The sequence below is a fragment of the Barnesiella sp. genome (assembly GCF_022723415.1).
Lineage (GTDB): Bacteria > Bacteroidota > Bacteroidia > Bacteroidales > Barnesiellaceae > Barnesiella > Barnesiella intestinihominis.
Genome location: NZ_JAIJHU010000024.1, coordinates 1 through 42,485 on the forward strand (window position 1 = coordinate 1; position 42,485 = coordinate 42,485).

Below are 42,485 nucleotides of genomic sequence, written 5' to 3' on the forward strand. Positions count from 1 at the left end.
GTCCCGAATATTCGGGACGGCTTTTATCGTATCGTCTCATTTCAAGCATGTTTTACCTGCTGCTGTTTGATGGCATCAACCACATTGATAACGTAATCGCCCAACCGTTCACACTCCGAAATCATATCCATATAGTATATTCCCGATTGGTATTCGTAATGTTTATTATTGATGTTTTCGACATTAGCCCCGCGCAGTTGATTCCTATAATTATTAATCTCACACTCTTTATTATACGAAATCATTATCTCGCTCATAAGCGGTTCGTTACTCGACAGGAGCGCCACCATATTGGACAACGCTTCGGAATCGAGTTTAAACATCGCATCGATATTACTTACAATCTCGTCGTTAAAATCGATATGAGAGTCTTGCTTCCGTTGCAAAGTACGAGCGAGGTTATAACAACAATCTCCTATACTCTCAATCTCGGTCACGATAGTAAGCATACTGTTTACCATCATTTTTCCTTCATAGCTCAACCGACCGCCGACAACCAAGTTCAAGAATCCGGCAATTTCCAATTCCATACGGTCGCAAATCTGCTCGTATTTCTCGATACGATTGTATAATTTCAAATAGGCTTCGCTTCCTTCCTTTTCATGTAATAAATCGGCGACCATACCGAACATGCGTTGTACCCGCTCGGCATACACCGCAATCTCCTGATGGGCTTGCGGTAGGTTTAATTCCGAAGCCGACAACATACCCCGCGAAATAAATTTCAATTGGAACTCCTCTTCGTTCTTATCTTTTACCCTCACCAAGCGGGTAACTATCCTCTCATATAAGCCTGTAAACCAAATCATAATGGTTACATTGATTACATTGAATACCGTATGGAACATCGATAACCCGAACGATACAGAAAACTGCATGGCTGCAAAATGAGCTTTTTGCTGTTCGAAATCGGCAGAACCCAAATTCTGTCCGCTATTCAGCGCGGCAACCAATGCTGGATCGGATTGCTCCCAAGTGGAAATAAACGACATCAAGTCATTCGGGTTCCCTACCCCCAACGAAGTACAAATCCACACGATAAAACGAATGAAAGGATAATACAAAACAAGTGCCCACATGGAACCGAGCATATTGAACAGCAAATGACCCATCGCTGCCCTTTTCGCCGACACATTCGCACCGATAGAAGCCAACAGAGGAGTTATCGTCGTACCGATATTACTACCCAAAATCAAAGCGGCAGCTATGTCGAATGAAATCCAACCTTTGCTACACATGATTAAAAATATCGCCATCGATGCACTCGATGACTGCACAATCATCGTGAGAATCGCCCCTACAGCACAAAATCCCAAAATAGAAATGAACCCATGCTGCGTGTAAGAAGACAAAAACTCAAACACCTCGGGATTACTTCTCAAATCGGGAACCGAGTTGTTTATATAACTAAGCCCCATGAACAAGAATGAGAATCCGATTATAAACTCGCCCCACGATTTACGAGAACTTTTATTCGAAAACAACAAAGGAACTCCCAAACCTATCAACGGCAAAGCAAAAATTGTGATATCGACTTTGAATCCAAAAAGAGAGATAAGCCACGCCGTGGCTGTCGTACCGACATTCGCCCCCATAATGACTGCCATCGATTGCCCCAACGTCATTAACCCGGCATTCACAAAGCTGACGACCATTACCGTCGAAGCCGACGAGCTTTGAATCAATGCTGTTATCAATATTCCGGTCAACATTCCTGAAAACCGATTTTTCGTCATCACGGCAAGGATATTACGCAGTCTGTCTCCTGCTACCTTCTGTAACCCTTCGCTCATGACCTTCATTCCATATAGGAACAAACCGACCGACCCGATCAAAGTCAAGAAGTCCAGAAATGTGTATTCCATGAAAGTTTCTTAAATAGTTGTTTTATTATCCTCTTTGTAGTATATTTAACTCACAATCTGCATCTGGAAATGATTCCTTTGCAAAATTATACAAATAAAAAGATTTACATCAGGTAGAAATTGCCGTTTTTATTTTTATTAACAATTAAGAATACCATCGAAATTATATCCCATCAACATTATGGAAAAAGAACAATTTGACGTTTATTGTGTAAACACAGGAAAAACGATACGTGTAAACGGAGGTGAAAGCCTCCTCGAAATCTATAAACTGGCAAATCCTCGACTGGCTCACCGCCCGATTTGCGCTTACGTAAATAACAAAACCGAAGAATTGAAATACCGGGTATTCGGGCCCAAAGACATCGAATTTCTCGATATTTCTCACCCGGCAGGCATGCGCACATATGTGCGTTCCCTCTGTTTTGTCATGTACAAAGCAATCAACGACATTATCCCGGGAACAAGATTACGTATAGAACATTCCCTATCTCACGGATACTATTGCCTACTCGATAATGAAAACGCCCTCGAACCCGAATCCATCGATAAAATAAAGCATCGCATGGCCGAAATTATAGCCGCCGACATTCCGTTCAAAAAAATAGAATGCCACACGGCCGATGCCATAGAAGTTTTTCGGGAACAAGGTATGTTCGATAAAATAGAATTGCTGAAAACCACACACGAGTTATATACTCAATACCATACTCTCGACGGTCTCGCCGACTCGTATTACAGTTGGCTGACTCCGTCGACAGGATATTTACAGGGATTCGATTTGGTCAAATATAACGGAGGGGTGTTGTTAGTTCCTCCCACGCCCGATGCACCGACCGAACCGGCTCTGATAGAACCGCAAGAAAAAATGTTGAATGCATTCAAAGAATACCTCACGTTCAACCAAATTATCGGATTGAGCAATATAGGAGACCTCAACAAAGCCGTGGAAACAAGACAGGCAACCGACTTAATCAAAGTTGCCGAAGCCCTTCATGAAAAGAAAATAGGTAAAATCGCCGACGATATAACCCGACGCTATCACGAAAACGGTACTCGTATCGTACTTATCTCAGGGCCCTCCTCCTCGGGGAAAACCACATTCTCCAAAAGATTATCGATTCAGCTCATGACCAATCTGTTGAAACCGGTAGCCATATCTCTCGACAACTATTTTGTCAATAGAACAGACACCCCTCTCGACGAAACCGGCGACTACGATTACGAATCGCTCTACGCTTTGGATTTAGATTTGTTCAATAAAGACCTCAACAGATTATTACAAGGCGAAACAATCGAGATGCCTACTTATAATTTCGAAACCGGCGAAAGAGAATACAGAGGGAATACTCTGAAATTGGAACAAGGGTCTGTTCTCATCTTGGAAGGCATACATGGATTAAACCCGGATTTGACACCTCAAATCGAAACTCATTTGAAATATCGCATTTATGTTTCCGCCTTGACGACCATCTCCATCGACGACCACAACTGGATACCTACTGCCGATAACCGTCTGTTACGCCGCATTATCCGCGATCATAAGTATCGCGGGGCATCGGCACAGAGCACCATAGCCCGTTGGGGAAGCGTGAGACGAGGAGAAGAAAAATGGATATTCCCCTATCAGGAAAACGCCGATGCCATGTTCAACTCTTCACTCCTTTTCGAACTGGCGGTAATGAAAGATTATGCACAACCCATACTCAGCGCCGTACCCCATGATTGTCCCGAATATGCCGAAGCTCATCGTTTGCTCCGTTTCTTAGGATATTTTCAATCCATCAATCAACGCGAAATACCTCCTACTTCTCTTCTCAGAGAGTTTCTCGGCGGCAGCAGCTTCAAATATTGACGACATGAAGGGCAAATCGAAAACGAAAACGACCACTTTTAGAAAGTGGTCGTTTTCGATAATTAGTAAGAAATCAGCAGGGATTGTCTTTTCATACTTCTACCCCCTCTCCCCCTGCCGTGTCCCATAAGTATTACGGGGTATCGCGCAGTGATATGAAGGGAGCGCCCACAAGGGTCGATACAACCCCACTATCCTAAAAATTCTATTTTTCTCGCTCTATCGTGTAGTCCAAGATCGCAATCAAAGCATCGATCGTTTCGGAAGGAGGAAAAACGGACAATAGGTCCACAGCTTCGTTACGAATACGTCCCATAGTTGTATAGGCATACTCGATACCTCCTTGTGTTTTAGCATACTCGATGAGTGTATGCACGCTGTCGGACGACAAATATTCCTCGCTCAACAACAAATCTCTCATTCGTTCGTTTTCAGAGCCCTCACCATGAGTAATCGCATAAATAAGCGGCAGTGTTATTTTCCCTTCCCGCAAATCGTTTCCCGTGGGTTTACCGATAACTTTATCTTCGTAATAATCGAAAATATCGTCCTTAATCTGAAAACAAAGCCCTAACTTTTCTCCGAACATTCCCAATCTCGCGACATCTTCGGCAGAAGCGCCGGCAGACAGTGCACCCACCTGCATACAAGCATAGAACAACGATGCTGTCTTTCGCCGAATCACTTCGAAATAAGCATTTTCGTCAAGCAAATGATTGCGGGCATTGGAAAGCTGGTCGATCTCTCCCCGAGCCAAATCCCGTCCCAAGACACCCAAACAAGAAACAATCGGCATCTTGTTCGTTTTTATCGAACAAGCCAAAGCACACGACACGAAATAATCGCCAACCAAAACCGCTATACGGTTATCATATAAATGATTGATCGTCGGTAGGCCTCTGCGTTTCTGCGATTCATCGACTACATCGTCATGAATCAGACTGGCATTATGCAACATTTCCAACGAAGCTGCTGCGTCAATGGCTTCACGAGGAACTTCACCAAACAACTTCGCACACAGTAACACCAATATGGGCCGAATCTGTTTCCCTTTGCTTTCGAGATAAGCCTGAATCACCTCATTCATCAGAGGACTGGTCGTATGCAAAGATTCAGTAAGGGTTTTATTCAGTAGAGCAAGCTCCTCGGTTATCGGCTGCCGTATGCTAAAAAGTTTATCCATATCAATTTATTCTGGTGCAAAAATAGTAATAAAACAAAAGAATCCGTATTTTTATCGTAATTTTACCGCATTACAAAGATGCTTTTTTAATTCTTATCTACAAACAGCATACCCTTATGCAAGAGAAACGACTATTTTTATTAGACGCTTACGCACTGATTTACCGTTCTTACTATGCGTTCATCAAGAATCCGAGAATCAACTCCAAAGGGATAAACACCTCTGCCATTCTGGGGTTCGTCAACACGCTCGAAGAATTATTGAGAAAAGAAAACCCCTCGCATATTGCCGTCGGATTCGATCCGCAAGGCCCCACATTTCGCCACGAGGCTTATGAACAATACAAGGCCCAACGGGAAGAAACTCCCGAAGTAATACGCTATTCGGTCCCGATCATCAAAGAGATTATCCAAGCCTACAACATTCCCATTATAGAAGTTCCCGGCTTCGAGGCCGACGATGTCATAGGCTCGCTGGCAAAACTTGCCGAAAAGGAGGGCTTCGACACCTACATGATGACACCCGATAAAGATTACGGGCAATTAGTATCGTCGCACATTTTCATGTATCGGCCCAAGTTCGGCGGCGATTTCGAAATTTTAGGACCGGAAGAGATAAAAACGAAATACGGCATACAATCACCCGAACAGGTTATCGACATATTAGGATTGATGGGCGACAGCTCCGACAACATACCCGGCTGTCCCGGAGTGGGAGAAAAAACGGCGGTCAAACTGATTGCCGATTTCGGAGGTATAGAAAACCTGCTTGCAAACACCGATCGGTTAAAAGGAGCCTTGAAAACCAAAGTGGAAGAAAACCGCTCGCAAATAGAGTTTTCCAAGTTCTTGGCAACCATCAAGACCGATGTACCCTTGACTTTCGACGAAAAATCACTTCGACGGGAACCTGTAAACAGTGAAAAACTGAGACCCATTTTCGAAGAATTGGAATTCAGAAACCTTACCGAAAGAGTATTGGGAAACCAACCGACAACGCCGGCACCTAAAAAAACGGTACAACCCTCCCTGTTCGACAATGTTCCCGAAACTGAACAAACAGACAACTCCGCGCCCCAGTCGAATTTGGCTAATATCGCATCGATTCCGCACACCTATCATTTAACCGACACCCCTGAAAAGATGTGGGACTTGGCGGCATTGCTATCTTGCGCATCGGCATTCGCATTCGACACGGAGACAACCGGCGTAGACCCGATGAATGTAGAGTTGGTGGGACTTTCTTTCGCCCTAAAAGAGCACGAAGCCTATTATATTCCCATTCCAGAGGATCAAGAAAAAGCCCGGGAAATCGTAAACATCTTCAAATCGGCTCTGGAAAATCCCAAATCCTTGAAAATAGGACAAAATATCAAGTACGACTATATCGTCCTGCATAACTACGGGATACATGTCAAAGGCGATTTCTTCGATACAATGGTGGCTCATTACCTGTTACAACCCGAACAGTACCACAATATGGACTATCTGGCGAATGTATATCTCGGTTACGAGCCTGTGTCCATCGAAAAACTCATCGGTCCGAAAGGAAAAAAACAACTTTCCATGCGACAAGTCCCGGTAGAACAAGTTTGCGAATATGCCGCCGAAGACGCCGATGTTACCTTGCAACTGAAAAACCGGCTCGAAAAAGAGTTGAAGACCGAAAAAATGGAAAAGCTCTTTTACGACATCGAAATGCCATTGACAAAAGTTCTCGCCGACATGGAAATAACCGGAGTCAATGTAGATATAACCGAATTAAAAAGCTCCTCGGATATCCTCACCCGGCGCATGAACGAGTTGGAACAAGAGATTTTCCAATTGGCAGGCGTTACATTCAACGTAAGTTCGGCACGACAAGTAGGCGAAGTCCTTTTCGAACGATTGAAAATCGATGAAAAAGCCAAAAAGACAAAGACGGGCCAATATTCCACGACCGAGGAGATATTGGAAAAACTTCGGTCCCGCCACCCCATCGTGGGTAAAATACTCGATCAAAGAGGCATTCGCAAACTATTGAGTACCTATATCAATGCCCTGCCCGAATTGATCAATCCCAAAACGGGAAAGATACATACCTCGTTCAACCAGACGATTACCTCCACCGGACGACTCAGTTCCAGCAACCCGAACTTGCAGAACATACCTATCCGCGACAACGAAGGGCGAGAAATACGCCGTGCATTCGTACCGGATAAAGACTGCGTTTTCTTCTCGGCCGACTACTCGCAAATAGAATTGCGTATCATGGCACACCTGAGCGGAGACCGGCACATGATAGAAGCATTCCGGGAGGGATCGGATATTCACGCAGCCACAGCCGCAAAAATTTACAAAGTTCCTATCGATGCCGTAACTGCCGATATGAGAAGAAAGGCCAAAACAGCGAACTTCGGTATCATTTACGGCATATCGGTATTCGGCCTCGCCGAACGACTGAATATACCACGGAGCGAAGCAAAAATATTGATCGACGGATACTTCGAAAGTTATCCGCAAATCAAAGAGTATATGAATAAAAGTATCGAAGTTGCTCGGGAAAAAGGCTATGTGGAAACGATTTGCGGCCGGAAACGAATGTTGCCCGACATACATTCCCATAACAGCGTCGTGCGGGGATATGCCGAACGAAACGCTATTAACGCCCCGATACAAGGGAGTGCAGCCGACATCATCAAAATCGCTATGATACGTATCGCCAAACGATTGGAAAACGAGCATCTACGAAGCCGCATGATTCTGCAAGTACACGACGAACTCAATTTCAATGTACCCGTCGAGGAAATCGAGAGAGTAAAAGCTATCGTCTGCGAAGAGATGGAAAACGCCTATCCGTTGCAAGTGCCGTTATTGGCCGACTCCGGTGTGGGCCGCAACTGGCTGGAAGCCCACTGACCATAGAGAAAACACAGGAACAAATATTGCGACCGATAAGAAGCTGTTTTAAATTTATTCCAAGACAGATTGAGACCTATGTTGAAGCAGATTGGAGTCCGAGATATGCAGTCAATAGCGGGCTATTGACAAAAATCAAGGGATGCAAGACAGGGGTTCAATATGGCCGGAACATACCTGCTTGCAATGATAATATTATTTCTCAATAAATTTAAAACAGCTTCTAAATTAATGTGTAATTTTGTCGACGGTTAAGACGGTTTATAGGAATGGATATTCAGAACTTTTCTGCGCTTTTTAACACTCCGGCGAGATGTGAAGCGTTTTTGAAACTCATTAAAGACAACAAGACAAAGCACATTTTTATACAGGGACTCGAAGGTTCCTCGATAGCGCTTTTCTTTTCCAATCTTCTAGAACATAAACAGGCACACATCATCATTGCAAACGATTTGGACGAAGCCGGTTATCTGTACAACGACTTGGTGCAAATAAACGGTAACGACCACATTCTTTTATTTCCATCTGGATACAAGCGGGACATCAAATACGGGCAACCCGACCCCCCTTCCGAAATATTGAGAACCGAAGTTCTGAACCGCCTGTGTCAAAAAGGAGAGTCGCTATTGATAGTCACTTATCCCGAAGCTATCGCCGAAAAAGTTGTCCCGGTCAATATGCTTTCCGAACAGACCCTTCACATCGACAAAAATTCGAAGTGCGACATCATCACACTATCCGACAAACTGAGAGAACGAGGGTTCGAAGAAGTGGACTATGTGTACGAACCCGGTCAGTTTGCTGTACGGGGTAGTATTCTCGACGTCTTTTCGTATACCAACGAATTGCCCTATCGTATCGATTTTTTCGGTAAAGAGGTAGAAAGCATTCGTACTTTCGAAGTGGAAACACAACTTTCCACCGGAAAATTGGAAGAAGTTTATATCGTTGCCAACGTATGCGGACAGGAAGTCTCTGGCATCTCCATACTCGATTTCATCGATAAAAACACGATTTTAATCTGTCACAATCTGTCATGGGTGATCGACAGAATTTCAACCATAGCTTCCGAATCGCTCTCCGAGCAAACCCTTATCGCCGAAGAGGGCGACCGCTATGCTATGCAAAAAATCATCGATGTAACAGCTTTTCAAAAAAAGATAACTACATTTCGAAGGATAGATTATGGAGCAAGCAGTGAAGCGAATGCGCCGGCGGTCATTCGTTTCAACTGCGCACCACAAGGTGTTTATCACAAAAATTTCGATTTAGTCAGCCAATCGTTCTCCCAATTCATCGAAAAAGGCTACACTCTTTACATACTCAGCGACAGTGAAAAACAGATAGAACGATTGCAAGCTATTTTCGAAGAACGGGGTGACTCCATCTCGTTTACACCGGTATTGAAAACCTTGCATGAGGGATTCGTCGACAACGATTTGAAAATAGGTTGTTTCACCGACCACCAGATATTCGATCGGTTTCACAAATACACTTTGAAAAGCGAGCATGCGCGTTCTGGGAAACTGGCTCTTTCCTTGAAAGAGCTCAACCAGATAGAAGTCGGCGACTACATCGTGCATGTGGATCACGGTATAGGTCGTTTCGGGGGATTGATACATACCGAAATCAACGGAAAAATGCAAGAGGTCATTAAACTGACTTACCAAAACGACGATATTATTTTTGTCAGCATTCACGCCTTGCACAAATTGGCGAAATACCGGGCAAAAGAGGGAGAAGCTCCTCGTATCAACAAACTGGGAAGCGGTGCTTGGGAACGCATGAAAGAGAAGACGAAAGGCAAGATGAAAGAGATTGCCCGCGACTTGATAAAACTCTATGCCGCCCGTAAAGAAGAAAAGGGATTCGCTTTCTCGCCCGACTCGTTCCTGCAACAAGAACTTGAAGCATCGTTCATTTACGAAGATACTCCCGACCAGATAAAATCCACAGCCGAAGTGAAAGCCGACATGGAACGCGAACGCCCTATGGACAGGCTCATCTGCGGCGACGTGGGCTTCGGGAAAACCGAAATTGCCATACGTGCGGCATTCAAAGCCACCTGCGATAACAAACAGGTCGCAGTACTCGTGCCTACCACCGTATTGGCCTTCCAGCATTACCAAACCTTCAAAGAGCGATTGAAGGAGTTCCCGGTACGTATCGAATACCTCAGCCGAGCCCGGAAAGCCTCAGAAGTAAAAGCCATTTTGAAAGACCTCGCCGACCGCAAAATAGATATTATCATAGGGACCCACAAGCTCATCGGGAAAGACGTGAAATTCAACGACCTCGGGCTTTTGATTGTCGACGAAGAACAAAAATTCGGAGTGGCCGTAAAAGAGAAACTCAAACAGATGAAAGTGAATGTCGATACCCTTACGATGTCGGCAACTCCCATACCTCGCACCTTACAATTCTCTTTAATGGGTGCACGCGACCTTTCGGTTATCTCTACCCCTCCGGCCAATCGTCACCCTATCCAAACCGAAGTACACGCTTTCAACGACGACATTATCAAAGAAGCGATTAACTTCGAGATGAGCCGAGGCGGACAGATTTTTTTCGTCAACAACCGTATTCCCCAACTGTACGAACTCGAAAACACGATTCACCGGCTGGTTCCCGACGCACGTGTCGTAATCGGGCACGGACAAATGCCACCCGAAAAATTGGAACAGGCAATTATCGACTTCGTCAACTATGATTATGATATTTTACTGGCTACCACCATTATCGAGTCGGGAATAGATATGCCAAACACCAATACGATAATCATCAACGATGCACAAAACTTCGGATTAAGCGAACTGCATCAACTGCGGGGACGTGTAGGCCGCAGCAACCGAAAGGCTTTCTGTTACCTGCTCACTCCACCGCGCCACACATTCTCGGTAGATGCCCGCCGACGATTACAAGCCATCGAAAGTTTCTCAGAATTGGGAAGCGGCATACACATCGCCATGCAGGACCTCGACATACGGGGAGCCGGTAACCTCTTAGGAGCGGAACAAAGCGGTTTCATCGCGGATTTAGGCTATGAAACTTACCAAAAAATTTTAAAGGAGGCTGTCGAAGAATTGAAAAACGATGAATTCAGCGACCTCTATTACGGAGCCGATTCGGATACGAAACCCGAAGAGTTCGTCTCGGAATGCACCATTGAGTCCGACTTGGAAATCTTATTCCCGGCAAACTACGTACCACAGGAATCCGAGCGTATCTCCCTATATCAAGAGCTCGACAACATGGAGCGTGAAACCGATATACGACAATTCTGCGAGCGCTTGGAAGACCGTTTCGGACGCATACCCCACGAAGCTATGGAATTGATTCGGGTAGTCCGTCTAAGACGGCTGGCTAAACAATTAGGAATCGAGAAAGTAGGGTTGAAACAGGGATATATGTATCTTTACTTCGTTTCGGACGAGCGTGTCGCCTATTATCAATCCGCTGCATTCGGTCGCATCTTAGGATTCTTGCAAAAAAATCCCAAACTTTGTAAATTGCGGGAAATAAACGGTCGCCGCTCGTTAGCTATAAAGGACATCACTTCGGTGGAATCGGCGGTATCGGTTTTGGAGGAGGTGTTGCAGACACTTCCGGTTTAGCAGAAGACGGCACTTCCGTATTTTTCTCTTTCATGGTTCCCCACGGAATACCCCACAACTCATCGGGATTATGGCCAGCCGTCAATAGAGCCGAATTAATATAATCCCGTCCCGACGGATTTTGGAACGGATACAGACCGAACCGGGGCATGATAGCAGCGTAATGTTCGAAAATTTCGGCTTGTATAGATTCATAGCTTACCCAATTTTTATTAGCCGAAAAGCAATATAACTGCAAAGGCAACCCGTTATCGTTAGGATCTAACGTTCTGACCATAAGAGTCAATTGATCGTTGATAAACTTATGTTGTTGTAAATAAAGAGTCATGTAAGCTCTGAAAAGCCCTAAATTCGTCTCAATCGTTCCGTTCACCAGCCCCGCGCTATTTTCGGTATTTTCTACAATTCCTTTTTGTTGTTGAGACTCTTTTTTCTCGATGAAATCGCGCAGAATATCGATTTGTTTCAAATTTTGCAATAATTCGGGGGTACAAAATTTTACCGTGTTCAGGTCGATGGTAAACGAGCGCATGATACGACGGCCACCCGAATCGGACATTCCGCGCCAGTTTTGTACCTCCCCTGAAATAAGCGAATAAGGAGGAATCGTCACTATGGTATTATCGAAATTCTGAACCTTCACCGTATTCAACGAAACATCGATAACGACTCCGTTCACGGCACCACCCGGCACGACAATCCAATCGCCGTTCCTTATCATATCGTTTTGCGAGAGTTGTACACCGGCGACAAAGCCCAATATGCTGTCTTTAAATATCAACATCAGCACTGCGGCAAATGCGCCCAGTCCGGTAATCAAAGCCATCGGCGAACGTTCTATCAAAATAGATACCGCAATAATCACCCATATCCCTATCAAAAGTCCTTTGATAATTTGTATCATTCCCTTCATCGGCCGATCCCGAAATGCGGTACGACGAGAATAGATACGCCAAAAGACCGAAATTTGCGTATTGATCGAGAAAACGAGGACTCCGAGCAGATAAATCCAGCAAACTTTTTCGATAATCCGTAATAGTTCGGGAGTTCCGTGAAAAGCAAATGGCAACAGAGATAAAATCACCAACGGCGGGATAACATGCGTTATATGGGTAAAGACTTTGGCTTCGACCAACCCTTTCAACAGATCCCCTCCTTTATATTTTATAATCCGATGAATCACATAAATAACAATCATTCTCAAAATCCTTGCAACCACAATAGCGATCACAAAAACAAGAATACCATACACAATTCTATCCCAAACCGGCGAAGACTCTCCCGTTATTCTATGCAATAAAGAAGATACCCATTCCATGAGCCGGTCGGCTACTTCATAAGCTTTATTCATCAAATATCTTTTTTGTTAAAACGTTTTCATACCCCAGAGAGTTCACTACCGATCAGAGATCGGGTAACCCGCTTAAATAAGTCTCAAACAAAAAAAGAAATTCCTTTCAGAAGGAATTTCTTTTTTCCACAATAAACGAAAACTAATATATGCAACTATTGAACCGCCACTTTCGTTCCATTAACAATATACATTCCTGCTGGAACCGTTATTTCTGAATTTCCACCCGAAACTCTGACCATACGAATCAACTGCCCGGTAAACGAATATATATAAATATCCATATCCTTTGGAACAGAAACATAGATAGCTCCCGATCCTCCATAAACGACAAGGCTGTCGACAATTCCCGACTGAACACCCGATGGAGTTTTAATATAAGGTTGTGACTCGTTTCCATAAGGATCGATAGCCGTTATAGCATACACATATCCCGATTGAGTATAAGAAGAAACATCTATACTTTTTTCCCATGTAACTCGCTTCAAATAGGCCGATGTTTCATAGGTTTGAGGATTATTAGCCACGCGACTGGGTACGAAATACACGGCATAACGTATCGTTTCATCTGCATCAGCCGACCAGCTCAACATATTTCCCGACACCGAAATATCGGTAATATCGGGCAAATCACAGGGCGTTTTCCAGCTCATAACGGGCGTTAACGCCGGTTCGGTAAATTTATTCTCGGCGACATAAGTATCCAACCCGTAACTGAAAAACTGCGTCGTATTGAAAAAGACGTGTCCGGGAGCCCCCATCAGATCGGTCGATCGGTTCATATCCACTTCAAACCCGCACTCTTCCGTACCTTTGGCTGCTGTCGCGGCGATAGAACGTTCCACCATCGACAAACCGTTATATTCGTTCTCGCTCATGCCGAGCCGACGCAATACACTTTTCATACGCTGCGGACTATTTTGGGGCATCGTAGAAATTCGCATACTCGAATAAAAGTGTCTGTCCATCGTCTTGGCCACCTTCGCCCACCACGGAACCAATGTCTTATACCCCCAAACATGAGTGTTGAAACTCGGCCAGTAACATTGTGGCGAAATATAGTCTATCGTTTTCGCTTTCAACCAAGCCACTCCATCGCAATATAGTTGGGAATAGGCACTCGTTCCTCCTCTTGTATTCAAATACTCTATACCATACGAAGCGGCGACACTACTGCTACCGCCCCATATCCCGAAAGGCCCTATACCGAATTTCACGGTCGGTTTCGTCTCCTGTATCATAGCGTAAATATCGGCGATAAGTTTGTTGCAATTCTCACGGCGCCAATCCCCCACATTTTTCCCTTCGGGTTTATATAGACTCTGAGAATAGGCATCTTCATTTTTAGTGCCTTCGTAGGGGTAAAAGTAATCGTCGAACACAATACCGTCAACATTGTACTTGGTGACTATATCTTTGGTAACCTTCACCAAATACTCGATTACCTCGGGATTCCCCGGGTCGAGAATAAAACTCGACGAATACTCCAACAGCCACTCCGGGTGATTCTTACGTATGGAATCATCGGCTCCGTTCATATTTTTTTCACTCTCATAGCGATATGGATTGATCCATGCATGAAGTTCCATTCCCCGCTTATGCGCCTCCTCTATGGCAAACGCCAGCGGATCATATCCCGGATCGACCCCACGTGTTCCCGTCAAAAACTTCGACCATGGCTCGTAGGCCGAATTGTACAAGGCATCCGACATAGGACGCACCTGCAACCAAACCGCATTCATACGGGCCGCCTGCATACCATCGAATATCTTAATCAGAGCGGCCTTTTGCTCTTCCGAAGTCTGGGTCGATTTGGGCCAATCGATGTTACTCACCGAGGCCAACCATGTTGCACGAAATTCACGTTTTGGAGATTCGGCCCAACACCCCCAAATAATACCGATAGTTAAAAAAAGGAAGGATAATTTTTTCATGTTATTCACAAAACATTAGTGTATTTTGCAAATATATCCCTTTAAATCAATTCTTCAAGGCTATTTTATTTAAATAAATAAAACGACACATAAAATATATAATTATTATACAAAATCGCTAATTGAACATAATACACAGAAGTAAGAAAAGAATCGCTATCTTTGCAAGGAATATGAAAACAGATTACGTTTCGTCGTAATCAAACGACTTTGCGTCTGTTTTCGTGCAGTATTTTGCAACAAATTATTTCGATTATAACCGAAACAATATTATATAATGAGTTTACAATGTGGCATAGTCGGCTTACCTAACGTGGGTAAATCGACTCTTTTCAATTGTCTGTCCAACGCAAAAGCGCAATCGGCAAATTTCCCGTTCTGTACCATAGAACCTAATGTAGGTGTCATTACAGTACCCGACGAACGATTAAACAAACTGGCAGAACTGGTGCATCCGCAACGAATAGTCCCCACCACTGTGGAGATTGTCGACATCGCCGGATTGGTCAAAGGAGCCAGCAAAGGCGAAGGTCTGGGAAATAAATTCTTGGCGAACATCAGGGAAACCGATGCAATCCTGCATGTATTGCGTTGCTTCGACGATGACAACATTACCCACGTGGACGGAACGGTCAATCCGGTACGCGACAAGGAAATCATCGATTTCGAACTCCAACTGAAAGACTTGGAAACCATAGAATCGCGCATTTCCAAAGTCCAAAAACAGGCTCAGACAGGAGGAGACAAAGCAGCAAAGGTTACATACGAGGTTTTAAGCCGATACAAAGAAGCCCTCGAACAAGGGAAGGCTGCTCGTACCGTCACTTTCGAGACCAAAGACGAACAGAAAATAGCTCATGACCTTTTCCTGCTTACCAACAAACCAGTAATGTATGTCTGCAACGTGGACGACAACAGCGCCGTATCGGGTAACAAATACGTGGATATGGTACGCGAAGCCGTTAAAGACGAGAATGCCGAAATCCTTATCTTGGCAGCTAAAACAGAATCGGAAATCGCCGAGTTTGAAACTTACGAGGAACGACAAATGTTCCTTCAAGAAATAGGCTTGGAAGAATCGGGCGTTTCCCGTCTGATCCGAGCGGCTTACAGCTTGCTCAATCTCGAAACCTACTTCACCGCCGGACCTCAGGAAGTACGGGCATGGACCTATTTGAAAGGCAGTAAGGCTCCTCAATGTGCCGGTATTATCCATACCGATTTCGAAAAAGGTTTTATCCGAGCCGAAGTAATCAAATACGACGACTATATCGCTCTCGGTTCCGAAAACGCTTGTAAAGAGGCCGGTAAAATGTACATCGAAGGAAAAGAATATGTCGTACAAGACGGCGACATCATGCACTTCCGATTCAACGTATAATTTACACAGTCATTACCATACAAAAAAATGCGATGAAAATTCATCGCATTTTTTATATCCTCCTTCAAGAACCGTCAATGCTTTCCCGATAGATTCAAAATCTCGTCATAGCGGGATTTATTGCCCAAAATACGACAAGCCTCCTTTAAATCTTTATCGTTTTTGATCGACTCTATAATTTCGCCTTTCTGATAATAATACCGTTTCACAATCTCTATCGAAAGTAATTCGGCGATTTCATCGTGAAAAGTCTCCAAATCCCTATCCAAATCGTGATTCAAACAAGCTTCAAGCGCTTCGAACTGCTTCTGCGTGTTTTCATCGAAATATCCTTCGAATTTAGCGACCTCCTTTAAGTCGGACAATATCCGTTCACTCTGTTTGTCGTATTTGAAATCCTTCGATTTCACAAAAGCTTTGAATTCCTCGTATTCTTCGTCGGACAATTTAAAATCTTTCGGAGCCGGAATCGTATCGTGCTCGGCTGCATACCGAGTCGCATAATCGAAGAAATAGAAATCTTTCATCAAATAATAGCTGATATTCCCCCGCCTTTCCATCGAAGTTTCCACATCGGGTTTTATACCGCCTCCGTCACGGACAATCCTACCGTGAGCGGTCTTGAACTCGTGGGTAAGGCTATCGGGAATACGGGCGACGCTCCCGTCGGGATTGCGATGCGAATAATCGATAGCTTGTATCAAACGTCCGCTGGGTATATAATAACGAGCGATCGTTACCTTCAACATACCGTTATAAGGCAAAGGCCGTGTGGATTGCACCAATCCTTTGCCATAAGAACGCGAACCGATAATCACAGCCCTGTCGAGGTCTTGTAAAGCTCCTGCCACGATTTCCGAAGAAGATGCGGTTCCTCCGTCGATCAGCACGGCCAAAGGCATTTTCACATCGACTGGCTCCTGAGTGGTTTTATAAATCTTATCCATCTTCTTATTTCTTCCCCGGGTAGAAAGCACCTCTACCCCCTTCGGAACAAATAAATTGACAATCTGTACGGCTTGCTCCAAAATACCACCGCCATTACTGCGCAAATCGAGAACCAACGAAGTTATCCCCCGTTTTTTCAAGTCTTGTAAAGCCCGTTTCACTTCTCCGGCCGAAGTATCGGTAAAACTACTCAAATAAATATACCCCACGCTATCGCATACCACATCGTAATAAGGTACGGCAGGCATTTGTATCTTCTTACGGGTCAACTCGAAAGAGAGCAAGTCTTTCACACCGGGACGTTCGACCGTAACTTTCAACTGCGTATTCGCAGGTCCTTTCAACCGCTCGCTCACCTTCGCACTCTTCCACCCCAACACAGTATCGTTATCGATCATCACGATTTTATCTCCGGGACGCAAACCCGCCAATTGAGCCGGCATACCCTCATACGGCTCCGAAATGTAAACGGCATTATCCCGCTCCATAATGAAAGAACCGATACCCGCATATTCTCCGGTAGTCGAAAAGAAAAAATCGTCTTTCTCTTTCTCAGGTATATACTCGGTGTAAGGATCCAGACGCGCCAACATCGCATTTACACCGTCGCCGATAGCCTTCTCGGCATTAATCGTATCGACATAAAACATATTCAATTCCTTAAAAAGAGAATTGAATATATCGAGGTTACGTGATATTTCGAAATTTTTCTCGTCAGATTTGCCTGCCCATATCGGATTTATAAATCCCGAACAAAAAGATAATACCGTTACTGTCGCAAAAGTCAACCTTATATTTTTCATTTCACTTCTTTTAATCACACGAAGATAACTAATGCCGAATATCTTCGGCAACCATAGAAGATACTTTTAACTTTATTTCAGTCCAAATCTCATCGCTCATCTTAGTACCGATTACTTTAATCACACGACCCGCCAATAAAGAACCGATAGCGCCGCAGACTCCCAACGAGCAATTTTGAGAAAGACCGTAAAGAAATCCCGAAGCATATAAATCCCCGGCTCCCGTAGAATCTACTCGAACCTCTGGTGTCGCAGGAACCTCGGTAATTATGCCTTCACACCCTACGAAAGAACCTTGTGCACCACATTTTACGACAGCAATCCTACAATATCGCGACAATATCTCTGTCGCTTTACGGGGCTCTTCGCCTGTATAGGCCAATGCCTCTTCCTCGTTCGCAAATAGGATATCCACATAATTCTCCACCAAATCACGGATAATCGCATAATTATCTTTTACTACATTGTAACTCGCCATATCGAAAGAAACAGACAAGCCGGCCTCTTTTGCCAATTGTACGGCTCGTAAAATCAACGAAGTGTCTTGCACCAAATACCCTTCGATATGCAGTATATCATACCCTTCGAACATTTCGGCAGAGAGCTCCTCGGCGCACAAAGTAGCCGCAGCACCCAAGAATGTACCGAAAGTCCGCTCTCCATCGGGAGTAATCATCGTCATGGCACAACCCGAAGCCTGTTCTCCTTCGATCAATAAAGTCTGCACGCCATTGCGCTCCATATCCTCCCGGAAGAAACGTCCATAAGCATCCCGACCTATTTTCCCGATGAATCCGCTCTCTATTCCCATACGGGCTACTCCCGAAACAGCATTAGCGGCCGACCCGCCTGATGCTAAGGTGGTTTCCAGCCCTTCGAAAACCGACATGATTCTCAAAAGCTTCTCTTCGTCTATAAGTTGCATACCGCCTTTCAGCAGCCCCATCTCATCGAAACACTCGTCGGAATGTAACCGTGCAAGTACATCTGTAAGAGCATTTCCCAATCCTACTATCCTCATTCTGGAAATTTTTTTTGCAAATATATTGCATAATTGGAAATAAGCCATTACTTTTGCAACGCATTTTTAACGAATGCAATCTTCTTCAGTAGCTCAGTCGGTTAGAGCATCTGACTGTTAATCAGAGGGTCGTTGGTTCAAGTCCAACCTGAAGAGCCGATTTTGATATTTTTATTCTTCAGTAGCTCAGTCGGTTAGAGCATCTGACTGTTAATCAGAGGGTCGTTGGTTCAAGTCCAACCTGAAGAGCTTCGGGAGTTCGTTCGTAAGACGAACTCTTTTTGTTCAATCAAACCGATAAATCATGGACGATTCAAACTCACGAACGTACACAAGTAGTATTAACATCTCCCGTGGGAGTAAGTGAGATTTGATGTCGAATCTTGCGGGCTCCCTTCGGGATACAAAAAAGAAAGGAGCAACGCAATGAGAAAGTATCTCTTTTGTGAAGCAGGTTTTATCGAAAAACCCAATTGGCTTCCCAACTGCTGGGTAAATGTCGAATGCCCTACACCCGATGATTTCGATTTCCTCGAAAAAGAATTGAATGTACCGGCTGCATTTTTACACGATATTGCCGACACCGACGAACGTCCCCGTATCGATTCGGAAGGAAATTGGTTGTTGACTATTTTACGTATCCCCATCTTCGTAAAAGACAACAACATTACCTATACGACCGTACCTATCGGGATTATTACCAATAACGAAATCATCATTTCGGTCTGCTATCATTCGACAGCCATGATCCCCGATTTCATCGAATATACCCGACGTAAAGGAATAAATGTCCCCAACCGATATGAACTGATTCTCCGTCTGATATACTCTTCTTCCGTATGGTTTCTCAAATACCTGAAACAAATCAACAACGAAGTCAGCACAGCCGAAAAAGAGTTACAACAAAGCATACGTAATGAAGACCTTCTCCGTTTGATGAACTTGCAAAAATGTCTGGTCTACTTCAACACGTCTATCCGAGGAAATGAGGTAATGATAAGAAAATTGCCCAAAATATTCAATGAGAAGGATTACCAAAATCCCGAACTTTTGGAAGACGTGATGATAGAATTGAAACAGGCCCAAAATATGGTGAACATTTACAGCGACATTTTAACCGGAACGATGGATGCTTTTGCCTCCATCATCTCGAACAACGTCAACACCATCATGAAACGCATGACCAGTCTTTCCATCGTTCTGATGGTTCCCACTTTGATAGCCAGTTTTTATGGCATGAACGTAGACATACACATCGAAGAACTTCCGCACGCATTCTCTTTAATCGTTTGTTTCTCCGTGCTGTTGTCTGCTTTGGCCTTCATTGTATTCAGAAAAATCAAATGGTTCTAAGATATTTTCTCGGATAACGGTGGAGTACCACCGTTATCCGAGAGCTTGATTCCGAAAATTATAAAAACACCCCCGAAACAGTACCCGATTATGAAAACCAGAACACTTTATATCTCCGATTTAGACGGGACTCTACTCAATAGTAATTCGATCGTAACCTCCCATTCTGTCGAGAATATCAACCTTTTACTGCAAAAAGGTATGCTCTTTACGATAGCTACGGCTCGAACACCAGCTACGGTCGTTCCCTTACTGAAACAATTACAGCTCGACCTACCGGTAGTACTCATGAACGGAGCCGTACTCTACGACATACAAAACAAACATTACATACAAACGAATGGATTCACCGATGACTCGGCCCTCCGTTACATCTCGGTACTCGAAAATAGAGACTTGATCCCCTTTGTTTACCGAATCGAGAACAATAAACTCCAAGTGTTTCACAAACCACTCGTAAACAATATACAACGGGATTTTAAATACAAGCGGGAAAACACTCCTTATAAAGATTTTATACCCACCGACAACTATACGGCCGAACTGACCGATAATCCTCCCCTATTCATGCTGGTCATCGACCGTTTCGACAAACTCGAAACAGCAGCAGCCGAAATAACCCGTGCCGGAAATTGTAGTGTGTTCTGTTATCGCGACATCGCTGTTCCCGACTATGGAAATCTGGAAATATATCCCAAAGGAGTTTCCAAAGCAGCGACAGCCCAGCTTATAATCGACCGAATAAATCCGTGGGAAGTCGTAGCTTTTGGCGATAACCTCAACGATTTACCCCTCTTTAACTTGGCAGACCGCCGATATGCACCGGTCAATGCTACCGAAGAAATCAAAAGACAAGCGACGGCTATCATTCCCGACAACGACCACGACGGAGTAGCTCGATTCCTTTGCGAAGATTTTCTATAAATCGCCCTTTATTTATAAATAAAATATAGATATATTATAAATAATATAGAGCAATTATATACTAAAAATCAATTACTTATCGACAGCATTATTTTGTCTAGCCATTTCCGCCTCTACTTGTGCTCTCGATTTACTGGTTGTCACCACATAAACACCCAAGAAAACAAGAAGAATGGCAAAGCCCTTTTTCAAATCAAAGCTATCCATTCCCCACCAAACAGCCAACAAAGAAGCGACTATCGGCTGGGTATAATTATACATGCTTAAAATAGTCGGTCTCAAACGTTTTTGTCCGATAGAAACCAACATATAAGATAAAAATGTAGCACCGAATACGACAAAAAACAAATCGAGATAAATCGTGCCGCTAAGATCGGAATATGGGATGCTCAACAAATCGTTTCCCCCGAGCGGCAAACAGCAAATCGTAGAAAACAAGAACATCCACTTCATCAAAGTCACAGGTGTATACCGGCTTATCAAACCCTTAAAAGCCACATAATAAATAGCAAAACTGATTTCAGCGACCAAACAAAACAAGTCTCCCATAACCCGGCCACCCGAAAGCCCTTCCGAAACAGTACCCGCTCCGTTCAAAATAAGCATTAAAGCTCCCGAAAGCCCCATAAATACACCCACAACCTTCTTGCCGGTCATAGGCTCTTTCTGGATAAATGCAGCCAATATCATGGTAATAATAGGAGCCAAAGAAGCGACGACCGAAGCATCTATCGGCGTCGTATAAGACAATCCCAACACAAAGAAACCTTGATTCAATGTTATCCCGAACAAAGATGCTACGAAAAGCAAAAGCAAATCTCGTTTAGTAATCGGCTCCCGAGGCATAAACAAAGAAGCAATCCAAAAAAGAATCGCCGCCCCGGCCATACGCATGTTGGTTAGCGAAAACGCCGAAATCGTTCCGGTCAAAAAGATTGCTTTGGAAATAGGCGACATAATTCCCCATAAGAAATTTGCCGTGAACATAGCCGAATGGCCTTTTAATTTTTCTTTCATTCCCTTGCTGTTATTTCGGGCGCAAAAGTACAAATTGTTTCCACAATAAAGATTTTTCATACGACTTTTATTTCTCCGTCTTTTTCCGTTCACACAATAAAGAATTATCTTTGCAATAAACCGAGGAAACAGGCAAGCCACGGCTCAGCCCCGATAAACCGCCACAGTTCCCTCATGCACGACATTCAGCAAAATATTCACCTAAAAACAATACACATGAAATTCAAAAGTCTTATTTTTATAGTTCTTGCAGCTTCTATGACTTGTACCGACATTTACGCAGAAAACAACCGCCCCATCGACATAGCTTTATGGGAAAACGGGCCGTTAGAAAAGAATGACGATGAAGGAAAAACATACGACGAAAACGTCAGAATCTATCGCCCCTCGATCAAAGTCTTTCTACCCGAAGGGAAAAATACAGGACGAGCCGTCATCATGTGCCCGGGAGGAGGATATGCCCTTCTGGCCTACGACCACGAAGGATATGCCTATGCCGACTACTTCAAACATCAAGGCATCGCCCTCATTGTCCTCAAATACCGCATGCCGCACGGAAACCACAAAGTCCCCATGTCCGATGTTTGCGAGGCCATGCGGGTCGTAAAATCCCATGCTGCCGAATGGAAGATAAACCCCGATGACATAGGAATTATGGGCTTTTCCGCCGGCGGACACTTGGCTTCCACTTTCGCGACCCACTATCCGGCAGAATTACGGCCAGCTTTCCAAATTCTCGTTTATCCGGTAATCTCTATGGACGAAACGATAACTCACAGCGGGTCGAGAGAAAATCTCATCGGGAAGAATCCGAGCAAAGCACTCATCGATTACTATTCCAATGAGAAACACGTCAACGCAGAGTCACCACGGGCTTTTATCGCCCTCTCCGATGACGACCGAGCTGTCCCTGTCGAAAACAGCCTCCGTTATTACAAAGCCCTGCATCGATATCAAATACCGGTCTCATTGCATATTTATCCCACAGGAGGTCACGGCTGGGGATATAATGAGTCGTTCCGATTCAAAAAAGCCGTTCATGATGAACTTTCCGATTGGTTGCGTTCATTTTGAATAAGCTCCAAACATGAAAACAAAAGCATATTTTAATTGGAGCAGCGGTAAGGACTCGGCTTTGGCCCTATACAGAGCGTTAAACAGATTCGACATCAAAGCGTTGCTTACGGTTATCGACTCTACGAACAACCGCATTCCCATGCACGGAACCAACCTCGACCTATTGAAAGCACAATCTCAAAGCATAGGAATTCCGCTCGTTACCTGTGACATAAATACCGAATATTCAGAAGATAAATACAAAATATCTTTACAAGAAATCATAGACAAATTCAAAAGTCAGGAAATTTCCACTGCCCTATTCGGCGATATTCATTTGCTGGAATTAAAAATCAGCAGAGAAGAAAAATGCAGACAAGCAGGATTAAAAACAGATTTTCCTTTATGGAACAATTCACCCCAAGAGCTATTACATGAATTTATAGACTCCGGTTTCAAAGCCATAATCACCTGTGTCGACGGTAGTGTACTCGACAAAACTTTCGTCGGCAGAATAATAGACTATGATTTTATAAACGATTTACCCGACGGCGTCGATATCTGTGGCGAAAACGGAGAGTATCATTCATTCGTTTTTGACGGCCCTATCTTTAAAGAATCCGTTCCTTGTCACTTGGGCCCTGTATCGTATAAAGAATATCCTTGTCAAGATCTGAAACAGAACACCGGATTCTGGTATATCGACATCTACAATGCTCCCTAACAAAAAAATCTACAAGAGGATAACGACTGCATTGTCGTATCCCCTTGTAGAATAGCATTACAGGAAAATCGGCTTAGAGAGATTTCTCAATCCTCGGCCCGTATTTTTCCAACAAATGACGAGCTGTATCCAACAACGAACCCTCCCTGTGTATCTGAATAGGAGTAGTACTATCTACCCACTCTTGCTCAAAAGTCGCAAGCCGGCTCTTCAATTCATCTTTATTCAACTCTATTCCTTTTTCCGCCGCACCGATCACAGCATCAAAATAAATTTCCCATCGTTTGGCATAATAATCGTTCAGAAGACCGGCCCATGTACGACTCGCATAATCGTTCAAACTACCGCCCCATGTAGTTATTAAATTACGAGCATTTTTCTCATAATAATTTTTCAATTCGTCGGTATCGCCCAAACTGCGGGCATCTTCAATCCATTTATCCAACGATGCCCGGTTGTGGAAAGAATTCAACAATTCCAAATCGGACAGTATCTCTCTCATTTCAGAAGCCTTTTCTTTCAACCCGGGAACATTCCGTTTCTTATAAAAACCGTCAAATTCTTTTTTCACGTCCAAAAAATAATTGCCCAAGAGTTGACGACCTGTCATAATCACATCTATCTCGAATGCATCTCTGTCGCAAGACGGAACTTCCAATAAAAGCTCCCACACCCGCAGCAATGTAGCGTTATCATACTCGTTACTGATCCGTTTATTATAGTTATCTCCCAATTTCGGCCGATATCCGGGCAAAATACCTAATGTACGGGGTACTTGTACAAAAACATCTTCAAACAATATCTGCCAAGCCTCGCGTACCGATTCTGAAACGGCTCCTACATGCCTATCCGCCAAACGCTCCACCCAATCCTTTCCATTCACATCTATCGTCCACGCTTTCTCAAAGATATATTCATAAGGGAACTGATTGATATCCAGTCCTTCCAATGTAGAGCCTATACCTTTTAAGTTGTCTCCTCCATTTATCAAAGCGTTATCGAGCCTGTCACCGCTCTCTTTTACATTTCCGGTCAACGTGGTATTACCTCCAAAATTCCCCAAATAACACCAGATATAAGGCTGCCCATGAAATTTCTCCGTACTTTTCCACAGCTCTACATTTTCACAATGATAATCCAACAAAACCAATTTATCGGACGGAACCCCGGTCAACAGAGCTTTCACCCGAGGTGCTGTCCACAATTTTCGATCGTGATAAAACATCCATGTCATTTGCAACCACACGGCATCGGGGTCGGCAGCAGCCAACGATTTATACATATCCGAAGATACCTGTGCCAGATATTCGGGCTCCCAGCTCGGCGGATCCACCTCGTTAAAAGGATCCACACCATAAATATGGTCTGTCCCGAACATCTTTTCCTGTTCTTCCAAGAAACTCTTTTGAATCTCTGCAAAAAGCGGTTCTTCGGGATTCAAGAAATGACAGCGATACGAATCGCCGAAACCCGCCCATTTTCCCAAATATTGAATATTGGCATCGGGGTGAATCCGTTTCAAGGCAGCCGGCACATGCCCTGCAAAAGCGGGCAATACCGGCGTCATGTTCAATTCGCGCTCACGAGCCAAGATCTTTTTCTGCAACTCGGCCTGAGATTCCAACCATTGCATGGGTAACGGCCCGTTCCAGCCATCGATATTCGCCATGCGATGCCACGGTAAATAAACCGGGCCCGTAAAATAAGAACGAATCTCTTCATCGGTCAGCCCTATTTTTTTCCACACTTTATACCACACCATCTCTTGGCCGGTTATAGCTAATGGCATATTCACTCCGTTCAACGCCATCCAATCGATAAAACGCTCCCAGTCCTTCCATTTCCAAAAAGGCATGGAATACCCGTAAGTACAATAATTCAAGAAAAAGCGATTATCCACTTTCGCTTCTACGACGACCGGTTTTTCCACCATAGGTAACACATCGGGCATTTCGACCGGAATATCGGCATACCACGATACAGTCGTCAGACAATAATATTTCAAATAATAATTCAATCCGGCAGCCATCGAATTAGCGTTATTCCCGCTAATGTGGATTTTTCCGTCCTTACTTTCCAACGAATAGTAATCCCTATCCTCCTCAGGAACTATCTCGAACACGAATCGATCGGCATATTGGGGGATTAAACGATGAGTAAGTTGTTCCACGGCCAACACATTGCGATCCTTCGAGGAACAAGCCGTCATTCCCAATAGCATAAAAAACGAAGCAATAAAAAATAGTTTTTTCATCTTTCTATAATTTGATATAAATATGCTTTTTGTACAAGAAAAAGGCAATGAGCCAATTAAACATAAGAAAGGCGAGCGCATAGGCCAAACTGCCTCCGTAATTCCCGAAAAGAGGCTGCCATATCCCTTCGAACGATATTGTCGTCCATTGGAGTTTACGGAATAACCCTCCGGCAATTTCGCTGAATATATAAATCGATAACGGATTTACGCCTACTACCAAGAACGGAAACGACCAACGCGTCCTCTTCGAATCGTCGATAATATAAATGAGTGTCGCAAAAATCAGAGAGGTGATACCGCAAGTTACCAAAACGAAACTCGGAGACCACAGCCGTTTGTTTAAAGGAGCGGCATAGCTCCACAGATACCCGATAACGAACATCGATGTACCCCAAACCGCCAACTTCACGATTTGTGAACGTATCTCCTTCTCTCCGACGATAACTTTTCCGCAAAGAAATCCTATCATCACCTGAGCTATTGCCGGAATCGTACTCAATATCCCTTCGGGGTCGACGAATTGAGCTCCGCCCAAATACATATGAGATTTTCCCAACACGGCATAATCGACCATAGAGACAATATTCCCGGCACATTTCTCAAATCCGTTCCCGAAAAGTTGCAGCAAATAATACCCGACAAGCAAAACGGCGATAATCGTCGGGAACAAACGATGACGAACAGTCACAGCCAAAAGAGCTACAATCCCGTAACAGATTCCCAGTCGCTGCAATACACCCATAATCCGTAAATTTTCAAGCGTATTGTATTCACCGGTAGCAATAAACGCCAAAATCCATTTGAGGGAGACACCCGACACGAAAATCAATGCCGTGCGCCGCAGGATTCGGGCAATCGAAACCCGCCAATCGAAATTCGATTTATTGAGCGACAAATAAATAGAGACTCCCATGATAAACATGAAGGCAGGAAAAACAAGATCGGCCGGTGTAAATCCGTCCCATTTCGCATGTTTCAAAGGAGCATATGCATATCCGCACGCTCCTGCATTGTTGACGAGAATCATACCGCAAACGGTAATACCCCTCAACACGTCCAATGAAACCAACCGTTTAGAAGTGCTCGTCAACGACATATCCAATACATTATAATCGAGAATAGAGTTAACACGGCTCCGATAAGTGTTTCATAAGGAATCAGTTTCAACCGGTCTCTAAACGTCAAATCGCAAACCCCTCCCGTAGCATGGAAAAACGACCCGTGAGGCAAATGATCCAGTACGGTAGACCCGGCATTAACCATCGCCGCACCCCATATCGACGAAACGCCCACTGCTAAAATCGTATCGGCAAAAGAGGCAGAAGCCAACGTAGCTCCCGCCGTAGTCGAAGCCGTAGCGGCAGACATTAAAATACCGGAAATAGGAGCAATCATATCCTTTCCCATACTCACATGATCCAACATGGCCAAGATATAATCTTTCAAAGTCGAATCTTTAATCACACCGGCAATAGTCCCTGTACCGATCAACAACACGGCTATCACCGACATTTTCTGTAAACCGAATTCGATACTCGGCAATGCATTTTTCCATTGCCGCATACATATCAATCCGCACAATCCACCTGCCGGAAGAGCTACCAAAGGGTCTACGGTGATACCGCACAAAGGTCGTAAAGCCAACAGGAAAATAGTCACGACGGGAGCCACCAAACTACTCCATAACGAAGGTAACCCATCGTCGTGTCCCATCTCTTCCCCATCGGTATGAACCTTACGAGGTTTCACCGGGAAAAAACGGGCTATCACGAACACGGTAAACAACAAACCTATTATGGCCGGTATAATATTGGCAAACATAACCGAGGGCAAATCGGCCCCAAAATTCTCGGCCGCAATAATCGTGTTGGGATTGGGCGAAATAATATTTCCGCTTTTCCCTCCACCTATCATCACAAGCAGCAGTTGCGGAGTAGGAATCCCCAACCTCCGACCGATAGACAATGCAACCGGAGCTACCGTTATCACCGCTACATCGATAAAAACGCCTACCGCACACAACAACATCGTGGCAAACGCCAAAGCCAAATAAACACGTTTCTCACCCCAAAACCTGATTATCGCATTTGAAATAGTCATTGCAGCCCCTGTTTTTATCAGAACACCCGACAATACCCCCGCCGTCAGAATACGCAACACAGCCGAAGAGACATCTTTCACGCCCTCGGTCATCGACACAACGACTTCCTCTAAGGAGAAGCCTCCGGCCAAACCACCGATCAAAGCGCCCAAAATAAGGCTATAAGCCGGTGAAACTTTCTTGATTATCAAGAATATCGACACCAGCAATCCGATTAATGCACCTACCGTACTATCCATGTGTCCCTATTTGAATGGTTCGCATAATCTGTGTGACGACCTGCCTTATATTCTTCAAAGCAAAATCCCGATCCATTGCTTCCTGCAAAGATACCGGAGCCGTCTGTATGGAAAAAATACTGGCAAATCCCATCTCATTCAATATTTCGCATGCCTCCACACAGCCGCCTATGGCAATTACCGGGACAGCCTCCTCTTTCGCATAACGCAAAATTCCGCCCAACGCTTTGCCCATACCGGTCTGTTTGTCCAATTTCCCTTCACCGGTAAAAATCAAATCGGCTCCCTGTATCGTCTCCCTGAAACGGAGCATATCCAAAACAATATCAATCCCCGATTGTAACTCGGCATTCAAGAATGGCAGCACGCCGCCACCCAAACCTCCGGCCGCACCGGCTCCCGGAATTTCCGAAATATCCATCTGCCTCGTCTCCTTTATCACTTGCGCATAATGAATCATTCCCTTTTCCAAAAAATCGACTTCATCGGGAGAAGCACCCTTTTGGGGAGCATAAACAGCGGCAGCTCCGCGACTACCGTAAAAAGGATTATTTACATCGCAAGCTATCGTAAAAGAAGTTTCACACAACAATTTGTTAGCCGAAGAACCGTCCACCCGGGCAATCTTCCCCAAACTTTCGCCAACAGGAGGAAGCTCCTCGCCCCGCTCGTCCAAAAAACGATAACCCAACGCCGCCAACAAACCGATACCTGCGTCGTTAGTAGCACTGCCGCCGATACCCATGACAATGCGACGACACCCCCGCTGCAACGCATCGGCAATCATCTCGCCGGTTCCCCATGTAGTCGTGAGCAAAGGATTTCGTTTTTCTTGCGGAATCAAAGGCAAACCGCTTGCAGCTGCCATTTCCAATATAGCGGTCGATCCATCAGAAGTAATTCCGTATGCCGCTTCCATCGGATTCATAAGAGGATCATGAACACGGCACGATACCCGCTCGACGGACATATTCGAGCAAATCGCCTCGACTGTACCTTCACCTCCGTCGGCCACAGGCACTACCACCACCGCACATTCGGGAAACACGTCGATAATCCCCTGCCGCGCAGAGGCTGCGATCTCCTGCGAACTCGCACATCCTTTGAAAGAATCAAAAGCCAAAATTACCCTTTTCATCACTCTCGCTCCAAAACATTCCAAAGTTAATAAAAATAAGACCTATTCCCCTTTATATCGTTCGACCAATTTAATCGCGCTTTGTAACGGATCTTCGAATGACGTAGAGGTATTGTGCCACGGAGCTTTTATCCAATTTTCCTCCCAACGGTCCAAATCGGCCCGCTGTTCCGAAAAATACAACTTCATACGGGGAATATAATAATCCTTTATCAACCCGCTCCAAAACCGGGCGGCATAATCTTCTTGGAAACCACCCCATGTCGTAATCAACCGCTTGGCATTAGCCTCATAGGCATCTTTCTCCAAATCCGTTTTCCCCCAATCGCGGGCCATATCCACCCACTCTTCCAGTCGATACAACGGATGCGAAGCCAACAACTTATCCACATCTAAAAGAATCTCGACCGAACGATCCAACTGCTGCATGGCCGCCACTCGGTTCCCCAAAGAATCTTCTTTCAAAGCCCGCTTATAACAGTCATCAGCTTTGGCGGCCAAATAATAAGAGGCATATTCAATGGCATCATTCACATACAGCGGCGACGATTCCAAACTATCGGCACACGACAAAAACAGTTCGACACCTTGCAAGAACGAATCGCTCACGTCCAACTTACTGATTCGGCGAGTATCCGGGACAACCGTTTGCCAAGTAAACCGGGGGTAAGAATACAACGAGCTATAAACTGTTTCCCTGAACTGCTGCCAAGCACTATCCATAGCCGCCGGGCAACCGCCGTAACGAGCCTTACAATAAACAGGCAACCAAGAATCCAAATCTATCGAATCGCCTGTCCAACCCATATCGGCCAACAATTCATAAACGACCTCGTTATTTTCAAGCCCTTCGGGAGCAGAACCGAACCCGACCAAATTACCGGCATTCGCACTATGCAAAGCTTCGGCCGAAGAGGTCGCATACATCTGCAAATCGCCCGTCATCGGAGTCTTTCCCCCAAAGTTCGGCACATAACTGAATATCCATTTTTTCCCATAAAAACCATCATGATTTTTCCACGTTTGTTCAGTGCCCCAAACCCATTTCGGATAATCGTTTCCCAAATCGATAATAATCATTTTATCGTCGGGAACCCTGCTCAACAAAGCCTGCAAGCTAGCCTTGTCCCAAAAATCGTGTTGATATCCGAAAGTCCAGCCTTGCGTTACCCAAACGGCATCGGGATTACCGGCCGCAATCGAATGATATATAGATTCGCCGTATTGTGCCAATAACTTGTGTTTCCCGTCATCGTCACCCTCGGCGACAGGCAATTTCATCTCATTGAAACTATCCGACAGATAGTAAGTATTTTTCCCAAACTCTTTTTCCCACTCTTCGATAAAAAGTTTTCCTATCTCCTTAAAGTAGGGAGTCTCGGGAGGCAATACATAAGCGTTGTATTTTTCATCGAATCCGCCCCATTCCAAATGTTTGAATTGTATCTCGGGGTGTCGTTCGGCAAACGCAGTAGGTACAAAACCGGCAAATGCAGGAGCAATAGGCTCCATACCCAGTTCACGCATTCGATTCAATATCTTGTGTTGCAGTTTTATCTGCTCCTTTTGCCAACCGTCCGTAAGCGGGCCGTCCCAACCATTCAGATTCCCCATACGATGCCACGGCAAATGTGCCGGGCCGGTAAAAAAAGCCCGTATATCCTCTTCTTTCAATCCCATTTTCAGCCACACTCGCTCGGCAATCGCCTCGCTCGCTACGGTAGCCAACGGCATATTGACTCCCCGCAGAGCCATCCAGTCGATTTCCTTTTCCCAGCGTTCCCAATCCCAATACGGAGTTGTATAACCAAAGGTACACACATTCAAGAAATATCGGTACTCATACGGCGTAGTCTGCTTTTTCAAAACAAAATCGGGCCAAGTCTCAGGCAACTCCATACGCTCCCCGCTCCATGTTTTCATCGCCGAGCAAGCCTCTCGTAAATAAGTATGGAACGCATAACAAATAGCCACCGAGCTGCTGCCTCTCAACGTGAGAATACCGTTTTTAGCCTCTACCTCGAAAGTCTCTTTCCCATTCTCAGGAGCTATCTCCTCCAACTGTATATCGGCCGCTCTCTCCCCGATTTGCCGCTCGATTAAATCAAAAGCGGGTTGTATTATGCCGTCTTTCTCGACCGAAGACGAGTTACAAGCACACAGTACGATACAAAAAAGCACAAACAAACTACTTGATATGTGGTATTTCATGGAATTATTTTTTTAATTAAACCTATTACCGAATAAAAATCGTGTCATGAACCACTTACAGACCCGATATTCTATAATATCTCTTGTAAGAACAGAAGCAACTCACGACACGATTTTCATGAACCTATACTCTATCTATCACTTTATGATAAGTTTCTGTATCGCTTTATCAACAACGATCAAATAAACACCTTCTTCTATCGGCAATTCCAAAGCCGAATGATTGGCTATGATTCCTTCATAAACCAATCCGCCGGTCATACTGTACACCTTAGCGGTAGCAGCTTTATCCAACCCCGTTGCATAAACGATATTCCCATTATTCCAAATGCGAACAACATCTTTTACATTTCCTGTGATACCACTCAAAGAAGAGTACTCTACGGCTCCCACCGAAGGAGTAGCAGGACGCGCATTACCCAATTGATCGACCGTGGGAATCTCCACGCCATCTACCACGGCGATACCTGCACCCGAAGCAATACTGTTTTCTGCAATCATCGCAACCTTCATATCGCCCGAAAGAACACTCGTCTGGTGATTATAGCTCTCATCTCCCTCGTCCCACGGATTTTGTTCGGTAGCGGCGAAAATGACATCGCTATCGAAATTAACGGCTTTATTCGAACCGTCGGCAAAAAAACCGTCAGAAGCAGCTACGTATAAATTGTTCTTGCAAACCGGTAATACAGTTTGGGGCAAAGGTTGGTTATTAGCATCGACTTGTCCCGCCATATAAAAGGCAACTATATCGAATCTCGATTCGTCGTCCATCCACGTATTGCTATAATTTTCAGCAAACAAATTGTTCACGAAAGTAGGCTCCATAGTAGTGGTAGCCTTCGACCATACGCAAAGCGCACCACCGTTGCTTCCCAAATTACCGACAAACGTACAATTTACAATAACCGGAGAAAAAACATCAACAGCGGTCGCTGTCTGCATATAAATAGCACCACCACGATCGTCTGCTATATTATTGGCAAATGTAGAATTAGCAATATAAACACGGGGAGAAGGATTCTTTGCCGTCGCATTTACACCTATGGCGCCACCCGCTGCCCCTTCATTTTCCACGAAAGAACAATTTTCAACACGCAATTCCGAATCTCCATAAGCACAAACAGCACCGCCTCCATAAGAAGCACCGCATCTGTTTTTGAGGAATAAGGAATTTTTCAAAAAAGCATTGGAACCACTCACCCTTATCACGCCGCCATTATTGACTTTACTGCTAAGAGGTTCGTAATTATTCGAAAACTGACAGTTATTAGCATTCAGTGTCGAATTGCCACTCAATCGGATAGCAATATTCTTAAAACCGTCGATGATAAGATCGTTTAATGAAATCTCAGATGCTTCACCGACCGTAAACAACGATTCCAACCCTTTTATGGTTACTCGTTTTCCATTCTTTTTATTGATACCGTTAAAAGTTAGTTTCTTTCCTTTGATGGCAATACCGGTTCCTTCACCGTAATCCAACACTTCTCCATCGAAATTAAACTCGATGACACTGCCCGATTCGGCATGTTCAATCACATACACCAACCCACCGGCTGCTACCGGGTCCATGTCGGCCGTCGTTACTTCCAAAGTTTGTGCAAACATCGTACTTGTACACAATGCAAGTACACACGTTAAAAATGTAACCTTCTTCATAATAATTTAAAAATTTAATGGTTAATATAGATATTTAAAACTGCTATTCTGATAAGCATTAGAAACTCGAATAACATAAAGTCCATTTCGAGAACCTTCCGGTAAAACTATATTCGTTGCATTATCTACATTTTGTGTCTTTACCAATTTTCCCGATATGTCATAAATATTCACCTGAGACGTTGTTTTGAGATTACTAAGCGAAAAACCGTCGGCACTCCTGATAAGGTTTATTTCCTGCAAAGAAGTAGCGTCATACACTGCACTCCCCTCGGCTTCGATAGTAACGAATACAGGTAAATGATCCGATACATCTGAAAGTGTCAGACCCGGTTCTTCGGTAACGACACCCGTCTCCGTGGTTGTATATTTAAGAGAATCATCGGGTCGATAAGAGATAATCATATCTATGCACGACGTAGGGTCCTTAGCCGGGTAGGTATATAGAGCCGTATTGTTCAGTATCGAAAATCCATACTCTTTGAAAGTCACCATTGCCCGATAAGTAGGCTGAGCATTGAAGTCGCCAGCGATAAAGACAGTCTTATCACTTTGCCGTGCAAAGCGGATAGCCCATTCTGTCGCAGTATCTCGGTCATCGGCATTAAGAGAATAATGCGTACAAAGGAAATAGAAGTTGTCAAATTCGGCAATGAGAAAACCGCGGGACTCCTTGTCTTTCGAAGTATCCGATGGGGCAAAAGACTGGGTTTTCACCGATATAGGTTCTGTCTTCGATAAAATACCTATGCCATAATAAGTCCCCACCAAAGCAAAAAACTGCGAATGCATGCCAGTAGATTCGGCCAGTTCGCTTAAATAATCATGATTAAAGATACCTAACGAACGGTTATCGACTTCTTGCAAAGCCACGATATCGGGATTTTGCGTATTGATAATGGTAGCAATATCGGCCAACCTCGATGAGGTCATACTATGACCTTTAATGTTATAAGAAAGTAACTTCGTCGTTCCAGCCGATATAGAACCAGTACATAAACTTATAAACAAAATCAATATCGATAATATAAATACCCTTTTCATAACAAGAAATTAATATTTTACATACTCCAATTCTGTCACAATAGGCAAGTGGTCGGATAAAACAGACTGAACGGTTTGAGTTCTCACAATTTTCCACCCCTGTTTAGGTCTGGCGAAAATATAATCTATCTTTCTCTTGGGGTTCCAAGCGGGAACAGTAAAATCGTAATCGGTTGCCAAAAACCAATTTTCCAACATATTATACTTAATTTCCTTTGACGAAGGAGCTGTATTAAAATCTCCTCCTAAAACCACAGGGTATCGATAATCATTGAAATACTCGGTAATAAAAGCGGTCTGTGCTTCTCTCGTCTTTGGCAACTGATAATCCAAATGTGTCGATGCAAAACAAATCGTATCTTCGCCTATTTCAAACAGACCCTCTAACAGAGCTCTACGTTCTTGCGCTTTATTGGGCCACGGCAAAAAAGTTTTCTTCGTATCGATATAAGGGTATCGGGAAAGGATTCCTATACCATAATATCCACCCTTATAATCGATTGTTTTCCCATACACGCCAAACATCTTTGTAAAATATGCCAATTCCGAAATATAGTCACGCCCGATTTGATGCGGAGCTCTCTCTCCTCTATCGGTTTTACAATCTATTTCCTGCAACGCAACGAAATCGGGATTGAAAGACTTTATATGCGAAGCCAGTTCCTCCAACGATGCCAATTCTCCAAAACGAATATTATAGGTCATTACCTTTATTCTCAAAGTGTCTTGTGCATATACGTTTCCAAACTGGTATAAAAACACGACAATCAAAAGATATTTAAATGCTTTCATTTTCTACGGTTTTGAAATTTTCAACACAGAAATAATAGGGAGATGATCGGATGCATTTACCCCCGTAACGACAGTATGAGAAACAACATTAAAATATTCCAAAGGCCTGTAAGCGATATAGTCTATTTCCCGATTGGGCGCATTAGAAGGAATTGTAAAATTTTTCGGATCTGTATTCGTCCTGACAAATCCGGCAGCTTCCAACTTGCCGATAATCGAATTATCCGGTTTCGAATTAAAGTCCCCTCCTAAAATAATAGGAAAGTCACTTTTAGAAGAAAGTTCTTCCATCATAACGGGGAATTGTCTATCCCTTTCCGCCTGAGTAACGGATAAATGGATTACCGCCAAATAAACATCGATTCCATTGAACTTTATCTTGGCTGTCCCCAAAACGTTACTTCCCGTAATAGTCAGTCCATCTATCTCTTTCGGGAGATCATGATTTACGATTTCGCTCATTTGAAAAGAAGAAAGGATAGCTGCACCATAAGCCCCGCCCTGAAAATCTTTTTGTTTGAAAAAATAATAATACGGATAACCGGCCAATTCTGCCAATTCTTTAGCCTGATCCACACCCAAACTTCTTGTCGTTTTATAATCTACCTCTTGCAACAAAACTACATCTGGCTTTTTGCTTTTTATCACATTCGCAACGTTATTCACATCTGCGGTTGTTGTTTCACCCGATACACCATAATAGGGTGCACAGTGTTTTATGTTATAACTCATCACGACCAGGTTTTCTTTGGGTTCAGTGTTACCATCCCAACCGGCATCTCCTTGCGGTTCATTGGCTTTACTACAACCCATAAAAACCGCACTGATACTCATCATCAATATAAACACACGTTTCATCATAATCATATTTTATAGTTCATTAATATCCACACTATTAGGATTCTAATAGTGTGGATTAGAAATTCAACTTATTCCGGCCAACCGGGATTTTGACCCAACAGAGGATTTTTCATTCTTTCCTCATAAGGCACAGGCCACAAATAATGCATAGCCGGATCGAAATAACGGGGACCTCCTTCTGCTCTCGATTTTTCGTAAATCACATCGCCGAATTCATCGACTCCGGTATCGGGATAAGGATTAGCGCCCAAATCGTTCATACAAACGGTTAGACTAGGCCCTGTAATAGCCCGACCAAAACGCAATTCACCTTCTCTCCAACGCATTATATCTGCATATCGCATACCGTCGAACGAAAGCTCGATACGTCGCTCTCTCTTTATTTCGGTCCACAAATCGAGATTCCACTGTTGCAACTCTTTCAAATCCATTCGATGCATACCCACTCGATCTCTCAAACGATTAATAGTCTCATCGATTTCAGTTTGGGTCAATGTCCCGTTCATCTTATAAAGAGCTTCTGCATAAATCAAAAGAACCTCTGGATAACGAATTACGTTCAAATTGGTGTGAGACCTGTTGGCATTTCCGGCAATACTTATCTCATTGTATTTTTTGAAATAAAAGCCGGTTATCCCGTTAGCTCCGTTCCGGCCGGGTTGTAACGACGAGAAGCGTGGTAACTGAAATATATCGTTCGGACGGCGATATTCGGCATCTCCATCGTCACCGCCACCCCATTGATCACCGGGAGTAAACAACGTCATTCTCATTCTCGGATCCCTGTTTTGGAAATAATCGGCATAATGTTCCTCAGGATACTTATACAGAGGTGACGTTTTTATATCTGTACGTTTATAATACTCCAATCCCGGCTTAGCTGGCATACCATCGATACATAAATAAGCATCGACCAACGTTTTGGTAGGATTAAATCGAATAAAATCCACCGGCGAACAAGTCTCGTTCGACATGTTATTATTGCGAATATCATTCACATAGATACTGGAAATAATTGCTTCGTTATTATCTGGATTATTCTCTATATCTCCTTCGAGATGATACAATTTTTCATAATCATAAAGATCGTAGGGGCCATTGTCTATAATCTCTTTGGCAGCTTTGGCAGCAATATCATAACGTTCGTTTTGAAGGGCGATACGTGCTTTCATCGCCAAAGCTCCCCAGCGGTCTATACGACCTACATTATCTCCCGTTTGCCTTTCATGAGGTAATTTCGAAGCAGCCCAATCCAAATCGGTCATTAAGCTATCGATAACTTCACTTCGTGGAGTACGAGGTCCATAAGCTCCTTCGGACGTAATAACATGGTTAATCCAGGGAACATCTCCAAAAAAAGTCGTCAACATAAAATATACCCACGACCTTATGACCTTCACCTCGGCGGCATAGACATCTTTAACATCTTGGTCGATTTCGGCCCGATTGTAATTATCTAGGAAATTATTGCAAGTGTGAATATGTCCGTAAGAATATCTCCAATACGAAGTAAAGGGGAACCCATCGGTATAAGCATGTTTCCCTCCCGATACTTTTGAAAGTCCGCTGTTTTTATCACCCCATATTACAGTTTCGGCCGTAGACTCTGCCCATTTAATCAACAACTCATATTCAAATGTTTCATAACAAGGATACAATGCCGCGCGCAACTGCTCCTCCGTCTTCCAATAAGTTTCATTAGTCACGGAATCCTGAGGATATCTGTCTAAAAAATCATCGTTACATGAAACCAACAATGATGCCAACGGCAAAAAAGCCGCAATATATTTAATCGTTTTCATATGCAATGGTATTTATTAAAATGAAAGAACTAAACCGAATACGTATGTCTTTACTTGGGGGTAAACATCGCCCGAAGATTCCCGTACTTCCGGATCATAAGCACCGAAATATTTAGTGAATGTCAGTAAATTATCTGCCGACGCATACAATCGCAACCCCTCTATTTTCCATCGATTAAGAAGTTTTTTGGGAATAGAATAACCCAATTGTACATTTTTCAAACGCAAATACGAAGCATCTTCTTTCCAATAATCACTGAATAATAAATTATGAGATTGAGCTTGATACAGTCTAGGATATGTGGCATCGGGGTTGTTAGGAGTCCAGCGATCCAAATGTTCTACCTTAGGAATAGAATAATCGTTGATAAAACAGTGACGGGCTTCATCTGACAGATAACCATTTACTTTCCCCACTCCTTGGAAATAAAAACTAAAATCCCAATCTCTCCATTGCAACTGGCCTCTCAATGAATAGGAATAATGCGGATACGGATCGCCAAATACAACCTTATCATATTCATCTATTTCTCCATCTGGAATTCCACCGGGTCCAGAAATATCTCGATATTTAATATCTCCCGGTTGTGTTATAGCTTCTGCCGCTTTTGGAATAGCGAACTTAGGATTAATATACTTTCCATTACTATCGACACCGCCAAAGTCATCAATCTGTGCCAAACCATCGGTCAAATAACCATAATAAGCGTCGATAGGATCTCCTTCTCTACGAATGTTATTGGTTAATCGAGGTTCACTCGTTCCTAAATCGACAATTTTATTTTTGGCATCAGAAAGATTGAATAGCAAATTATATTTCACTTCTCCAATCTGGTCTCGCCAACCGATTTCAAGCTCCCAACCTTTATTTTCGATTTTACCCATGTTTTCATAAGGCAAATTAGCCGTTCCGGTGATTCCTACGACCGTAGGATAAACAGGTTTCACCAATGCATCGATATTATCTTTCTTAAACCAATCGAAAGAAGCGGTCAACCTATTATTAAAGAAAGTCAAATCTACACCGACATTCAACATTCTTATCGTTTCCCACTTGATATTGGCATTTCCCAATTTACTTTGTTGAAAACCGATATTCTGTTTTCCTCCGATCGGATAACTTTCTCCCGAATCAATAGGAGTCAAATATGGATAATAATCGCTACCCACATTCTGGTTTCCTAATTCACCCCAAGAAGCCCTCAGTTTACCGGAACTCAACACAGGTTCTGCAAACTGCATAAATTCTTCTCTGGAAAAATTCCAACCAGCCGAGAAAGATGGAAAATATCCCCAACGATTATCCCTAGCGAAGCGAGAAGTACCATCGATACGCATATTCGCTTCTACCAAATACTTTCCATCAAACGCATAATTCACACGGCCGAAATAAGAGCGCAAAGCCCAAGAACTCTTCGTACCGCTATTCGTAATATCCTCGGTCCCTGCATCGATCACATAAATGCCATCAAATGGTATTTTCTTACGACTCGCGCTTAAACTACTGAAATTATACCACTCTTGCGAATATCCCAACAAAGCCCCGATCTCATGTTTATTGATCTGCTTCTGAAAATTCAATGTTAACTGTAAGGTTTGAGTCAAAGCATCTTGATGTGCTTGGCTCACCGAATTTCTCATATTTTTATTAGCAGGATCGGGAGTCCCGTCTGAAAAATATTCCGGTAACGTAGGAGTAAACTTATCAGTTTCTCTGAAATAATAGTTCGCAGCATATTGTCCTCCTAAATTCAAACCGTCGATTATACGCAAATCCGCACTCACGATAGTATTCAATGTACGAGATTTTCTCTTTTCCTCTCCACCCTCTGTGGCAACATAAACAGGATTATTTATACTCCCGCTGGACCAATATTCGGTGTCTTCCCATAATCCCATCTCATTTTGTTGTTGCCATTTCACCGGTAACAGCGGAGACATACGTTGGGCTAAACGAAATACGCCACCAGTACCCGAAAATCCGGACGCATTACGGTAATAATCGACAAAACTGACATTCCCGTTTATTTTCAATCGATCGAAAACCTCTGTATTCACATTGATTCTTGCATTGTGCCGTTTTGTTTTAAATGCATCACCCACGACCAATCCATCTTGATCTAAATAACCGTAAGACATAAAGTAGCTGCTTTTCTCGCTTCCACCTCTTACACTTACCGAGTGACTCGTTTGCAACGCATGTTTCTTAAAAATTTCATTCACCCAATCTGTGTTCGAATATTCATTGGGATACATTCCCGAATCATATTTTTCAAAAGCATCCACATCATAAGGTCTGGAAAAACCGGCGGCAGACATTGCCTCGTTAGACAACTCCATATACTGCCGGCCTGTTACCAATTCCGGCAAAGCGGTAGGTGTTTGCATACCCACATATCCCGAATAGGTCAATGTAGCCTTCTCCTTTCGTTTGCCCTGCTTGGTTGTAATCAAAATAACCCCGTTGGCCGCACGAGCTCCGTAAATAGCGGCAGATGCAGCATCCTTCAAAACCGACACACTCTCTACATCATTGGGATTCAATAAATTCAAATCTCCACCCGAAACTCCGTCAATCAATATAAGAGGTGCGGTACTACTATTTATGGTACTGACACCACGAACCGTTATTGAAGGCACGGCTCCGGGCTGCCCAGACGAAGACGTAATGCTCACACCCGGCAATAAGCCTTGTAACCCCGCACTGACATTAGCGACGGGACGGTTTTCCAATTCATCTCCTTTTACCATAGATACGGCCCCGGTTACGTTCACCTTCTTCTGTACGCCATAACCGACGACCACCACATCGTCCAAAGAAACAGAACTCTCCATGAGAGAAACATCTAACACCCCGGCCTGCAATACCTCTTTTTTCGTTTCCTTATATCCGACATAAGAAAATTTCAAAGTACTACCCACGGGTGCGTTTAACGAATATTTACCGTCCAAATCGGTACTGGTTCCTTTCGATGATCCCTCTACGGCAACAGACGCTCCGATAATAGGCTCGCCGGTCACTTGATCTACGACAGTACCTTTGACCGATACGATTTGTTGCTCTTTCGATGCAGCTCCCGAACTGTCTTGTTCCTTTTGATTGTATAAAAGAACACTATTATCCAAGAAACGGAATCCGACATCTGTACCCTTAAATAGTTGGGTCAGCGCCGTCTGCAAACTCACATTTTCGACCTTCAAGGAAACGGTCTTGTTCGGGTCTACAAATTCCTTACTATATGCCACATTTACAACAGCTTGCTCCTTTATCTGTTCCATCGCTTGTTTCAATGTAACATTCTGAATGTTTAACGAGATTTTCTGTTGCTGAGCATAAGCAACCCACGGAAAAGCAAGACAAAGCCCTCCTACCACACACCACTTTCTGATGTATGGAAAAACGTATTTTTCCAGCATAAATTTTGAGTGTTTGTTAAGTTATTAGACTAATTATTTTTCTTTCACAGCATATACATTCTCCGATATTTCATTAAACTTAATTGGGGTAATGGCAGACATCATTTCAAAAATACCTGACAAATTGTTTAGCTTGCAGGTGAAATTATATGTGAACGCAGCTATCTTTTCACTGCGGATATCAAAAGAAACATCAAATTGTCGAGACAATGTAGTCAAGACCTCTTCCAAAGGAGCATTTCTGAATATCAATTTATTTTCCTTCCAAACAGAAGCATCTTTATAATACTCGTTCTTCATGACTTTACAAAGCCTACTTCCTTTTTCATAAATTGCAGTCTGGCCGGGAGCCATCTGATATGTTCCCGATTTTTCTGCATACGGATAACTTATCACTATACCCCCTTCGTCCAACGTGGTCGTAACCACCGAATCCGTAGGATATCCCGATACGTTAAAACTCGTTCCCGTTACACGGATATTCATTTCGTCTGCCTGTACCATGAACGGTTTAGATATATCCTTCTTTACTTCAAAATAAGCCTCGCCTACTAACGATACTTCTCTTTTATCCTTCGCAAATTGCTCTGGATAAACCAACTTCGAGTCTGCATTCAACCACACTCGCGTTCCATCTTCGAGCAATACGACCAATCGTTCTCCCTTCAAAGAACAAACCTCTTTATAGACAGGCTTCGATAAATCGATATTCTGATAAGCCAAATATCCGACATTCAACAATACCAATGCAATGGCACAAGCCCATTTACAAACCGTCCAGACATTTCGTCTTTCGCTTCGACCTATTCTCTGCGCCAAACTTTCATACACGCCGAATTTATCGAAATCCGGCACATCGCATCCTCCCATTGGCAAAGATTCGGCATTTAACAGCCGGTTTATATCTTTGTCGATATGCCCGGATATATATTTCAATATCTCAGAATCGGTCTGATGTCGTTTTCTAAAATGCATGTTTCATTGGCTTTCATTATATAATACTATATAAATTTCAAAAAGTATTATATACAGATA

27 protein-coding genes and 2 tRNA genes are annotated in these 42,485 nt (G+C 43.7%); 10 read left to right on the plus strand and 19 right to left on the minus strand.

Annotated elements, in window-relative coordinates:
* Positions 1-41: 41 nt before the first annotated feature.
* Positions 42-1,865, minus strand: a complete 1,824-nt coding sequence (locus QVD32_RS06415) for a Na/Pi cotransporter family protein (RefSeq protein ID WP_021891696.1) — start codon at positions 1,863-1,865, stop codon at positions 42-44.
* 181 nt (positions 1,866-2,046) lie between these two features.
* Between QVD32_RS06415 and QVD32_RS06420 the strand changes: the two genes are divergently transcribed.
* Entirely contained in the window at positions 2,047-3,720 is a 1,674-nt protein-coding gene (locus tag QVD32_RS06420) for a nucleoside kinase (RefSeq protein ID WP_021891697.1), read from the plus strand.
* A 205-nt stretch (positions 3,721-3,925) separates the two neighbouring features.
* On the opposite strand, the gene QVD32_RS06425 is transcribed toward QVD32_RS06420, so the two are convergent.
* Positions 3,926-4,903, minus strand: coding sequence for a polyprenyl synthetase family protein (locus QVD32_RS06425; protein ID WP_021891698.1), 978 nt, complete (start codon positions 4,901-4,903; stop codon positions 3,926-3,928).
* Positions 4,904-5,019: 116 nt separating this feature from the next.
* Between QVD32_RS06425 and polA the strand changes: the two genes are divergently transcribed.
* Positions 5,020-7,800, plus strand: coding sequence for a DNA polymerase I (polA, locus tag QVD32_RS06430; RefSeq protein ID WP_021891699.1), 2,781 nt, complete (start codon positions 5,020-5,022; stop codon positions 7,798-7,800).
* A gap of 269 nt (positions 7,801-8,069) precedes the next feature.
* The gene (gene mfd / locus QVD32_RS06435; RefSeq protein ID WP_021891700.1) at positions 8,070-11,414 is read left to right on the plus strand and encodes a transcription-repair coupling factor; all 3,345 of its coding nucleotides are present in this window, start codon (positions 8,070-8,072) and stop codon (positions 11,412-11,414) included.
* On the opposite strand, the gene QVD32_RS06440 is transcribed toward mfd, so the two are convergent.
* Together QVD32_RS06440 and QVD32_RS06445 are read right to left on the minus strand one after the other, a co-directional pair.
* Complete coding sequence (locus QVD32_RS06440; protein ID WP_008863057.1) at positions 11,353-12,765, minus strand: mechanosensitive ion channel family protein; 1,413 nt, start codon at positions 12,763-12,765, stop codon at positions 11,353-11,355. The two genes, mfd and QVD32_RS06440, sit on opposite strands and share 62 nt — an antisense overlap.
* A gap of 155 nt (positions 12,766-12,920) precedes the next feature.
* A complete protein-coding gene (locus tag QVD32_RS06445; RefSeq protein WP_118687026.1) occupies positions 12,921-14,699 on the minus strand; it encodes a glycoside hydrolase family 10-like protein in 1,779 nt (592 codons plus the stop codon).
* Positions 14,700-14,976: 277 nt separating this feature from the next.
* Between QVD32_RS06445 and ychF the strand changes: the two genes are divergently transcribed.
* Positions 14,977-16,080, plus strand: coding sequence for a redox-regulated ATPase YchF (gene ychF / locus QVD32_RS06450; protein WP_008863055.1), 1,104 nt, complete (start codon positions 14,977-14,979; stop codon positions 16,078-16,080).
* Between the two features lie 74 nt (positions 16,081-16,154).
* Here ychF and QVD32_RS06455 read toward each other — a convergent pair whose 3' ends face one another.
* Complete coding sequence (locus tag QVD32_RS06455; protein ID WP_021891701.1) at positions 16,155-17,831, minus strand: S41 family peptidase; 1,677 nt, start codon at positions 17,829-17,831, stop codon at positions 16,155-16,157.
* Between the two features lie 28 nt (positions 17,832-17,859).
* Positions 17,860-18,852, minus strand: coding sequence for an adenosine kinase (locus QVD32_RS06460; protein ID WP_229033575.1), 993 nt, complete (start codon positions 18,850-18,852; stop codon positions 17,860-17,862).
* Between the two features lie 82 nt (positions 18,853-18,934).
* On the opposite strand from QVD32_RS06460, the gene QVD32_RS06465 reads away from it, so the two are divergent.
* From QVD32_RS06465 to QVD32_RS06480, 4 genes are all read left to right on the plus strand, one after another.
* Positions 18,935-19,008: transfer RNA gene (locus tag QVD32_RS06465), tRNA-Asn, on the plus strand.
* Positions 19,009-19,027: 19 nt separating this feature from the next.
* A tRNA-Asn gene (locus tag QVD32_RS06470) sits at positions 19,028-19,101 on the plus strand.
* Between the two features lie 177 nt (positions 19,102-19,278).
* Positions 19,279-20,205, plus strand: coding sequence for a magnesium transporter CorA family protein (locus tag QVD32_RS06475; RefSeq protein ID WP_008863052.1), 927 nt, complete (start codon positions 19,279-19,281; stop codon positions 20,203-20,205).
* Positions 20,206-20,295: 90 nt separating this feature from the next.
* A complete protein-coding gene (locus QVD32_RS06480) occupies positions 20,296-21,129 on the plus strand; it encodes an HAD family hydrolase (protein WP_021891703.1) in 834 nt (277 codons plus the stop codon).
* Positions 21,130-21,201: 72 nt separating this feature from the next.
* Here the strand turns inward: QVD32_RS06480 and QVD32_RS06485 are convergent, their stop codons facing one another.
* Positions 21,202-22,146 (minus strand): DMT family transporter, encoded by a 945-nt coding sequence (locus tag QVD32_RS06485; protein ID WP_195241938.1) that lies wholly within the window; start codon positions 22,144-22,146, stop codon positions 21,202-21,204.
* 216 nt (positions 22,147-22,362) lie between these two features.
* Between QVD32_RS06485 and QVD32_RS06490 the strand changes: the two genes are divergently transcribed.
* A complete protein-coding gene (locus QVD32_RS06490; RefSeq protein WP_021891705.1) occupies positions 22,363-23,220 on the plus strand; it encodes an alpha/beta hydrolase in 858 nt (285 codons plus the stop codon).
* A 13-nt stretch (positions 23,221-23,233) separates the two neighbouring features.
* Positions 23,234-23,926, plus strand: coding sequence for a Dph6-related ATP pyrophosphatase (locus tag QVD32_RS06495; protein ID WP_021891706.1), 693 nt, complete (start codon positions 23,234-23,236; stop codon positions 23,924-23,926).
* A gap of 73 nt (positions 23,927-23,999) precedes the next feature.
* On the opposite strand, the gene QVD32_RS06500 is transcribed toward QVD32_RS06495, so the two are convergent.
* From QVD32_RS06500 to QVD32_RS06555, 12 genes are all read right to left on the minus strand, one after another.
* Positions 24,000-26,180: an alpha-N-acetylglucosaminidase gene (locus QVD32_RS06500; protein WP_021891707.1), complete on the minus strand. Its 2,181-nt coding sequence runs from the start codon at positions 26,178-26,180 to the stop codon at positions 24,000-24,002.
* A 4-nt stretch (positions 26,181-26,184) separates the two neighbouring features.
* The gene (locus QVD32_RS06505; protein ID WP_021891708.1) at positions 26,185-27,279 is read right to left on the minus strand and encodes an acyltransferase family protein; all 1,095 of its coding nucleotides are present in this window, start codon (positions 27,277-27,279) and stop codon (positions 26,185-26,187) included.
* Positions 27,270-28,523: a GntP family permease gene (locus QVD32_RS06510; RefSeq protein ID WP_287710166.1), complete on the minus strand. Its 1,254-nt coding sequence runs from the start codon at positions 28,521-28,523 to the stop codon at positions 27,270-27,272. The genes QVD32_RS06505 and QVD32_RS06510 overlap by 10 nt, the downstream gene beginning before the upstream one ends.
* Positions 28,516-29,661: a glycerate kinase family protein gene (locus QVD32_RS06515; RefSeq protein WP_021891710.1), complete on the minus strand. Its 1,146-nt coding sequence runs from the start codon at positions 29,659-29,661 to the stop codon at positions 28,516-28,518. Before QVD32_RS06515 ends, QVD32_RS06510 begins: the two co-directional genes overlap by 8 nt.
* 42 nt (positions 29,662-29,703) lie before the next feature.
* A complete protein-coding gene (locus QVD32_RS06520; protein ID WP_021891711.1) occupies positions 29,704-31,872 on the minus strand; it encodes an alpha-N-acetylglucosaminidase in 2,169 nt (722 codons plus the stop codon).
* A 138-nt stretch (positions 31,873-32,010) separates the two neighbouring features.
* Complete coding sequence (locus QVD32_RS06525; protein ID WP_021891712.1) at positions 32,011-33,534, minus strand: right-handed parallel beta-helix repeat-containing protein; 1,524 nt, start codon at positions 33,532-33,534, stop codon at positions 32,011-32,013.
* A 21-nt stretch (positions 33,535-33,555) separates the two neighbouring features.
* Positions 33,556-34,578 carry an endonuclease/exonuclease/phosphatase family protein gene (locus QVD32_RS06530; RefSeq protein WP_008863041.1) on the minus strand — a complete coding sequence of 341 codons (1,023 nt, stop codon included), beginning with the start codon at positions 34,576-34,578 and terminating at the stop codon, positions 33,556-33,558.
* A 9-nt stretch (positions 34,579-34,587) separates the two neighbouring features.
* Entirely contained in the window at positions 34,588-35,370 is a 783-nt protein-coding gene (locus QVD32_RS06535; RefSeq protein WP_021891713.1) for an endonuclease/exonuclease/phosphatase family protein, read from the minus strand.
* Positions 35,371-35,373: 3 nt separating this feature from the next.
* Entirely contained in the window at positions 35,374-36,231 is an 858-nt protein-coding gene (locus QVD32_RS06540) for an endonuclease/exonuclease/phosphatase family protein (protein WP_229033576.1), read from the minus strand.
* A 68-nt stretch (positions 36,232-36,299) separates the two neighbouring features.
* A complete protein-coding gene (locus QVD32_RS06545; protein ID WP_008863038.1) occupies positions 36,300-38,033 on the minus strand; it encodes a RagB/SusD family nutrient uptake outer membrane protein in 1,734 nt (577 codons plus the stop codon).
* 15 nt (positions 38,034-38,048) lie between these two features.
* The gene (locus tag QVD32_RS06550; RefSeq protein ID WP_118687024.1) at positions 38,049-41,450 is read right to left on the minus strand and encodes a TonB-dependent receptor; all 3,402 of its coding nucleotides are present in this window, start codon (positions 41,448-41,450) and stop codon (positions 38,049-38,051) included.
* 33 nt (positions 41,451-41,483) lie between these two features.
* The gene (locus QVD32_RS06555; RefSeq protein WP_046410600.1) at positions 41,484-42,425 is read right to left on the minus strand and encodes a FecR family protein; all 942 of its coding nucleotides are present in this window, start codon (positions 42,423-42,425) and stop codon (positions 41,484-41,486) included.
* Positions 42,426-42,485: the final 60 nt, after the last annotated feature.

What these genes read in the sequence shown, in the direction of transcription:
- QVD32_RS06415 (WP_021891696.1), bottom strand. Translation starts at nt 1,865, where the DNA reads ATGGAATACACATTTCTGGACTTCTTGACTTTGATCGGGTCGGTCGGT.
- QVD32_RS06420 (WP_021891697.1), top strand. Translation starts at nt 2,047, where the DNA reads ATGGAAAAAGAACAATTTGACGTTTATTGTGTAAACACAGGAAAAACG.
- QVD32_RS06425 (WP_021891698.1), bottom strand. Translation starts at nt 4,903, where the DNA reads ATGGATAAACTTTTTAGCATACGGCAGCCGATAACCGAGGAGCTTGCT.
- polA (WP_021891699.1), top strand. Translation starts at nt 5,020, where the DNA reads ATGCAAGAGAAACGACTATTTTTATTAGACGCTTACGCACTGATTTAC.
- mfd (WP_021891700.1), top strand. Translation starts at nt 8,070, where the DNA reads ATGGATATTCAGAACTTTTCTGCGCTTTTTAACACTCCGGCGAGATGT.
- QVD32_RS06440 (WP_008863057.1), bottom strand. Translation starts at nt 12,765, where the DNA reads ATGAATAAAGCTTATGAAGTAGCCGACCGGCTCATGGAATGGGTATCT.
- QVD32_RS06445 (WP_118687026.1), bottom strand. Translation starts at nt 14,699, where the DNA reads ATGAAAAAATTATCCTTCCTTTTTTTAACTATCGGTATTATTTGGGGG.
- ychF (WP_008863055.1), top strand. Translation starts at nt 14,977, where the DNA reads ATGAGTTTACAATGTGGCATAGTCGGCTTACCTAACGTGGGTAAATCG.
- QVD32_RS06455 (WP_021891701.1), bottom strand. Translation starts at nt 17,831, where the DNA reads ATGAAAAATATAAGGTTGACTTTTGCGACAGTAACGGTATTATCTTTT.
- QVD32_RS06460 (WP_229033575.1), bottom strand. Translation starts at nt 18,852, where the DNA reads ATGAGGATAGTAGGATTGGGAAATGCTCTTACAGATGTACTTGCACGG.
- QVD32_RS06475 (WP_008863052.1), top strand. Translation starts at nt 19,279, where the DNA reads ATGAGAAAGTATCTCTTTTGTGAAGCAGGTTTTATCGAAAAACCCAAT.
- QVD32_RS06480 (WP_021891703.1), top strand. Translation starts at nt 20,296, where the DNA reads ATGAAAACCAGAACACTTTATATCTCCGATTTAGACGGGACTCTACTC.
- QVD32_RS06485 (WP_195241938.1), bottom strand. Translation starts at nt 22,146, where the DNA reads ATGAAAGAAAAATTAAAAGGCCATTCGGCTATGTTCACGGCAAATTTC.
- QVD32_RS06490 (WP_021891705.1), top strand. Translation starts at nt 22,363, where the DNA reads ATGAAATTCAAAAGTCTTATTTTTATAGTTCTTGCAGCTTCTATGACT.
- QVD32_RS06495 (WP_021891706.1), top strand. Translation starts at nt 23,234, where the DNA reads ATGAAAACAAAAGCATATTTTAATTGGAGCAGCGGTAAGGACTCGGCT.
- QVD32_RS06500 (WP_021891707.1), bottom strand. Translation starts at nt 26,180, where the DNA reads ATGAAAAAACTATTTTTTATTGCTTCGTTTTTTATGCTATTGGGAATG.
- QVD32_RS06505 (WP_021891708.1), bottom strand. Translation starts at nt 27,279, where the DNA reads ATGTCGTTGACGAGCACTTCTAAACGGTTGGTTTCATTGGACGTGTTG.
- QVD32_RS06510 (WP_287710166.1), bottom strand. Translation starts at nt 28,523, where the DNA reads ATGGATAGTACGGTAGGTGCATTAATCGGATTGCTGGTGTCGATATTC.
- QVD32_RS06515 (WP_021891710.1), bottom strand. Translation starts at nt 29,661, where the DNA reads ATGAAAAGGGTAATTTTGGCTTTTGATTCTTTCAAAGGATGTGCGAGT.
- QVD32_RS06520 (WP_021891711.1), bottom strand. Translation starts at nt 31,872, where the DNA reads ATGAAATACCACATATCAAGTAGTTTGTTTGTGCTTTTTTGTATCGTA.
- QVD32_RS06525 (WP_021891712.1), bottom strand. Translation starts at nt 33,534, where the DNA reads ATGAAGAAGGTTACATTTTTAACGTGTGTACTTGCATTGTGTACAAGT.
- QVD32_RS06530 (WP_008863041.1), bottom strand. Translation starts at nt 34,578, where the DNA reads ATGAAAAGGGTATTTATATTATCGATATTGATTTTGTTTATAAGTTTA.
- QVD32_RS06535 (WP_021891713.1), bottom strand. Translation starts at nt 35,370, where the DNA reads ATGAAAGCATTTAAATATCTTTTGATTGTCGTGTTTTTATACCAGTTT.
- QVD32_RS06540 (WP_229033576.1), bottom strand. Translation starts at nt 36,231, where the DNA reads ATGATGAAACGTGTGTTTATATTGATGATGAGTATCAGTGCGGTTTTT.
- QVD32_RS06545 (WP_008863038.1), bottom strand. Translation starts at nt 38,033, where the DNA reads ATGAAAACGATTAAATATATTGCGGCTTTTTTGCCGTTGGCATCATTG.
- QVD32_RS06550 (WP_118687024.1), bottom strand. Translation starts at nt 41,450, where the DNA reads ATGCTGGAAAAATACGTTTTTCCATACATCAGAAAGTGGTGTGTGGTA.
- QVD32_RS06555 (WP_046410600.1), bottom strand. Translation starts at nt 42,425, where the DNA reads ATGCATTTTAGAAAACGACATCAGACCGATTCTGAGATATTGAAATAT.